This window comes from Microbacterium sp. S308A+ (assembly GCF_049800815.1).
In the GTDB taxonomy this organism is placed as follows: Bacteria; Actinomycetota; Actinomycetes; order Actinomycetales; family Microbacteriaceae; genus Microbacterium.
Map to the genome: position 1 here is coordinate 1 of NZ_JBNAFT010000002.1, position 55,111 is coordinate 55,111.

The following is a 55,111-nucleotide window of genomic DNA, read 5'->3' on the forward strand; positions in this document are numbered from 1 at the left end:
GCCCAGCGCCGCGTAGGGCTGCTCCTTCTCCGGAGTCGCGATCGCATTGGCGACCGAGTCGGGAACGTGTTCTGCGGGTGTGCGAGGCGTGGTCACGCATGCTCCTGGAGGCGAGGGGCGACGGGTGAGGTCCAGTCTACCGGGGAATGCCTGATCAGCCGGGATATCGGACCAAGGTGTGATCGTCTCCTACGCCGTTGCCTGTTACGATCCCTAGCGGAGTCGTGGGTGTCTGTGCGGGATGATCCCGGCGTTGGAGACGATCACTCCTTCGACGTGTTCCCCGCGTTCGCGGGGATCGGTTCTGTTCCTCTTCTGCTCCCGTCCTCGACGCCCGCGACCCCTCCACTCGGCATCGGAGTCTCCTCCCCGGGGTGGGTGGGCTTATCCCCGCGTTGGCGGGGAGTTTCTGTACGCCCGGAGCTGTCCACGATCGCCTTGAACGGGCCATCCCCGCATACGCAGGGAACATCGCACCGAGGACAGGACCATCACCCCGGACCACGGCTCATCCCCGCGTAGGCGGGGAACACAACTCACCAGACCGCTATGTCCACGGGTGGCAGGGCTCATCCCCAGCGTAGGCGGGGAAACCGATGCGGAGTCAGCGGAGGACGCACGGCACCGGGCTCATCCCCGCGTAGGCGGGGAACACCGCCAGAATCATGCGATCTGGCGGGCTTCGCTGGGCTCATCTCCGCGTAGGCGGGGAACACGGCGAGGGGGCCCGGTAGCGCTCGCTTGACGGGCTCGTCCCCGCGTAGGCGGGGAACACGCAGGCCGGTCCGCGGCGGACGCGGACGCCAACGGCTCATCCCCGCGTAGGCGGGGAACACCGGCGCGAGATCCGTCGTGGCGGTGTCCTGGTCGGCTCATCCCCGCGTAGGCGGGGAACACGGCCCGCTCGTGCTCGGCCCGCTCGTGCTCGGCGGCTCATCCCCGCGTAGGCGGGGAACACCGTGGTCTTGGTGACGGCTCCCCATGCCTGCCAGGCTCATCCCCGCGTAGGCGGGGAACACGGGATGCTTGCCCCTGCCGGGATGAGCCCGCTGGGCTCATCCCCGCGTAGGCGGGGAACACTCGGCAGCGATGGTCCGAGACTCCTGGCGACGCTTCCGGGCTCATCCCCGCGTAGGCGGGGAACACGTTTCGCGCCGGAGGGGACGTGGGGCGTCGACGGGCTCATCCCCGCGTAGGCGGGGAACACCGGACGGCGGTCTTCTTGACCATCTCGTCCTCGGGCTCATCCCCGCGTAGGCGGGGAACACCTCCGGGACTGTGGAGGATGCACGCGCCGCGGGGGCTCATCCCCGCGTAGGCGGGGAACACGTACGGGATGACGACCACCCGCATGTCGGTCTGGGCTCATCCCCGCGTAGGCGGGGAACACCGCGGCGTCCGTCCCGAAGGCGTACTGGGACAGGGCTCATCCCCGCGTAGGCGGGGAACACACCGCGGCGGCGCTCAGGGTCATGGGCGAAGAGGGCTCATCCCCGCGTAGGCGGGGAACACCACCCGCTGCTGTTCTTCCTCCTCGGCGTCGCGGGCTCATCCCCGCGTAGGCGGGGAACACCCAGGCGATCGGAAGCTGCGCGTACGCGGACGGGGCTCATCCCCGCGTAGGCGGGGAACACCGCAGGGTGCGCGCAACGGTGCCGGGGCGGTCCGGCTCATCCCCGCGTAGGCGGGGAACACGTCGACGGGGTCGAGGCGGAGCGGGGCGGGTGCGGCTCATCCCCGCGTAGGCGGGGAACACCGGTCGCGGTGATCGCGAGCATGTCGTCATGGGGGCTCATCCCCGCGTAGGCGGGGAACACGGATTCGTCTACGCGACGAAGAAGACCGCGGGGGGCTCATCCCCGCGTAGGCGGGGAACACTGGATGCCGTCCGGGGAGGCCAGGTAGCGGGAGGGCTCATCCCCGCGTAGGCGGGGAACACACGGCCGATAGTGGCGGGGTCGACCCCGGTCCGGGCTCATCCCCGCGTAGGCGGGGAACACATGGACTCCGGCAACCAGTACACCTCGCCCGCGGGCTCATCCCCGCGTAGGCGGGGAACACGTGGCGTAGGTGGCGAGGGCGTCGGCTCCGGCCGGCTCATCCCCGCGTAGGCGGGGAACACCGTACCGGTCCCGTCTGGGGCGAATCGGAGCGGGCTCATCCCCGCGTAGGCGGGGAACACTGGCTGGAACGGACGGTCGGGCATCTCGATGCGGGCTCATCCCCGCGTAGGCGGGGAACACGCGCTGGACACCCGCGACTACGCCGCGAACTGGGGCTCATCCCCGCGTAGGCGGGGAACACCCCCGCACCATCCGGAAGAACGTCAACGAAGGGGGCTCATCCCCGCGTAGGCGGGGAACACGCTCAGGTACTCAGCCCCATCGTCTCGGGCCTGGGCTCATCCCCGCGTAGGCGGGGAACACCGCTCCGGAGGCGCCATCCCCGCCGACACCCCGGGCTCATCCCCGCGTAGGCGGGGAACACAAGGGACGCCGCGTCGACCAGATGTCCTTCGCGGGCTCATCCCCGCGTAGGCGGGGAACACGGCTCGGGGTCGGGATCCGGGTTCACGGTCTCGGGCTCATCCCCGCGTAGGCGGGGAACACTCCTGCATGGAGATGCCCGCAGCGGAGGCGTTGGGCTCATCCCCGCGTAGGCGGGGAACACAGGGACGGCACCCGGTCGGGGCTGTGGTCGGAGGGCTCATCCCCGCGTAGGCGGGGAACACCTCGATGGTCAGGAGATGTTCAAACGGCTGCGGGGCTCATCCCCGCGTAGGCGGGGAACACGCGACCTATGGCGATGCGGGCGGTGCGTCCCGGGGCTCATCCCCGCGTAGGCGGGGAACACGTCACCCGAGCCCGGGTCGCCGTCAGTTGGAGGCTCATCCCCGCGTAGGCGGGGAACACTCGGCGCGGGTCTCCTATGAGGTCGGGTCGGCGGGCTCATCCCCGCGTAGGCGGGGAACACGGTGACGAGGGTCCGCGCCCACGGGATCGAGAGGGGCTCATCCCCGCGTAGGCGGGGAACACTCCACGCTCGACCTGATCGGGATCGTCGCCCAGGGCTCATCCCCGCGTAGGCGGGGAACACCGTGGACGAGGAGCACGGGGGAGGAGGGGCGGGGGCTCATCCCCGCGTAGGCGGGGAACACGCCGTCGCCCTCGACGGAGCCGGGGGCGAGGCGGGCTCATCCCCGCGTAGGCGGGGAACACTCGGTCCGCCAGACCGAGTCCGACACGGTCGAGGGCTCATCCCCGCGTAGGCGGGGAACACGCGGTCGACTTCGCGACGGCTTCCGGCATGCGGGGCTCATCCCCGCGTAGGCGGGGAACACAAGCACGAACACCGCCAGCACCCTTGTGGGCGGCTCATCCCCGCGTAGGCGGGGAACACACAGGTCGCTTCTTCATGGGCGTGGACTCGCGCGGCTCATCCCCGCGTAGGCGGGGAACACGCACTTGTGGCAGCGGTGGCGGCGCACCTCGGGGGCTCATCCCCGCGTAGGCGGGGAACACGAGGCGATCCGCGCGCTCGTCGAGTGCGGCGCGGGCTCATCCCCGCGTAGGCGGGGAACACGTTACCGGTGCAGGCGAGCGAGACGACAACCTGGGCTCATCCCCGCGTAGGCGGGGAACACCCGACAGGGGTCACCCCGGGAACCCCGGGCTCGGGCTCATCCCCGCGTAGGCGGGGAACACTCCCTAAGGGACCCGGTGGCGGTGCTGACCCCGGGCTCATCCCCGCGTAGGCGGGGAACACGTCCTCCAGCCAGGTGAAGGTCACCGCGGCGCCGGCTCATCCCCGCGTAGGCGGGGAACACACTTCTTGATCAGGAGTTTAGAGGCGGGAGGGATGGGGTCTGTATCAGTTTCATCGGCGCACGCTCTCGGCCGCGCATAGGTATTCTCCACGACCAGGCTGATGTGCCTGGCGTTGTCTGCTGTCTGAGAACCCGTTGCTGGAGGTGCCGGCGGGAACTGCCTCAGGTGTTCTTCCTGCGGCGTGCCGCCTTGCTCCAGCCGGTTGCGCGCGAGGGGGTATCCGGCCCCGGTCGCGCCAATCGGGACTCAGACGGTCGCAGCATCAGCGTTATGCCGTCGATATCCACCGGCTCCCAGTGGTGGCCGTGCACGAGAAATGAAAGACCCTGCTCGTTCCTCGCAGGGAAGACCATGATGGCCCGCCCGGTGCGCACCATCTTCTTTGTCCGTGCCCAGAGGAGCTCACGCACACGTTTGCTGACCTTGCCGACGAAGACGCCTGCGGAGATCTCCAGAAGCCAGCGAGTGAGAAATCCTCGCAGTCCTGGAGGGCAGGCGGTGAGAACTAGGACGACCACTAGAACGGTCCGTCATGGTTCATACCGCCGGCTACGGTTCGTCGCGACCCGTCCCAGAGACGGACGACGTTCTCATCGAGAGCGAGCTCCGACTGACTGTCGGCTTCGTCGGGGAGGAGAAGCCGACGGATGTCGCCAACGCAGCGGTCGAGGAATGCGCCCCCATGAAAGCGGTCTCGAAGTCTTCGGCGGGCTTCGCCGGCGATGTCGAACGGCTGTTCGGCGGCAAGCTCGAACGCCAGCGGAACGGTCAGGTCGACTTTATAGAGATCGGCGATGTCATAGACGAAGGAGCGGGCATGTCCGGTGTGCACGAACCCGAGACCTGGTGAGCATCCGAGAGCGACAATGACTGAGTGCACGACACCGTAGAGGCTCGTGTTCGCCGCGGAGAGCGCTTGGTTGACCGGGTCTCCGTCTTCGAACGCCTCGACGTCATAAGTGCGTCGTGTCCAAGGTACGCCGTGTGCGGTGGAGTGCTCACGGTATGCCTTTCTGACGCGGGCTCCTTCACGCCCACGGAGCTGTTGCATCGTGAGCCCGCTCGTGTCCTCACCCGGGAACCGCATCGCATACATCTCCCGGGCGACGCGCAGCCGAGATGACTGGTTGGTCATGAGAGCTGCCTGTGCTTCGAGAAGGCGCGAGCTATGGGCCAGCGATCGACCGTGGGCGTAGTAGCGGACGCCTTCCTCGCCGACCCACACCACTGTCGACCCGCTCTCCGCCATCAGCACCATCGCCTGTTGGGTGACCGTCGTCCCTGGTCCCAGCAACAGCGCCCCCAGCGTCGCAGCCGGGATGTGGATCGTCCCGCGTTCGTCTGTCGCGGTGATCGCGTTGGCATCTCGGTGGATCGCGCAGCGCTCCAGGTAGATGAACGTCAACCGGTCCTGCGCGCGGACGAGCTCTGGCAACGAGGGCGGCTTTGCTCCTGAGGGCATCGGGTCACCGGAGCGGAGCGAGGGTCATGAGTCCACAGCCGTAGCCTTTCGCGCGGCCGATCCCGAAGCTCAGCGCATGGACGAGCGCCTCCCGGTCCGTGACCTCAAGGACGCCCTCGTATGCTGCGACCCGCAGGGTGACGGTCGTTTCACGTCGGGAGAACGACAGGGTTCGTCTGTCGAGCACGATGAGATCGTCTTCGCCTATGCGGAAGCCGGACCGTCCAGCCCGGTCGCGCAGCCACTTCTCCTGCTGTGCCACGGTCACGTGGCCGTAGGGCCTTCCTCGGCCGCCATCGGTGTTCCGCTCGCTGCGGGTCGGGTTGGCGGTGAGTCGGAACCGATACCGTTGGCCGCTCTCTATCCGGTCCAGTACGTCGCCGTAGGGACGTACTTCCCATGCCTCCTCCAGGCTCGGCCATCCGGCCTGCTCCGCGAGATGGGTGAGGTCGGGACGCTGTGGAGAGACGATGTGCAGCGCCTTCTGTCCGCGCAGGTTGTCCAGGCGCCAGAGGACCCGGCCGGCCTCGGTCGGCGAGGGATCAGGGAACCCGGCGAGGACGGCCGCATGCAGGGCATGGGGGGACTCAAGCAGACGACGCGCATCGCGGCGGACGGGATTGAACCTGAAGCGAGTGAGGTACATCAAAGCTCCTCGTCCGAGAGAAGGGCGAAGGGATCGTGGTCGGTAGGCGATTCCAGACGTTCCTCCCGCACCGGCGAACCGTGGTGCGGTCGCGGGTCGGGATGGTCGAGCGTCACATGTCGGACGGTGATGTCGCGGGCGCTGTACCGGCGTCGGCGAGGGTCGAAGCTTTCCGGTACGTCTTGGCGGGTCTCTCCGGGAGGCTCGCCCTCCGCGCGGTCGAGGACCATCGACACCGTGACCTTCGTCTCGGGGCGCGATCGCCGATGGTGCGGTCGGGCGCGCCAGGGAGCCTCCCGCAGGGCGTCTGCGACGGAGGCGTCGATCAGCTCGGTCGGGAGCGGGCCGCTCGGCGGAAACGCCCGCCGCCCCAGGAAGAGCGGGAAGTACGGATGCGCGAGCGCGTCACGAAACACCACCAGCTCATCGCGCGGCCCCTCGACCCCGGCGAGGAACACCGCATCGGCCAGGTAGTAACGGTGTGATAGCGGGAACGGCTGGGACCCGTCGAAGGAGCGGGTGGTCTGGAAATCCCGCTCCAGAGTCCCCGGCTGGTCGATGCGCACGCCGATCCGAAGGTCGCGGAACCGATCCAACGGCGCCGTGCGTTCCATCCCCAGGGCGGCAGCGAGCATTCCGATGATCCCGCTCCGTGTCGGCGCGAGCTCGGTGGAACGGGTGGCGAATCGGCTGCTCGATCCCCAGGATTGCTGGGGGCCGGCGAGCTCGATGAGGAGGGTCGTCACGGCTGGGCCTGGAGGCGCTCTGCGACGACCTCGCCCAGGCGCGCGACGGCCTCGTCGAGAGAGACGCGCTCCCCGAGTCCGTCGAGAGCGGCCGCGCCTGGTGTGGCACGTACGACCCACGTCTTGACCGGCGCGGTGCCGTACGCCTCGTCCACCTCCGCGGCGTGCTCCGCCAGCCGAGCACTTGCCGTGGCCAGGCGGGGCTCCGCCTTGACCGCTTCCTCGAACGCGCCGACCAGGTTCACCGGCTGAGAGTCGCGGACGCTGATCACGATCGCGTCCGGCAAGGTCCGGTTGGCGAAAGTGTTCTGCTTGCCGCTGGGCAGGCTTCTGCTGAACGACTGCACGAACGCCTCGACGGCACGTCGTGTGGCCCCCGCGTCGCCGAGGTTGTCCTGCAGTCGGTTCGCGTCCACCGTCGCATAGCGATAGAGCGTCGATGAGGTGAACTCGACCGTCCCGATCATGCCGGCCCCGGCGTCCTCCTCCTCGTCGGCGTCCTTGTGGTCGTCGACGGCGGTGAAGTAATCGAACTCGGTCTCGGCCGCGTGCACGCTGATCGCATGGGCGACCTGCGCGGCCGCGTCGACGTTCAGGTCGGAGGCATCGGCGACCATCCGGCCGAACAGAGCGAGGTCGACGGAATGCTCGGTGTCGAGCGACTTCTTCAGCCCTGCCGCTTTCAGCGCCGCGACAGGGTCGTCGCTGGCGTTCGCGGCGAGCGAGGCATCGGCGAGCCGGTCGATCTGGCGAGCGCTGAGGAACAGGAGGTAGCCCGACTCATCAGGCAGCGGATTCTCCTTGGTCGCGCGACGCGGCGCGGAGAGCTTGAAGCCGGCGGAGGTGAAGGCGAGCTTCGCGAGCTCCTCCGCGCGCTCGGCCGAGACCGATTCGTCCTTCGCGGTGATGCGCGCGGCGAGGAGCTCCACGATCCTCTTGGTACGCGTGCCCAGCTCGCTCTTGTCGAGTCGGCTCTCGAAGTCCTTGCGGGTGGCGCGCTTCCACGCCTGGCTGGACACGCGATGCCGGCGAACGCCGCCGTATACGGCCGTCTTCGGGCTCCCGGTGTCGTCTCGGTTGAGGTTCGACGGGGGAACGGTCTGCAGGATGTTGATGTCGATGATGGTGCGGGACACAGGTTTCTCCTTCGAAGGTCAGTCTTCAGTGGTCGGGGCGGAGGCAGCGCCGCCGTCGTGGCTTTCCGGCTTCTCGCCGCCGGCGTCTCCGATACGGAAGTAGTCACGCCCCCACCGTGCGCGGACGCGGTCGGCGCGCGGGCTGTGCAGGTCGAGCAGATCGCGGGCGAAGCCGCCGTAGTCCAGCTGTACCCGATGTTGCCGGAACTGCTGGATCAGGGTGCGGGCGTGATGGACGCTCTCTTCCCACGTGGTCGCGGTCCCGAGCGCGGTGAAGCGGCGTCGCACCGCGTCCGACGCGCCGTTGTGATGGCCCAGCAGGCGAGCGGCCTGGCCGAACGAGTATCCACGCCGATGCATCGACATGTCGCGTCGGGACTGCTGATGCAGGGCGAACAGCGTGATGGCTGCATAGGCGGCCTTCTCTTCCGGGCTGACCTCATCACCGCGGAGCTCAAGCAGATCGTAGAGTGACCCACCGTCGGACGCGCCCGAGCGAAGGGGCTGAAACGCGATGCCGAGCAGCTCGAGGTCCCCGCCCGGCGCGCGCCCGACTCCTTGACGGAGGCGGGCCAACGCCGAGACGGCCGAGGCGACGTTCGCCTGGTACTGCGCCTGCAACGTGCTGACCTGCTGGTCGACGAACTCGGCCATCCGTTCCGCACGCTCTTGATATCCGATCACGCGATGCTCGCTTTCGTCTGCTGAGGCTCATGTTTCTCGTCTCCCGAGGCGTTCGGGATGGCGAAGGTCTTATTCAGCGCAGCGAGGAACATGCCCTCGGCCCTGGGGGTGTTGAGCAGTCGGCCCTGGACCTCCCGTCCGGTCCAGGCGGCGGGGCTCGCGTCGCGAACCAGATCGGCCCCCAGACGGCGCAACAACCGGTGGGCGTCCTCTCGCCAGGTGGCGATGGCCGCCTCCGGGTCGGTGTCGTCGTCGAGGGTCGCCAGCCATTCCCGGTACAGGCCGTCGAGCTGCGCGTACGCCGTCGCGTCGGCGCGATCGCGAGCACCGGCGCCCTCGCCGCCGGCCGCTCGGGCAAGGTTCTCAGCGAGGTTGCGCAGAGCACGTACCCCTAGATCGGCGACGGTCACGGCGCTCTCGGCGATGGAGGCCAGCGCGGGACGGTCTCGGCGAAGGAGCGACAAGGCGACCGTGAGCCGGTCGTCGATGATCTCGTCGACAACCGAGTTGTTGCTGCCGTAGACCACGCCGACCGCCCGTAGCCGGATCCGCCGTTTGGCGCCGATCTCGTCGATCCGGATCATGGCAGAGCCGAGGATCGCGGGCGGGAGGGTGCGTCCGTCCTTCTTCTCGGCGAGGAGATCCCCGATCCCCCGCCAGAAGGCGCGCCCCGGAAGATGCTCGCGCGGCATATACGTCGGGACGCCGGCCTTCTTCGTCTGCGGCTCGCTGTAGCGCCAGCTGCTCATCGGCTCGAAGTTCTGTCGGTTCTGCGGAGTGAGCGCGTCGCCGTTGGCGAGCACGCATCCGACCACCCGGTCGCCTTCTGCGGCGAGGCGGATGCGCCGTGACTGCCAGGTGAACAGGCGCACCGGGCCGGCAGGGGCGAGTGCGTGCCGGACGGCGGCCGTGTCGGGCTCGCTGTCTTCCCAGGGCGGCAGGTCCCGTCGTCCTTGTGCGTCGATTCCCGCGCCTGGACGCACGAAGTTCAGAAGCAGCGTCTCATGCAAGTTCCCACCCTCGGCGAGCACACCGCCGAGGAGTCCGGACCAGGCGAGCCCGATCGGATACCCTCTGCCTCCCTTCACCCGATCGTCGCCGACGGCCCCGGACTTGATGCCGGAGGCGTCGAAGGCCTGCGCGTTGACCAGCCAGCGTGCGGCCTCGGCGAAGGGGAGCCGCATCGACTCCTCGCCGGCTCGAGTGGTGAAGAGGCGATTGTTGCTCGGCAGGTCGAAGATGAGGGGTGCGGTGTCTTTGACGTCCCCCGAGGGCGTGCGCAGATCGGAGACCTGGAAGAACGGACGCTCCGGGTGGAAGAGGTCGAAGCGGTCGGAGAACTCGTCGAGGTAGTCGTCGATGTCGGCGATGGGCAGGCCGTCTCGCCACCATGTCGCCCAGTCATCGTGCCAGACGTCGTTCTCCTCGTCGTACGACGCCCGGTAGAGGATCGCCAGCAGAAGACGAGTCAGGGCGAACGTCTGGGTAGGGAGCTCTCCGTCGATCTCGCGGATCTGCGCCGCGTCGCGGAAAGCGGAGCGGATCGAGACCTCCGTGGCCCGACCGTCGAGGTACCGGACGGGGATCCATGGCTGCTCCAGAAGGTCGAACGAGGTCATAGCGGAAGCTCGCTTTCGGACGGGGAGGATCGAGTGAAGGTCAGGCCGTCTTTCGGGCTGTAATGAAGGTCGAACGGGTCCAGGTGTGCCCGACCGTTCGCGTCCAGGACGAGGATGAGCTCGCCCCGCAGGGCGTGACTGCCGTGCCACGCCGGGGCAGGGTAGCGGTGCTCCAGGGTGCGGATGTGCTGATCGATGTGCGGCCCGCGGCAGAGCGCGAGGGGCAGGCGCAACGAACAGCCGAGGATGACGTCGCTGAGCCACGGTGAGGGGAGGGCCTCGGTGGGCACGGCGATGCCCTTGTTTCTGCTCAGCCATGACGGCGTGCGCAACGTCTTGTCCTCGTCCTCCTGGAGGACGAGGACCTCCAGGGTCTCTTCAGCGTCGCGCACGGCGCCTCGGGCGGCGCTGTTGCGGTCCGGGTCGCCGGCGTCGTATTTGATCCAGTCCAGGAGGGTTGCGTTGGCGGTGATGTCCACTTGGTCGAGGCGATATGTCTGAGCCTTGGACTCGGCGGTTGCTCTGCGCTCCTCGGCACGGAGTCGCGCCTCGTCCTCCGGCAAAGGCCAGCGGAGGGGAGCGGCGGGTTCCTCATAGACCTCCTGCACGAGCACAGGGATGTCGGCGGGCAGGTCAAGCGTCGTGCGTTCATGGAGGACGGCGAGGGTCCGCAGCAGGACGGAACGGTCGTAGACCCTCGTGTTGTCGCGGTACATCTCCGGCGGATCCTCCTGCCAAGCCGCTCCGGTGAGGACCAGCCGCGGCTCCTGGAGCCGTGGGGGACGGTCGGCGCGTCGATGTCGATGCAGTCGTCCTGCGCGTTGCAGCAGAAGATCCACGGGGGCGATGTCGCTGACCATGAGGTCGAAGTCGATGTCCAAGGACTGCTCGACCACCTGCGAGGCGACGACGACGTGCTTCGCCGGCCGCCGGCCGTCTGGGCCGAAGAGGTCGAGCAGGTGGCGGTCGCGTCCGGCGCGGTCGAGCCCGAGGAATCGGGAGTGCGCGACGGTCACCACATCCACGTCTGAGTCCGCTCTGAAGAGTTCTCGGAGGTCGGCGGCGGTCTCTTGCACGCGACGGACGGTGTTCCGGATCACGACGGCGCACCCCCCGTCGGAAAGCGCCTCGGAGAGCAGGGTACGCAGGGAGGAGGGATCGTCGTCGATGTGGTCGAGCCGGATCGTCCGTTCGCGACCGCTCTGGGGCGGGCGGACGATCAGCGGACTCGTGTGGGGACGAGCGACCACGATCGACGGATATCCGATGTCGCCGTCAAGGGCATCGGCCGCAGGCGGAGACGGTTCACCCGACGCTGACGCTGACGCCCGGCGTTCGCTCCGGCTGCGTCGCACGAGCGGGCGGGGACGTCCGCTCTCGTAGGCGCGGACGAAGCTCTTCCGTCGTTCGGCGGGCAGAGTGGCAGAGAGCATGATGACGGGAACGCCATAGGCGCCGAGCCAATGCAGGATGCGCTCCAGGTACTGGTTCATAAAGGCGTCGTAGGCGTGAACCTCGTCGAGGACCACTACCTTTCCTGCGAGCGCCAGATGACGAAGGGCGACGTGCCGGCTCCGCAACGCGCCGAACAGGGCCTGGTCGATCGTGCCGACGACCAGCGAGGAGAGCGGCCCCCGTTTGGCGTCGGCAAGCCAGGCGTGTGCGGTCACGAGATGGTCCTCGGGATCGTCCACGGCGAGGCCACCGAAAGCGATCCGACGCAGAACAGCGTTCTGCTCGTTGAGACGGGCTTTGCCGTGGGCGAGGAAAACCGTGAGCGGTTCTTCCAGTTCCAGCCGCTCAGCCCAGGAAAGAAGGCGAGCGAACATCCCGTCCGCTGTGGCCTGGGTGGGGAGCCCGAAGAAGATCCCCGATCGCCCGAAACGCGCGCAGAGGATCTCCGCCGCCGCGAGCGCGGCCTCGGTCTTGCCGATGCCGGTATCGGCTTCGAGGATCATCAGAGTGGGCGCCTCGACCTCGCGAGCCAAGCGCATCATCTCGCTCTGGACCGGCCGCGGTTCGCCGTCGATGCCGAACCGCGTATGGAAAAGAGCACGGTCGTCGGCCGGGGCGCGGGCACTCCACGGAGCGGGAAGGCCGATTTCGCGCCAGGCACGTTCCGCTCGATCCACCGCGGACTCGGTGGGCTGTGTGCCGGGCGGAACCAGGGGGAAATAGCTGCTGCTCGCGATCCAGTCAGCGACGATGACGAATGCGCTGAGAAGGGCGAGGGCGGGCTGGGTGAGGGTCGCGCCGCGCCATCGAGACGGATCGACCGCGAGCTCCGCCGTCATCGCCTCCAAAAGCTCGAGTCGGGTGCGAGCCCACGGTCCGTCGCCGTGGAGCCGTGGATCCCCTGCTGTCTTGTGCACGGCGACTGGTCCGGGCGGGCGACCGTGATGGGCAGCGAGCACGCTGCCCATCTTCGTCGCGAGAGACTGGTCGTACTCGTACCGCTCCTGGAGCCACGCAGAAACGGTCAGGTGGCTGACGATCTCGTGGCGAGCGATTCGTCGCTCTTCCGTGCCTTCTATGAAAGGTGAGGCGATCAGTCCTTGAGCTTGCATGACGGACGCGAGCACAGGGACCTGCACAGCGAAAGCTGGCGAAACCTTGCCTAGGTCATGCGTGCCGGCGAGCCAGACGGCGAGATCGCGGGCATCGCCCGCAGCGCCCACGCTTTCAGCGATGAGGCTCTTCACAGAAGGTGGAAGCCATCCGTCCCAAAGAAATCCAGCGACGGCCGCCGTGTCAGCGAGGTGCTGATATACAGGCAACCATCCCCGGATCTCCTGCGTGACCGGATCCGGGTCGGATTTTGCCCACGCGACGCGCGCCATCTCGCTTAACCCTTGAAGCGGGGAGCGCGCAGCGGGATCTGTCACTTTCCCCCCGTTGGATAGCGAGGCCACGAACTGTGGTCCTTCAGGACGACCATATCGGGCTCCGGTGACATCGCGTCTTGACCGATGTGCAGAACTATGTGTTCTCCCTTACGCGTGCTCTTGGGTGGGGTTTCGGTGTGATGTTTGAGGAGGTCATCTCGCTCCTTGCATGGACGTCGCCATTCCGGCGTGCGAGAGGCTGCTCACGGCCGACGCGGCGAGTCCGCCGCCGGACGGATCTCTCGAGGGGACGCCGCCTTTGGGATGCCGGTCGTCGTCGCCGCGGCGCCGTTCCACGCGGCGGATCTGCGCTGCTTTCGTGCGCGGGTGTCGATGTCGCCGGCTGCGGGCGAGCTCACCCGCCTCGATCTCAGCGGTTGCCCTGGATGTAGCGGAGCGACCTCAAGCCGGCCGCTTCCCGCGCGGCCACGGTGTGGCCGACGAGTCGGTCCCGGAGGAGTGGGCGAGGCCGTGGTGGGCAAGTGAAACATTACATCTAGAACGGTGATATTCTACATCTGAAATCTAGACCCGAGCTCGATCGGTGTTCTCGAACCTCTCCTCCCTCGTCTGAGCACCTGCTCGACCCGACGTTAGGCATGCAGCAATGAGCGATACCCGTTTGTCCCCGTCCGCCTCAGAGACCCGACAGGGTCAGAGGTCGAAGGGGATCCCTCGGCGGACGATCGTGAAAGGGGCGGCGTGGAGCGCCCCCGTGATCGCCGCCGCCGTGGCCGTCCCCATGGCGACGGCGTCAGGCCCCCTGACCGTCACGCTCAGCAATCTGGACGCCTTCGATCGATCCGCCCTTGCGCAGTCGATCCGCGCTCACGTCTCCGACGCGACGGGGAACGTCGCCACCGCCACCGTCACATACTCGTTCTCCAGCGCAGACGGAGGGACCATCGTCGTCGGAGGCGAGACCCAGCCCGGCGGAGCCACTCCCGTCACCGGATCGACGGACTCGGAGGGGCACCATGACCTGACCGGCATCGGCATGGGGAAAGCCGGATCGGTCACCGTCGTCGCCACGGCGACGACGGTGGACGGCCGTACCGCGACGTCCAACCCGGTCGTTGTCACCATCGATGCGACCGTGGGGACGCTGTACAGCTGGGGCTACAACGCCGAGGGACAGATCGGTGCCGACAAGGTCGGCGGAGTGCAGACGACGCCGATCGCCAGGACAGACGGACGCAAATACGCCGCGGTGGTGGGCTCCTGGTCGGCCCTCGCGGGAATCGCTGCCGACGGGCACATCTATACCGCAGGCAACAACGGCAGCGGCCCGCTTGCCATGGGTTGGTACGGAGGCAAGGCGGGGGTGAACGACGGGAACAGGACGCCACAGGCGGTCGGCCCCGCCGGCACCACGGACGCCACCGGCGTGGGAACGCCCACCGGCGTTCTCGCGAACGTCGTCGCCGCATACACGGGCAAGGGATGCACCCTTGACGAGACCTTCTTCGTCTCGACGGCCGACGGCTCCTTCTGGGGTGCAGGGGAGAACGCTGGCGGCGGCTTCTCCCGTAAGGACGGATCGAGCGGCGGCACCTCCGACCGGACGTTCGGGTACACCGCCTATGCCCCGATCGGCGTGGAGATCCTCGCGAAGAACCCGGGCCGCACGATCAGGCAGCCGGCGATCAGCGGCTGGTTCCGCTCCGCGTACCTGCTCGACGACGGAACGGTCTGGAACGCCGGGCGCAACAACTACTCCGCGTTCGGCACCGGTTCCGCCGTCGCCGACGGCAAGGACACCTACGCAGCCCAGACCGTCCGCGAAGACGGCAGCCCCCTCACGGGGATCCGTCAGATCGCGATCACCCAGCGGACCCAGATGTACTTGGACGCAGAAGGCAAGATCTGGGGCTCTGGCACGAACAGCTGGGGACGCATGCCCGGTTTCGCCCTCGACGCGAAGAAGAACTTCGCTTCGAGGCTGACCCAGCCGGAGGGGAAAGACGTCCGCAATCTCTGGACGAACGGCTCCGACGGCGGCTTCTACGTCGCCGAGACCGTCGACGGCATGCTCTACGCTGCCGGCGCGAACCTCAGCGGCAGCGCCAGCATCGGCACCACCGCCACGAACCGCATGAACGAGTGGATCCCGGTCGTCGGCGTTCCCGCGGGGAAGGCGATCGTCGACATCCAGTTCGGTCACGACGGCGGGCTCTGGCTGTTCGATGACGGGTCGGTGTACTTTTCCGGTCTGAACGACACCGGAGGCCTCGGCAATGGGACGGCGAACGGCACCCGGGTCACGACGATGACGCAGGTCCCGATTCCCGGCGGTAAGAAGGCGATATCCATCGCCGCGACCTTCTGGGATAGCTACGCCGTCGTCACCGCCGACTAGAACCGATCCAAGGTTCGACGAGGGCGGGAGCAGGTGCGACCTGCCCCGCCCTCGTGATCATGTTGAAGTTTTGGGATGGTGTCGCGGAGCGTCGGCGATCCTTCGAGCTCAGGAGCGCGTACCCGAGAGCTCCGGCCCTACCCGATCTCCTCCGCCGTCGACGGAAGCAGATGCGCTCGTTCCACGGCCAACTCGGCTCCGATCGCGTCGCCCTCGCGGATGCACTCGGCAAGCTCCTCGAAAAGGTCAGCGAAGGCAGCGAAGTCGAACAGTTTGTCGATGGTGGCGAACCGGAGCTTGAAAGCCAAGCCGTCGATGGTCTGCTCGAACAGGGCGACGACCAGCGGATTCCCGCACTCCTTGGCGAGCATGCGCCAGAGCGCGCTCGCCTCAGCGTTGGTGCCAGGGCCGTCATCCGCACGGAGACAGTTCACGACGACCGTGAACTGCTTGAGCACGTCCTTCTTCACGCCGTCAGACAGACGAGGAACAGCGAGTCGCACCACGCCACCGAGGATCACTCCCAGCGTCTGCAGCGCTGCAAGCGCTTCCTCCTCCACCGGGAGCGTGACCCGGGTGTAGCGGTTCGGAGCCATCTCGACGAGACCCATTCGGCTCAGCTCATTGAGGGCGTCACGGATCGGAGTGCGAGAGACCCCGAGCCAGGCGGCGATCTGATCATCGTGGAGACGCTCGCCCGGCTGCAGGGTTCCGTCCATGATCGCCTCGCGGATCCGCTGGAGGACCGTGTCTCTCAGGAGCGTCCGCTTGGCCGGCTCTCGATCAACATCCTTCGGCACAGGCATCCGACGGTCCTTTCAACGGCATCTCGGTCGATTGACCGTACTGGTCGAGACATCGAGGCGCACGGCATGTCCGCTCTGGGATACGGACGCGATGAGCCTCATGATTGTATCCCACGTCGCTACGCGAATAGCCTCTGCCGATCGGCCGGGACGCGCAAACACGGGACTGTGGAGGGCCCTCGCCGCCGGTCCCCCTCCACCGCTTCCCCCGCCATCGGCCAGGCCGCCGGCGGCGCTCCGGCGTGGCGCTTCACAGAGGGCCCCGTGTATGCGATTGTTCGGGTACTCGCATCCGCGAGCAGGTTCTTTCTTCGGTCTCGAGGAGACATCATGCCCACTCCCACCACCGTCAAGATCTCCTTCTGGATCTTCCTGATCGGTCTCGTCCTGGACGTCGTCGCTGGCATCATCATGGTCATCAGCGGAGCCGCTCTCGCCGCTAGCGGTTCGTCCGCGACTGTCGAGGGCACGACGGCCGGCGGAGCCGTTTTCATCGCCACCGGCATCATCGCCCTGGTGTTCGCCGCGATCCAGCTGCTTATCCTGTGGAAGATGAAGGCCGGTCGGAACTGGGCGCGCATCGTGCTGACGATCCTCGAGATCCTCTCGCTCGGCTCCCTGTTCACCGGTACCAGCGGCATCGGTATCACTGCGGTGGTGTTCGGTGTCGTCGCTGTCGTGTTGATGTGGGTTCCTGTGTCGAATGCCTATTTCCGTAGGGCCTGATAGGACTATATGCACCCGGTCATGAGGTAACGCCCGTCTCACCGTGCACGGCACGTTACTCACCGTCCATCGCGCTCGTGCCGGGTGGGAAACAAGCGCTTATCTCCGCCGCGATGAGAGGCCCAGGCGCTGTGAAGCGGTGGCTGGACCGCTATCGTGCCAGGTCTCCACGATCGCGCTCCTCGCGCCTGAACCACGTCGCTAACCGCACTTCTGATGCCAGGGCGGATGTCGTTGTCGCATCACGGAGGAACGACTCGGGGCGACGAGCTGGCCGCACGCCCCTCGGTTGGCGAGGCCGAGGCCTGCGGCTCCTCAGGACGACCTTAGTGAGTGCCGATGGCATCGCGCGTCGTCCCGAGCGCAGCACTATGTGTTCACCCTTATCTGTGTCCTTGGCGGGAACGTCGGCGCGGCGTTGAAGAAGTCGTCTCGCTCGTGCGTGGATCTGTGTTCTTGCCGCCTAACGTGTCACGCCTGCTCCGGAGGCGAGGGGCGACGGATGGGGGGTCTGCCCGGGTGGTGTGAGGCTGGAATGAGGGAGGGTGGGATGCTGTCTCCGCGAGCCCGTGAGTTGGGGCGTGACCCATACGACGGTTCGAGCCTGTGGCCGTGACGTTTCCGATACGCTCTGGGCAGTTCATGATGGTCAGTGTCGATCCGAGAGGTCAGTGATGGAGTTTGCAGAGCGCCTTGAGTCCCTCGCCACCAAGGTGAAAAATCAAGTCGCAGCGATCGGAACCGAGGAGGCAACGAAGAACGCCTTCGTCATGCCCTTCATCTCGACGATCCTGGGCTACGACGTCTTCGACCCTCTGGAGGTTGTTCCCGAGTTCACCGCCGATGTCGGAACCAAACGGGGAGAGAAGATCGACTACGCGATCATGCGAGACGGGGAGGTGCAGATCCTCATCGAGTGCAAACCCTCGATGGGCTCGCTCAAGATCGAGCATGCCTCCCAGCTGTTCCGGTACTTCGCGGTCACGAACGCCCGTATCGCCGTGCTGACGAACGGCGCGGTCTGGCACTTCTACACCGACCTGGACGCACCTAATCGGATGGATGGGAAACCCTTCCTCGTGCTTGACCTTCTGGACATTGATGAGACGCTCATCCCGGAGATCCAGAAGCTCAGCAAGGGAAGTTTTGACCTCGAGTCGATCATCAACGCTGCCGAGGAGCTGAAGTACATCGGCGCGCTCAAGCGGGAGATCGCTGCACAGTTCCGGGAGCCGACGGACGAGTGGATCAAGTTCTTCACCTCGCGGGTCTATGACGGCGCCTTCACGCAAAAGGTCCGTCAGCAGTTCACCGTGCTCGTTGGCAAGGCGGCGCAGCAGTTCCTCACCGAACGGGTCAATGATCGACTCAAGACCGCTCTCGGTGCGAGCGGCATGAGCGTAACGAATGCCCCGCCGGCGTCGAGTGCGGAGGTGGCCGCCGAGGATCTCGACCGAGACACCGAGATCGTCACGACGTTGGAAGAGCTTGAGGGCTATCAGATCATCAAAGCGATCGCGTGTGGCGTCGTCAAGCCTTATCGTGTAACGCACAGGGACGCGAAGAGCTACTTCGCGGTACTGCTCGACGACAATAATCGTAAGCCGGTCGCGCGCCTGCATTTCAACGGTCGGCAGAAGTACCTGGGAATCCTCGACGAAAACAAGGTGGAGACCCGGCATGCAATCGAGGATCTGGATGAGATCTACGGCCATGTCGAAGCCATTCGTGAAGCGGTGCAGCGCTATCAGTAGGGGAACCGATCTTGCGGAGTGCCATGCTTGGATGGTGTGGGTGAATGGAAGAAGCCCGCACGGCATGGGGGAGCCGTGCGGGCGGTTTGTTCTTCCGAACGTTCCTGCACAAGGGTAGCTTTGTGGTGAGGGCCTCCTTGTGAGGGGTTTCTTCTGTTAGAAGAGGCTCTTGGAGAAGAAGCCGTTGTCGTTCTGGAAGAAGTTGTTCCAGCTGTCGTTCATGCTGTTTTTCTCAGGAGTGGTGGTGGCGGGTGCCTGGGGGGCATCCTGGATCATCGGCTGCATCGGCTGCATCGGCTGCATCGGCTGCATCGGCTGCATCGGCTGCATCGGCTGCATCGGCTGCATCGGCTGCATCGGCTGCATCGGCTGCATCGGCGCGTTGAGGGTGAGCTCAACGATGGTGGTGTCCGCGGTGCCGCGGGTGCTGGTGCTGATGCTGTTCGAGCCGGTGCTGGAGGAGGAGGATGAGGACGGGGAGACCACGATCTTGATGGTCTTGTCGTCCGAGGTGAAGGTCAGCTCACGGTCCTTGCGGACGACGTCGAAGCCGATCTCGCCGATCTTGGTGTGCTGGGTCTCGGCCTTCAGGGCCTGGTCGCCCAGGATGACGTCCGATGCGGTGAAGGTGACGGCAAGGGTGCCGCCCGTGGGAGCCTCTGCCTGAGCGGCGGCGGCGGTGGTGAGTGCGACGGTGGCTGCGAGAGCGGCGACCGTTGCTTTCTTGATGATCGACATGAATACTCCTCAATATATTTACGCATCTTGTGAATGCGAGATAGACACTAGCAAACGGATTAGTGTCTCGTGTCTGGTGTTCCCGGTTTTCTTTCAGGAAAACTCGCGTAATGCGTGCGGCCTTTCGGAGGGGTCGATGAATCGCGTGATACAACCGGTCTCATAGCATCACGCGAATAGAACCTAACCACCCATCCGAAAACGCGCGTCCCCGATCTGTGTGCTCTCTTTCGCTTGGCGAAAGCACCGCCACCGATATCGTCGGTCGAGGAGAAAAGAGCGTATGCGCGGCCGTGAGCTCCGGAGCGGCGTCGCCGTCACATGACGCCGCTCCCGCTCAACGGTCCAGCGGGGACCGTTGAGCGGGAGCGGATCGTCATGCGTCCCGCCTAGAGCCCGCGAGGCTCACGGGCAGGCAGGCGTCACGACGTAGTTGACCCAGTAGTCGTGGTCTCCGGCGTATCCCCCGGCGCTGGTGATCGAGCTGGCCAAAACCTTCCCGTCCTTCCCGGTGAGGAGGCGCTTGTCTCCCGTGAGGAAGAAGCCTCCTCCGATCGCCTCGATGTCCGTCGGGAGCAGGGGCGAGTACGGCGTGACCCCTTGGCTGCTGCGATAGTAGAACGCCGAGCCGTTCGAGACGAAGTCGACGAGGTAGCCATGGTCGTAGGCGCTCTCGAACGAGGAGGCACTGGTGACGTTCGTCGCGATCAGCGTGCCGCCGCCCTCCCACGAGTACAGCGTGCCGTCCGGAGTCAGGTAGAAGCCGTTGCCGAGCGCCTTGACGTTCTGCGGGATTCCCGGGTAGAAGTCGGTCACCGCGTCGCTGTGCCGGTACATCTTGGCGCCTTGCGCGTCGACGTAGTCGACATAATAGGTCCCCGACTGCGCATAGCCGTGAGCAGTCTTGACGCCCGTCGCGATGGGGGTCGCGATGTCCCAGGCGTACAGGTTGCCCGTGGACTCCTGAAGGAAGTAGCCGCAGCTGACCGGCTTCGCGTCGCTGGGGACCGAGGGGAACGACGTCGGGGTCCCTCCCCCTGAACGGACCTCATAAGCGACTCCGCCCTTGAAATACTCGACCCAGTAATGGAAACCTGTTCCGACGAAGCCGACCGCGCCCTGGTCGGCTTCGGCCACGATCATCGCCCCGTCCATAATCCCCGAGTAGATGTTCCCGGCGGTGTCCTGATAGAAGCCGCCCCCCAGGGCCTTCGACCCGGCAGGGACCGGGCCGTAGATCGCAGATCGATCGTTGTGGAAGCTGTACTCGCCCGCAACGGGGGTCGACGGTGCGCTGGCGAGTACAGACGCGTCGGGGGCGCCGGCCGATCGCCCGACGAGCGTCAGGCTCTCTCCTCGCGTCGTGTTGATCTTGATGGCAGGCACGACGACGTTTCCGTCCGCGTCGGTGACTCCGCTGTATGAGCCGCTGCCGTTGACCGTCCAATCGCCCGGGAGGGTCAACGTGACGGGTTGCCCTGCAAGAGGCGCTCCGTCCTGCGTGAGGCGCAGGGTGACACCCGTGATCTCACAGTCGGAGTTCGGGGTGTACATGGAAGACGTGAACGTCAGGATCCGGTTGGCGACCGGGCTTGCGGAAGCGAGGGGGACAGCCGATACCGTGGCGATGACGGGAATGCTCCACGCCACGCCCTTCACGAGGGTCCGGCGAGGGATTCCGTTGGGTGTATCCATGCTCTCGGGCATTATCTATCTCTTTCAAAAATCACGCCCTCGGAAAGGGCATTAAATGGTTTTCTTGATTCGTTCACGAAAGACTGAACGTCTTGCGTCCTCGGCAGGCAATCTGCTTCGGCCAGAGGATCAGATGTCAATCGAGATCGTCAGGGTGCTCTCTCGCCCCTCCCCCTCGGGCAGGACGTCTCCCTCGTCATGGTCGAATATCGGAATATCCCACCCGGGGCACTGGGACACAACGACGTACAGTTCGGAGTCCAAGGTTGACCCCTGTGCATCCGGCTGATCGAAGCCTTCCTCGATGAGCGTCATGGAGCCCCTAGGCAAGGCTCGTCGCCTGGCTTCGCGTCCTGAGTGCCCGGCGTGCATTCGAAGCATCACCGGACGCATAGGATGCATCCATTTCTTCTCTCCCCTCACTAATGCAGCGACTCGACGGTTTCGCGACGTGATAACCCTGCGAGATCCCCATCCCGACCCGTTCCGTACGCGAGCTCTGCCTGTCGACTGCATGCCCCTCGAAGCGCCCGGCGTCTGTGGCTGCATGCCCGCCGGGTGCTTTATCAGTGTGCGTCACCTCACCGTCGTCGCCCGTCAGCAGATGACGAATGCGATGATTTATGGTCGGGAGACGATCATTTTTTGCGAACGCGTTAACCAGAATGTGACTGTGTGCGAAGCTAAAACATTCCGAGGCAGGGGGAGGCGTAGGGCGGAAAGTTGACCGGTCGGGTTCTCGGAGGCTTCGGCGGGGTAAGTCCTCTCTGAGCGCGTTGGCTTCTGCTCAGACCAGGGCCCTGCGAGGATCCTTGGGAGGAGAGGCCCGTGGTTCAATCGTCCGCCGAAAAAGACGTCCACCTCATTGACGACTACGCCAAAGCTTGGCTGACTCAGCGTGGCTATAGAGTGCGTTCGCATTTGCGTCCTCTGCACCTTTTCGCCAACGAGGTCTCCTGTGGGACCTTTGTGTTGCGACGGATGTGGTCTTCCGGATTCACCGCCGACTGGCGCCTCGCCGACGGCGAGGAAGTCGTGTCGTTGACACTCCTTCTGGACGGCGACCTCAGCGCGGAGACGGAGGACGGTATCGTTCCCTTGCAAGTGGGGGCGGCGTGGGTGTGGACGGGAAGCCGTGACATCGTGTGGTCGGGTCGATCGGCCGCCGTCATCCAGATCGAGGTCGATGGGGCGCGTCTGTCCGGGTTCCTCGACATCGCCCGGATCGAAGGAAAGCCCTTCGTGGCCAGCCGAAGCCTGCGTGATCCTTTCGTCGCCCTCGTGATGTCTGTGCTGGACTCGGAGATATCCCCTTCGCGTTCGAGCTTCATGCAGATCCAACGAGCGCTGGAGGCGATGACCACGGCGATTCTCGTCGAGGAGGCCGGCCTGCCTACTTACCATGGCCGTTCCGTCGCGGGGCGAGCGCTCTTCCAACGCGCGACGGCCTTCATCGCTTCGAACGCAGGCGATCCGACGCTCACACTCGACTCCATCGCCGAAGCCCTCAACGTCTCGACCCCGCACCTGATACGCGTCTTCCAGAGTTCTGAGACGACCCCCATCCGTTATCTGCGGAACATTCGGGCGATGAACGCGATATCCATGCTCGAGTCGAGCACGCAGGTCGACGACATCGAGGCGATAGCTCGCCTGACAGGCTTCTCCAGCGCCCGGAACATGCGCCGCGCCATCAACGAGTTCTCCCCACGTCATGTGCCCACCCATGACGCCATCGAGTCGTTGGGCATGCGGCAGCCGAGATCACCGCGGCCGCACGGCGGCCTTCCCTCGAAGAAGGCGTCAAGCAACAGCTGGTCGCCTGGAGTCCCGGAGACGGCGGCGTAACCGAAGAGGGCGGCGACGTCTTCACGCCGGAGGACGGCGTCGGCGGTTCGGATGTTCGTCGAAGCTGGCCCGGTCTAGGTCGCGCCTGCCTGCCCCGCTCGGCTCTCCTGTGGGGAGGCGACAAGCCGGGCGGAGGGCTGGGCCCCGCCGATTTGGGTGAAGTCCACAGTCGTCTTCATTCGGTGTTGTGGCAGACCTACGATGATGACGAACTCCATCCCCGTTCGAGAGGTTGCTCATGGTTGACGCCGCTGTCCGTGTGAACGCGTCCGCTTCCGCCGCGGAGGACTCCGCCGCTCCTCGGGTCGACGTGCCCCTGGTCGGCGACCTGCTGATGGGCACCTGGGCCGAGACCCGGCGCCAGGCCCGCGAGATGATCAAGGATCCCGCCTTCTGGCGCGACGACTCGCTGGGCAAGGACGAGCACCGGGAGCGGGTCCTCAGCCAGATGCACCTTCTGGTCGAGAACCGCGCGGTGCACCGCGCCTTCCCGAAGCGTCTGGGCGGCGAGGAGAACAACGGCGCCAACATCGCCGGCTTCGAGGAGCTTGTCGCCGCCGACCCGAGCCTCCAGATCAAGTCCGGCGTGCAGTGGGGGCTCTTCGGCTCGGCGGTGCTGCAGCTCGGCACGGTCGAGCACCACGACCGCTGGCTCCCCGGGATCATGGACCTCTCGGTCCCCGGCGCCTTCGCGATGACCGAGATCGGCCATGGCTCTGACGTCGCGGCGATCGGCACCACCGCGACCTATGACCCCGAGACCGAGGAGTTCGTGATCAACACGCCGTTCCGCGCGGCGACGAAGGAGTACCTGGGCAACGCGGCGCTGCACGCCTCCGCCGCCACCGTCTTCGCGCAGCTCATCACCCAGGGCGTGAACCACGGCGTGCACTGCTTCTACGTCCCGCTCCGCGGCGAGGACGGTCAGGACCTTCCCGGGATCGGCCGCGAGGACGACGGCCTCAAGGGCGGCCTCAACGGCATCGACAACGGACGGCTGAGCTTCGACCACATCCGTGTCCCTCGCACCAATCTGCTCAACCGCTACGGTGACGTGGCCGCGGACGGCACATACTCGAGCGCGATCGACAGCCCTGGCCGCCGGTTCTTCACGATGCTGGGAACGCTCGTCCAGGGCAGGGTGTCGCTGGACGGGGCGTCGTCCTGGGCGTCCGCGCTCGGCCTCTACATCGCCACGACCTACGCGACCCAGCGCCGTCAGTTCGACGGCGCCGACGGCCAGGAGACGGTTCTCCTGGACTACGGGAAGCACCAGCGGCGCCTGCTGCCACGGCTGGCGACCACCTACGCGCAGCTCTTCGCGCACGACGAGTTCCTGCAGAAGTTCGACGGGGTCTTCTCCGGTCGCACCGATACCGCAGAGGACCGCGAGGATCTGGAGACGCTTGCGGCCGCGCTGAAGCCCCTGTCGACCTGGCATGCTCTCGACACCCTCCAGGAGTGCCGCGAGGCGTGCGGCGGCGCCGGCTTCATGTTCGAGAACCGGTTCGTGGGCCTGCGCGCCGACCTCGACATCTACGTCACCTTCGAGGGCGACAACAACATCCTGCTCCAGCTCGTGGGCAAGCGCCTGCTCACCGACTACGCCACGCAGTTCAAGGGCAAGGACGCGCGCGCCCTCGCGGCCTATGCGGTCGGACAGACCGCGGGCAAGGTGTTCCACGGCGCGGGGCTGCGGGCCTTCGGCCAGGCGGTCGCCGATCTCGGCTCCACCGCACGGTCCGTCGAGAACGGCCTGCGTGCGGACCAGCAGCACGAGCTCCTCGCCGACCGGGTGCAGCAGATGGTGGCGGATATCGCCGGCCGCCTCCGGGCGGGCGGGAAGGACAAGGCGCTCGGCGAGCGTCTCTTCAACGAGAACCAGGCCGAGCTCATCGAGGCGGCGCGCGCACACGGCGAGCTGCTGCAGTGGGAGGCGTTCACCGATGCGGTGAACCGCGTCGAGGACTCCGGCACCAAGCAGGTGCTCACCTGGCTCCGTGATCTCTTCGGTCTGCAGCTCATCGAGAAGCACCTGGCCTGGCATCTCATCAACGGCCGGCTCTCCACGCAGCGTGCGGCCGCGGTGTCGAGCTACATCGACCGGCTCTGCCGGAGACTGCGTCCCCATGCGCTCGATCTGGTGAACGCGTTCGGCTACGAGCCCGAGCACGTCCGTGCGCCGATCGCCTCCGGTGCCGAGCAGCAGCGGCAGGACGAGGCGCGCGCCTACTATGCCGCGCAGGCGGCCTCGGGCGATGCCCCCGTCCTCGAGAAGACGCTCAAGAAGAAGTCCGGCAAGCGCGGACCTCGGCCGTGAGGTCGTCCGCCCGGTGGGTCGGCCTGTCACCGGGCCCGGTTTCCGCGCGACCGGCGAGGGTGAGGAGGCCCTGGGTGTTGCGTGCGGCCGTCGAGGCGTCGGTGTTGCCGCTGACCGTTCCTACGCCGAGCAACGCGATCTGGGGCGAGGCGAGCAGGTACGCCAGAGCGAGCGCGTCGTCGATCCCCGTGTCGCAGTCGAGGTACATCGGTCGGCAGGGGACGTCGGTCATAGAGGTGCTCCTGGTCCGGGCGGTCGGATGCCCCGTTCGATGATGCCGGATTCGCCGCCCCCTCGCGGACGGGCGGGGCGGCGCTCGTGCTTGAATGAGGCGTGGGGGAGCACCGCCGGCCCGGGCCGCGGCTCATCCCGCCCCGATCCGCCGGGGCGCTCGTACGTCCCGACTCGAACAGGAGCACCATGGTCGCGCCCCTCTCCCTCGCCGTCGTCGGCAGCATCAACGTTGACCTCACGGCGCGCACCGAACGCCTGCCCGAGCCGGGCGAGACCATCGGCGGCGGACGCCTCGTGCGCGAGGCCGGGGGCAAAGGTGCGAACCAGGCGGCCGCAGCCGCCCGGCTCGGCGCGGACGTACGGATGATCGGCGCGGTCGGCTCCGACTCCGACGGCGCATGGATGCGCGAGGAGCTCGGGGCGGCAGGGGTGGACACGTCCGCGGTACGCACGAGCGAGGAGGCCACCGGGGTGGCCCTCATCGTGGTCGACGCCGCGGGCGAGAACCAGATCGCCGTCTGCGAGGGCGCGAACGGCGACGTGAGTCTGGCCGGCGTCGAGTTCGGCGCGGAGGAGGCGGTGCTCGCGCAGCTGGAGATCTCGATGGACGTCGTGACGGAGCTGGCGGAGAAGGCCCGCGGGTATTTCGCCCTCAACGCCGCGCCGGCACTGCCCCTCCCGGAGGCGGTGCTCGACCGTGCGGACCTCGTGATCGTCAACGAGACGGAGTACGCGCTCATCCCGGCGCTGCGGACGGCGCGGCGGGTCGCTGTGACCTACGGTGCCGACGGCGCCAAGCTCTTCGAGAACGGCGCCGAGGTCGCCTCGGCGCCGGCGGTCAAGACGGTCGTGGCGAACACCGTGGGTGCAGGGGACGCCTTCTGTGCGGCGCTCACCTACGCCCTGGCCTCCGGGGTCGTGCCGGAGCGGGCGCTCGCCGCGGCGTGCGCGGTCGGCGCCGCCGCCGTGGCTGACCCTCGTTCGCAGCCTCGTCTCGCCGCGCTCGACGAGTATCTTTCCTGACGCGCCGGTCCGCCGTTCCGCGAGTCGAGCCGGAGGGGGAACCTCTCGCCAGGACACGGAGCGGCCGCCGTGTCCGCGGCGCGACATAGGGTGAGACGCATGACGATCGCCGATCTCGACGACCGCCCCCGCTGCGCGTGGGCGGGCTCCGACCCCGAGTACCGCCGCTACCATGACGAGGAGTGGGGGCAGCCGCTGCACGGCGACCGGGCGCTGTTCGAGAAGATGGCGCTCGAAGGCTTCCAGGCGGGGCTCTCCTGGATCACGATCCTGCGCAAGCGTCCGCGCTTCCGCGAGGTGTTCGCCGGCTTCGACCCGGCTGCTGTCGCCGCGTTCGGCGAGGACGATGTGGAGCGGCTTCTCACCGACACCGGAATCGTGCGCAATCGGTCGAAGATCGAGGCGACGATCTCGAACGCGACCATCGTGCAGGACATGGCCGAGGGCGAGCTGGACGGCCTGATGTGGTCGTACGCTCCCGATCCGGCCCGCCACGTCCGTCCTCGGACGATGACCGACGTGGCGGCGGTGACGGCGGAGTCCGAGGCGCTCAGCAAGGCCCTCCGCAAGCGCGGCTTCCGCTTCGTGGGGCCCACGACGATGTACGCGCTGATGCAGTCGGCGGGGATGGTGGACGATCACCTCGAGGGCTGCTGGCGCGCCTGACCTCGGCATCGCGACCGCGGTCAGCGGCCGGCGTCGGCGAGATGACGTGCGTCGTGGCCGAGCACCTTGACCATGACGCCGTGTCGGCGGAGAGCGGCGACCGTGCGCGCCTCCTCGTCGAGGTCGCGGCCGAGCGCGTGGACGTTGGCGACGACGAGAACGTCCCCGGGGTTGAGCGTGTCGATCAGGCGGGAGATCCGGTCGCCCCAGCTCTCCAGGATCTCGGGTGCCGGATGGCGGAAGCCCTCGATCGGGACGCCGAACCGTGTGAGGTCGTCGCGCTGCTGCACGACCGATGGCATCCCTTCACGAGCGACGACCAGGCCGACCAGACGCGAGCCCTCGGGCTTCGCGGACCACCAGTCGCGGTTCTGCTGGAGCTCGGTGAAGCACTTAGGGCATTCGGCAGCCGGGTGCGGGAGGTTCAGCGGGCTCGTCAGAGCGTCGTCGATGGGGCTGTTCTCGCTCATCGCGCTCCTCCTGCTCATGTCATCTCCATTCTGCCCTGACCCGCCGACTTCCGGGGACGGGAGGGGAGAACGAGACGGAAAGCGGGTCAGAGCAGGCCGAGAGCGCGGACGGCGTCGCGCTCCTCGCCGAGCTCGGCGACGGACCGGTCGACTCGCTCTCGCGCCCAGGCGTCGAGCTCGATCCCCTCGACGATCCGCCACTCGCCGTCGACCGCGCGGACCGGGAAGGAGCTGATCAGTCCTTCCGGCACGCCGTATTCCCCGTGCGACACCACGGCCGCGCTCGTCCAGTCCTCGACCCCGCCGTGGACCCCGGTGCCCAGCGTCCAGTCGCGCACGTGGTCGATCGTGGCGCCGGCCGCGGAGGCGACGGAGGACGAGCCGCGCACCCGGATGATCTCCGCACCGCGCTGGGCGACCCGGGGGATGAAGGTCTCGTCCAACCAGGCATGGACGTCTCCCACCCGCTCGGCGAGGGCCTCGGTCGCGGAGCGTCCGGCGACCGTCGCGTGTGAGACGTCGGGGAACTGCGTGGCCGAGTGGTTGCCCCAGATGGGGAGCCGGCGCACGTCAGCGACCGGCACGTCGAGAGCCGCGGCGAGCTGGCCGCGGGCGCGGTTCTCGTCCAGACGGGTGAGGGCGCTGAAGCGCTCGGCGGGCACGCCGTCGGCGGCCGCGGCCGCGATCAGGGCGTTGGTGTTGGCGGGATTGCCGACGACCGTGACTCGCACGCCGGCAGCCGCGTGCGCCGCGATCGCGGCGCCCTGAGGGCCGAAGATCCCCCCGTTGGCCGCGAGGAGGTCGCCGCGCTCCATCCCCGGGCCTCGCGGACGCGCGCCGACCAGCAGGGCGTGGTCGGTCCCGTCGAAGCCGACGGCGGGATCGTCCGTCACCTCGACGTCCTCGAGGAGGGGGAACGCGCCGTCCTGCAGCTCCAGCGCGGCGCCCTCGGCCGCGCCGAGCCCCGCCGGGATCTCCAGCAGCCGGAGGCGGACACTCTCCTCGGTGCCGAGCATGTCGCCCGCCGCGATCCGGAACAGCAGCGCGTACCCGATCTGTCCGCCGGCGCCGGTGATGGTGATCGTCGTGGTCATGTCTCGAGCCTACGACCGTGGGTCCCGTGACGGCACCGCGGCGGAGGCACGAGGGAGCGGTACCCTCATCCCATGACGTTCAACCCCGATGCCGACATCAGCGGCAACACCACGCGACGGCGCGGCGGACGCACGGCGGCGATCGCCGGCGGCGGCGTGGGGCTCGGAGCGATCGCCGTGGTTCTCATCGGCATGTTCACGGGCGTGGATCTCTCCGGCTTCCTCGGCGGCGGTCAGGACGGCGGCGGGGGTGCCGCGCCGTCCTCGCAGGGGGCGCTCCTGGACGAGTGCAAGAGCGGCAAGGACGCCAACGCGAACGACGACTGCCGGATGGCCGGCGCGCAGGTCGCTCTCGACGCCTACTGGACGCAGCAGGTCAAGGGGTACCAGCCGCCGCAGATGACGGTCGTGCAGGGATCGACGCCCACCACGTGCGGGACGGCCTCGAACGCCGTCGGACCGTTCTACTGCCCGCCCGAGCAGGGCGTGTACCTCGACCCCACCTTCTTCCAGCTCATGCGGCAGCAGTTCGGGGCGTCGGCGGGGAACCTCGCGCAGCTGTACATCGTGGGGCATGAATGGGGTCACCACATCCAGAACATCACCGGGACCATGGCGAAGTTCCCCGACAACGGGACGGGCCCCGGCAGCAACGGCGTGCGCACCGAGCTGCAGGCCGACTGCTACGCGGGGGCCTGGATCGGCGACATGACCGAGCAGAAGGACGCCAAGGGCGTCGCCTATCTCCAGGCGCCCACCGAGGCCGAGCTGCGCGACGCCGTGAACGCGGCGAAGACCGTCGGCGACGACAACATCCAGCAGCAGTCCGGGTTCGTGAACCCGGAGAGCTGGACCCACGGATCGAGCAGCGCGCGGCAGTACTGGTTCGCCAACGGCTACCAGAACGGCCTCGGCGTGTGCGACACCTTCTCGGTGTCGGTCGAGGAGCTCGGCCGCTGACCCAGCCCGGTCGTTGGGCCCGGTCGCGGCTGGCACGCCGGCTGCGGCGCCAAGATTGGCCTTGCGTGGCTGTGCGCGCCGCACGACTGTCGGATGAAGTGAAGTCTGTCGGCCTATGGTGAGGCTGTGGTCCGGCAGAGTTGCGCGGGGCCGACAGAGTTGGTCGCGACCGGCAGGGTGGGTCGGGCGGTTCCCGTCCGCGTGAGCGGCTCCTACGCGCGCAGGGCCTGGACCAGGGTGCGCAGGAGCGAGAGCACGCCGCCGCGGGCCCGGAACCGGGTCAGCCCCTCGCTCACCGTCGCCGCCGTGCGGGACGTCACGAACCACGGCGGCTTCGGCAGGATCGTGAACCGGCCGGATCCGCCGAGCGCGCGGAGCGAACGAGGGAAGGGGCGGAACGGTCCCCGTACGACAGAACGCTCCACGTCGGCGAGCAGCAGCGCGTTGTGCACGACGCCGATCCCGCTTCCGACGTCCTCGATCGTGCCGCCGGGATAGGCCCCCCAGGACAGGGTCGGCGTGATGAAGGCGAAGCCGGTCCAGGCGTTGATCGCGATGTCGCCGTAGCGGAGGTCGGCGATCGCCCGCTCCAGGCCCTCGCCGAGCGACTGCTCCGTCGCCGGGTCGACGAGGACGTTGGCGCCGAGCGTCCCCTGAAGGCGGTCGTTGGCGTGCGCCACGGCGGCGTTCAGGAACCTCTGTCCGGTGCCGGGGAGCGACACCACGCCCAGCACGGGCGCGAAGTACTCCGTCTGCTCCATCGCGCTCGGATCGTCGTCGGGGCCGAGCTCGACGAGCAGACGGTCGGCCAGCACGAGCGCGTCGGGGTAGGACTGCGCGGCCTCGCGCATCCGCTCGTCCGAGCGCGGATACCAGGTCGGGCGCTCCGGGGCGGCCGCGTAGGCGCGGCGCAGCTCCGCGCGGAAACGCTCGGCCTGGGGCCAGTCCGAGGAGAGGAGCACGACCTGCCCCGCGATGCAGTTGTGCCCGCTGTTCTGCAGGCGCATGGTCGCGATGTGCTCGGCGTGGAAGCGCAGATCCTCCTCGGTCCACTCGCCGGGCACGACGATGATCGGCGACACGCCGCCGAGCTCCGCGGTGATGGGCGTCTTCAGCCGTGGCCGGCCTTCCCGTCGCCGCCGTGTCGCCGCGGCTCCCGTGCCCCAGACGATCGCGTCGAAGGTCGGCGCGGAACCGGTGATGTGCACGTGGGCGAAGGCCTTGTGCTCGGTGAGATGAGCCCCGACGTCGGGGCCGCCGCGCACGATCCGCAGGAGTCCCAGGGCGATGAGCGGCGCGAGCGCGCGCTCGTAGACGGGCACCAGGGAGTCCTGCGTCGGGTTCACCTTCAGCAGCACGACCCGGTTGTGCGCGAGCAGCTCGTAGAGGACGTCGAGCACAGGGATCGAGGTGATGTTGCCGGCGCCGAGCACGAGGCCGATCCCGCCGTCCCCGTCCCGCGGCGCACGCTGGGCGAGACCGGCCCGGGCCCTCGCCTCTCCGGGCGTCGTCCCCGGGCGCAGCCACACCTCTCCTGTGAAGCCGGACAGCAGCACGCGGTCGATGCCGGTGAGCGGGAAGGCGTGCACACGGGTGCGGGCGCCGGGGGCCCTGTCGATGCGCACGCCGTCGAGAGGGTTGCGACCGGTCGCGATGCGTTCGAGCGTCTCGATGTATGCGTCCAACGCCCCGAGCACGCCGTATGGCCCGCTCAGCCATTCCTCGCCCCGCAGGGGATGCGTGGGTGAGAGCTGCTTGGACGACGCGGCCGTGCGGGCCCAGGCGCGTGCCGTGTCGGCCACGGAGCGGCGCACCCCACGCAGGAGCGTGGCGCGTTGATCGGCGGCGAGGCCCGCCCAGGTGCGTTCTCCGTCACGGAGATCCGCGATCGCGGCGTCGATGGGAGCGCGGACGTCGTCGGCGAGGGTGGTGGGCATCGGGCCTCCTTCGGCGCGGATCGGGTCCAGCCTACGGGCGGTGCCTCGGCGACGCCTGGATCAGATGAGGGAGAGCTCGCGGAGCTTGGCCTCGACGTCGGCGTTCGAGGGCTCGACGTGGTGGGAGGCATCGGGGTAGACCACCACCGGGATGTTCATGCGACCCGAGATCTCCTTCGCCACGTCGGCGGCCGCGGGGTCCGCGACGAGATCGACGTAGGTGTATGCGACACCGAGCTCGTCGAGCTGCTTCTTGGTGCGAATGCAGTCACGGCACCAGTCGGCGCCGAACATCGTGACCGTGTCGGAGGCGGGGGCAGTCATGTCTCCAGGGTACGGCCCCAGAGGCTGGGTGGCGCCGGTCTCGTTTCTGGGAGCCCGGGGAGAATCGGATAACGGAAAGGGAAACACGCAGGTTGGGCATGGCCGGACATGGCACGATGAGAGGCGCATTGTCTTGAGGAGGGGTATGGACGGCCGGATGGCGCCCGCGGGTGTGACGATCATCGTCCCGACCTTCAATGAACGCGACAACGTCCAAGAGCTCGTGCGTCGCGTCTCCGGCGCTCTGGAGGGGCAGGACGGAGAGATCCTCTTCGTCGACGACAGCAGCGACGACACCCCGGAGGTGATCCGCCAGGTCTCTCTGACATCGCCTGTGCCGGTTCGCCTCCTGCACCGGGACGACCCGGTCGGAGGCCTCGGCGGCGCCGTGGTCGAGGGGCTTCGCGCGGCCGAGTACGACGTCTGCATCGTGATGGACGGCGACCTGCAGCACCCGCCGGAGCTGATCCCCGACCTCGTCGGCCGGCACGCCGAGGGTGACGCCGACGTGGTCGTGGCGTCGCGCTACATCGGTGGCGGCGACAGCGGAGGCCTCGGCACCGCCGTGCGCTTCGGCGTCTCCCGCGGGGCGACGCTGCTGACGAAGGCGATGTTCCCGATCCGTCTCTCCCGTGCGTCCGACCCGATGACCGGGTACTTCCTCGTCGACCGCCGCCGCGTCGACCCGGCGGCACTCCGGCCGAACGGCTTCAAGATCCTGCTGGAGATCCTCGTCCGCTCCGATGTACGCATCGCCGAGGTGCCGATGGAGTTCGGCGAGCGGCTGCACGGCACATCCAAGGCGTCCTTCGCTCAAGGCATGGCCTTCCTCCGGCACCTGACGATGCTGCGCTTCGGCAAGATGTCTCTCTTCGCGATCATCGGTGGCATCGGGGCCCTCGCCAACCTCGGCATCATGTGGGCGCTCACGCACATGGGCGTGGAATACGTGTGGGCGGCGGTCATCGCCGCCGAGCTGACGATCGTCGGCAATTTCATCCTGCAGGAGCGTTACGTCTTCAATGACATGACCGGCGACGCCTCGCGGTTGTCGGTGCGCTTCGCGCAGTCCTTCGCGTTCAACAACATCGAGGCGGCGTTGCGCATCCCCGTGCTCGCCTTCATGGTCGAGACGTGGCACATCTCCAGCATCCTCGCCGCCGCGATATCGCTTGTCGCCGCCTTCTTCGTGCGCTTCATGTTCCACTCGCTCGTGGTGTACGCCCCGCGCCGTGCGGTGCGCAAGGCGTCCAAGCAGGCGGCGGCGGTCGAGCGGGAACGCGAGCGGGTGCACGCGCCGGCGCCCGACCTCGGCGCCCGTAGCGAGCTCGGCTCCGAGGCCTGAGCCACCGTCGTTCCTCGCGTCTGAGGCCTCAGCATCCGTGGGCGGCGGAGTCCGGGCGTCGCGCCGGCTGTCCTCCTCCGACGGCCGGAGCCAGGGCGACGCCCGCGACGGCTAAGGGATCACCCGTAGCCGTCGCGGGGTCGGCGCAAGACCGAGAGCCGGCTCAGCCGATGTTCGAGATCAGGTCGTCGAGGGTGTCGCCGTAGTTGATCCGGATCACCGGCAGCGCGAGCTTGTCCGTCCCCGGCGTCACGTAGCCCCAGTCGATCGTACGCCCCAGCAGGAAACCGGCCTTCGTGACGCCCTCCTTGGTGGTGGCGTTGTAATGGCCGTAGGGGTAGGCGACGACCTCTTTGGCGCCGAGGATCGACGCGGACTTCTCCAGGTCGGCCGCGATCTGGTCGGCCGGCCAGTTGACCATCCGTCCCTTGCCGTTCTCGCCTGCCTCGTGCATCGAGTCGGTGTGCGAGCGCTGGATCACGTACGGGGACGGTGACGGCGCCTGACGGACGTTGGTGATCACGAAGGACGTCGTGAGCAACTGGTTCTTGGTGACCACGGGGACGGCGAGGTCGAGCCAGGTCTGGTCGGCGTCGTCGTCGGTGATGATCACCGACTTCGGCGGGATGTACAGGGCGCCGTCGATGAAGGCGTTGAGCTCGTCCCAGGTCGGCAGGTAGAACTGACCGTCGGCGATGTGCTTCATGTGCGCCTCGAAGTCGCCGATGTAGGCGTAGTTGCCACGGAGCCAGTTGTCCTCGCCCTCGGGCTTGGTCGTGAACTGGTGGTACATGAGGATCGGCACCTTGGTGCCCGCGGCCGCGCTCTGCTCCGGCGTCATCCACGAACCGTGGAGGGTGACCTGACGATCCGTGCAGGTGGCGAGCTTGGAGCCGTTGATCCGGGCGGTCGGGGTGAACGCGGCGGCGTCCGCGGCGGTGGCGTACCATCCGGCGAAGACCGCGCCGGGGCGGGTGGGGATCGGGAGGCCCGCGTAGAGCGCGCCCTGGGTCTGGAGCATGGGGTCGAGGGCGATCCCCTCGCCGGCGAACGAGACCGCGCAGGCGTTCGGATCCTTCGCGTCGGCGAGCAGCGCCTCTGCCGGCGAGAGGGGCGTCGGCGTGGGGCTCGGTGACGTCGGAGCGGTCCGGTCCTGGTCGGCCTTCGTCTCCGGCCCTCCGGTGAGCGCGCGCACGCCGATCACCGTCAGGGTCGCGATGAGGGCGAGCGCGAGGATCGCGACGACCGCGACCAGGAGGCGACGACGGCGGAGGACGGTGCGCGAGGGTCGGGGGCGACCGGGGGGTGTCGACGGGGGCGTGGCCATGAGCCAGATTCTAGAAGGCCAAGATCAGTGCGCTTGTCAGCCCTGAGCGCGGTGGAGGGCCTGGAAGGTCTCCAGGATGAGCTCCACGCTGATGTTCTGCGGGATCCGCGGATCGCCGGCCTCGAACTCGGCGAGCTCGACCCCGCGGACGCTTCCTGAAGGGAACGCGGCGAGGATGTCCGCGATCTGGTGGGGGAGCAGCCCCTCGTCGACGCGGTAGGCGGCCGGAATGTATCCCGGCTCGAGAACGTCCCAGTCGATGTGGATCCACACCGGGCGGCCGGCGACGAGCTCGGCGATGCGCTCCGGTGTGCTCTCCTGTGGAGGGAGGACCCGGACGCTGGCGTCGGCGAGAAGCTCGGCCTCGGCCGGATCGATGTCGCGGCCCCCGACCACGATCGCCTGAGCAGGTTCGAGTCCCGCGCCGTGGCCGCTGTCCCAGAGCCCGCAGGCGGCAGCGAGGACCATTCCGCCGAGGTAGCCGGAGCCGGTGGTGGCCGGAGTGTTGAAATCGCCGTGCGCGTCGATCCAGAGCACCACGGCGTCCGGGTGACGCTCGGCGACCGTGGGGAGCGTGCCCAGGCTCGCGCCGCAGGTGTTGGTCACGAGCAGAGGGACGCGTTCCGCGTCGAGCGCGTCCCGTACCGCGTCCCGCAGGCCTTCTAGGGTCTCGCGCGCCTGCGGGAGGGCGACCGACCAGTCATCCGTCGCGGCGGGCGCGGGCGTGCCGACGACGACGGGCTCCACGCCCAGGTAGGCGCCCAGCGCTGTGGCGGCGGCGCGAGCGCCGGGAAGAGCCCCGTCCGTACGGTCTCCGACCCGGCCCTGGCAGAGGATGAGCGCGTAGTCCTTGGGCATCCGTAGCCTCCTGTGCTCGTCGTGCCCGGGGTGTTCCGAGGGCATCTGCTAGAGTAAGGGCTTCCGCGTGTTCCCCGTGCCGCTTCTCACCGGCACCGCGCGATGCCCGCCGGGGCACCTGTCTCGGATGATCCGCACCGATGCGTGTTCGTCCGCTCCGGCGAAAGAAAGCACTCGGCGGCCCCGATGCCGCCCACAGGAACGTAGCACCATCATGAACACCACCGACATCTCGGCGCGCTCCGACGCGCCCCTGACCTGGAAGCAGGCGGCCGACGACGTCTTCGTCGCGACCCGCGAGGGCGAGTTCGCGGGGTTCGTCACGATCGACCCGCATGCACACGTCCTCCACGATCGCCACAGCCGTCGCATCGGCTCCTACCCCACGCTCGCGGCCGCACGGGCTGCGCTCTCCGGAGGCTCGCACCCGAAGGGGCGGCGACGTCCGTCCCGCAGTCGTCGCCGACGCTGGATCAACGCCTGACGGTCACGCAGAGGAACCGCCAGGCACGCGGCCGTCCTCCGCGTGATCGCGCCCTCAGGCGGGCGGGATGGCCGCGACCGCGCTCACCTCGATGAGCGCTCCCGGCACGCCGAGGCCGGCGACCCGAGCGGCGGTGACCAGCGGGGGCGCGCCCTCTCTGGCGAGCTTCGGCCCCACGGCGCCGTAGGCCGCCCGGAGATCCGCGTCGGCGTGGACGAGAACCGTCCAGCTGACGACGTCGGCGAGGGTCGCTCCCGCGGTGTGAAGCGCGGCCTCGGCGTTGTCGAGGGCACGTGCGGCCTGCGCGGCGATGTCGCTCGAGACGACCGCGCCGCTGGCGTCGACACCGTTCTGACCTCCCACGTGGATCGTGGTCGAGCCGGGCGGGATGACGGCGACGTGGCTGAACGCAGGGCTGACGACGAGGCCTTCGGGCCGCGGATAGGTGATGTCCATGGAGGCATTCTGCGTGAGGCGACCGACATCGGGCGCCGCGTGCGATTCTGCCGTGATCACACGCGGCGGGTGTCGCGGCGGAACATCAGCACCGCGAAGCCGGTGAACAGGATGAACCAGACCAGGAGGTTCGGCACGGCCCAGACGTCGGGTGCCGCGCCGACGACCGCCGACTGGGAGAGGTTCGCGATCCCCCACACAGGGGTGAGCTTCGCGGCGATCTGCACGCCCTCCGGCATCGAGTACAGCGGGAAGAACAGGCCGCCCATGAAGCTGAGGACCGGAAGGATCGGCCCGAGATATCGCATCGCGTTCTGCGCCGGGAACGCGTAGCCGACGGCGAGGCCCAGGCTCGTCATCATGAGCGAGCTCAGCCAGGCGAGGACGCCGGCCCCGACGAGATTGCCGAGGGGAGCGGTGATCCCCATCGCCGCGCCGACGGCGATCGTCACGATCACCGCCAGGCCGCCGAGCACGAGACCGCAGAGGATCTTGACGAGGATGTACACCACGGGGTTCAGCGGGGTGAGGCGCAGCTGCCTGCTCCAGCCCTGCGCGCGTTCCGAGGCCACCGATACGCCGGTCATGGTGCTCGCGACCAACGCGCCGTAGACGGCCATCGAGATCATGATCGGCACGGCGGCGGAGATCCCGCCCGCGCTGACCGGGATCTCGTCGATCGAGGCGTCGCGGTTGGGCATCGCGACGAGGAAGAGCATCGCGATCGGGAAGATCAGGGTGAAGACCACCACGCTGGAGTTGCGGAACAGTCGCTTGAGCTCGACGGAGAGGAAGGTCCCGCTGAAGCCGCCCAGGACGGGGGCGCGCCGAGCAGACGGGTCGATGGCGTCGAGGCGTTCGAGGGGCGGGGTGCTCATGCGCGTCCTCCCTCGGCGTCGTCGCCGGTGAGGCGCAGGAACGCCTGCTCCAGGTTCTGGCTCGTGATCGTCACGTCGTGCGCCGGAGTCTGCGTGAGGAGGTGCCGGGCCACCGCGTCGGAATCGCTGGCGCGCACGACGACGCGGGTGCCCCGGACCTCGACCGTCTCGACCCCGGGGAGGGCGGCGAGAGCGTTCCGGTCCGCCCCCGGCCACTCGGCCTCGACCGTGCGGCCGGCGGCCATGGCCTTGATCTCCGCGGTCGTGCCGTCCGCGACGATCCGTCCCTTGCGGATGAGGATGATCCGATCCGCGTACTGATCGGCCTCCTCCAGGTAATGCGTCGCGAAGAGCACCGTGCGCCCGCGGCGCGCGTCCGCGTGGATCGCCTGCCAGAACGAGTGGCGGCCCTCGACGTCCATGCCCGTGGTCGGCTCGTCCAGCACGATCAGGCCAGGGTCCGAGACGAGGGCCATCGCGAACCGCAGTCGCTGCTGCTGTCCGCCCGAGCATCGGGACACCCTGCGGTCGGCGATGTCGGCGATCCCCGCCCGTTCGAGTGCCGCATCGATGCTCGTCGTCTGCGCGAAGAGCGAGGCGGTGAGCTTCATCGTGTCGCGCACGGTGACGTCGCCCAGGAGACCGCCGGTCTGCATGACGGCGGAGACGAGCCCGCGGCCGATGGCCTGCCGAGGCGTGAGCCCGAACAGCCGCACCTCGCCGCGGTCGGGCTGCGAGAGGCCGAGGAGCATGTCGATGGTGCTGGTCTTCCCCGCGCCGTTCGGGCCGAGGAAGGCGACGACCTCGCCCTGGCGGACGGTTATCCCCACTCCGGCGACGGCGGTGAAGCCGCGGAACGCCTTGGTCAGGCCCGTGGCCTCGACCGCCGGACGAACGGGTGCGCGCTCGTCGCTCCCGGCGCCTGCGGCGGTCCGCGCCGCGGACGTTGCTGTCTCGTTCATGGCTCCAGTCTGCCGTGGAAGTCGCCGCGAACGTTCGCCGGCCTTGTCGTCCGCTCGCGATGACGCCCGGCAGGGAGCGAGGGGGTGCGGGAACGAGCGCGGTGCGAAAACGGTAGGATCGTGGGGACAACAGGAGGTGTCCGGTGATCATCAGATTCATCGTCTTCGGAGTGCTGTTCCTCGGTGGAATGGTGCTGATGGGCATCGCCCCCGGGCTTCCGGCGATGCAGGGCGTGGTCTTTACCGGCGGCATCCTCAGCTTCAGCCTCGCGCTCGCCGTCATGATGACCGAGGCGGGCGGCGCGACCAAGCGCACCCGGTCCTGGGAGCAGTGACCCCTCTCGCCTGACCTGCGCGGCCCGGCCTGCGCGGCCTGACCTTCGCGTCATGGCCTGCGTGGCGGGCGCGTGATCTGCCCTTCCTCAGCGTCGGCTCCGGCGCGCGTGAGGGCGCGAACGGCGCGGCTCAGGCGACCGGTGCGGGCTCCGCGGCGACGGCCGGCTGCGCGACGGGGCGGTCGAGAAGCGCGATGTCGCGGACGGCTCCGCGATCGGCCGACGTGACCATCGCGGCGTAGGCGCGGAGCGCAGCCGACACCGGACGCTCGCGATCGACGGGACGGTGCCCGGTCGTCGCCTCGAGGCGCGCGCGGCGTTCGTCGAGCACGTCGGGCGCCACCAGGAGCTCCATCTGGCGCGCCGGGATGTCGATCCGGATCCGATCGCCGTCCTCGATCAGCGCGATCGCGCCGCCCGCGGCGGCCTCGGGCGAGATGTGCCCGATCGACAGCCCGCTCGTGCCCCCCGAGAAGCGTCCGTCGGTGATGAGCGCGCAGCTCTTGCCGAGGCCCCGCCCCTTGAGGAACGAGGTCGGGTGGAGCATCTCCTGCATCCCTGGGCCGCCGCGGGGGCCCTCGTAGCGGATGACGACCACATCGCCCTCGGTGACGGTCTTGTCGAGGATCTTCTGCACCGCCTCCTCCTGCGACTCGCAGACGACGGCCGGGCCCTCGAAGGTCCAGATGGACGGATCGACCCCCGCGGTCTTCACGACGGCGCCGTCGACGGCGATGTTCCCGCGCAGCACGGCGAGACCGCCGTCGGCGGAGTAGGCGTTCGCGACGGAGCGGATGCAGCCGCCTTCTGCGTCGAGGTCGAGGCTCGTCCACTCGTTGGACTGCGAGAAGGCGGTCGACGAGCGTCCGCCTCCGGGAGCGGCGTGCCAGAGCGCGCGGGCCTCGTCCGATGCGCGTCCTCCCCGCACGTCCCACTCGTCCAGCCAGGTCGCGAGATCGGGGGAGTGGACCGCGTGCACGTCCTCATGGAGGAGCCCGCCGCGCCGCAGCTCGCCCAGGATCGCCGGGATGCCGCCGGCGCGGTGGACGTCCTCCATGTAATAGGTCTTGCCGTTCGCGACGTTGGGCGCGACCTTCGCCAGGCACGGCACCTGCCTCGACTTCGCGTCGATCTCCGCGAGCCCGTAGTCCACGCCCGCCTCCTCGGCCGCGGCGAGCAGGTGCAGGATCGTGTTGGTGGAGCCGCCCATCGCGATGTCCAAGGCCATCGCGTTGTCGAACGCCGTCGCGGTCGCGATCGCACGGGGGAGGACCGAGGCGTCGTCCTGCTCGTAGTAGCGCTTGGTGATCTCGACGATCGTCGCCCCAGCCCGCTCGTAGAGCGCGCGGCGTGCGGTGTGCGTCGCGAGCACGGAGCCGTTGCCGGGGAGGGAGAGCCCGATCGCCTCGGTGAGGCAGTTCATCGAGTTCGCGGTGAACATCCCCGAGCACGATCCGCAGGTGGGACAGGCGTTCTCCTCGATGAGGCGCATGTCGGCGTCGGAGATCGACTCGTCCACCGCGTCCGCGATCGCGTTGACGAGGTCGAGGGAGCGGACCGAGCCGTCGGAGAGCGTGACCCGGCCGGCCTCCATCGGACCGCCGGAGACGAAGATCGTCGGGATGTCGAGGCGGAGCGCGGCCATGAGCATCCCCGGCGTGATCTTGTCGCAGTTGGAGATGCAGATGAGGGCGTCGGCGCAGTGGGCGTTCACCATGTACTCGACCGAGTCGGCGATGAGGTCGCGCGAGGGAAGGGAGTACAGCATGCCGCCGTGGCCCATGGCGATGCCGTCGTCGACGGCGATCGTGTTGAACTCGCGCGGCACCGCGCCCGCGGCGTGGATCGCCTCGGAGACGATCCGGCCGACCGGCTGCAGATGCGTGTGGCCGGGGACGAACTCGGTGAAGGAGTTCGCGACCGCGACGATCGGCTTGCCGATGTCGGAGTCAGCCACGCCCGAGGCGCGCATGAGAGCGCGGGCTCCGGCCATGTTCCTGCCATGGGTCACGGTGCGAGAGCGAAGGATCGGCATGAGACCATGCTTCCGTCCCGGCCGCGCCCGGCGAAGACGGCGGTGATGCTAGTAGTGGCACTGATAGTTTTCAGGGGTGGAAAAGGACGACGGACGGCGCCGCGAGCTCGGCGCGTTCCTCCGCCGGAAGCGCACGGCCGCCGATCGCGCCGAGTACGGCCTGCCCCCGGCCGGGCGTGCCCGCACGACGGGCCTCCGGCGGGAGGAGGTCGCGGTGCTCTCCGGCGTCTCGGTCACCTGGTACACGTGGCTGGAGCAGGGACGAGACATCCGGCCCTCGCGGCAGGTGCTCGACGCCGTCGCCGTCGGCCTGCGGCTCACCCGCGCGGAGCACGACTACGTCCTGGGCATCGCGGGCTTCGCGCCGTCGGCCGCGCCGGTCCCGGTCGCCCCGGCGGCGGTCCCCGCCCACGTGCAGCACCTCCTCGACGCGCTCGAGCCCGCACCGGCCTTCGCGCTCAACGGGCACTGGGACATCTGCGCCTGGAACTCGTCCTATCGCCGCCTGTTCCCCGGCGTGGCGCTCGCCGCGGCCGAGGAGCGCAACCTGCTCGCGTTCGTGTTCACCGACCCGTCGGTGCGCGCGATGCTCCCGGACTGGGAGACGACGAGCCGCCGGTTCCTCGCCGAGTACCGCGCCGAGACCGGTGCGCGAGCGGGAGCGTCGGAGCACGTCCGCCTGGTGTCGCATCTCCGGCATGCGAGCGAGGACTTCGCCCTGGCCTGGGAGGAACACGAGGTCGAGCGCTTCTCCTCGCGCCACCGGGCGTTCCTGCATCCCGAGGGCGGCGCCGTGGAGTACGAGCAGGTCGTCCTCGCGCCGCAGGACGCGCCGGAGCTCCGTGTGGTCGCGTATCTGCCGATCCCGGGTTGACCGCGGCCGAGACGGCTCTCGCCGCTCTGCTCCCGAGAGAGGCCGTCGGGCCTTCTCACTTCTACCGGCCCGATTCATCTGTCAGGACCGACAGAAGTACTTCGATCCGACGAGGCGGCCCGGCAAGGCAGACCAGCAGGGGCTGCTGAGCGCGCAGGCTAGGGGAGGATGACGAGCTTGCCGCGGGTGTGCCCGCTCTGGCTCTCGCGGAAGGCCTCGGCGACCGCATCGAGCGGGAAGGTCTTCGCCACCTCGACGCGCAGGCGACCCTCTTCGGCCAGCGCCGCCAGGCGCGCGGTCTCGGCGCCGTCGGGGCGGACCCAGATGATCCGTCCGCCGTGCTCGCCCACAGTGCCGTCGGCGACCGACGCGTGCGGGCCGCCCTCGCGCAGGACGGCGAGGGTGGTCTCCAGCTGTCCGCCCACGAAGTCGGCGACCGCGTTGACCCGTCCGCCGGCCAGGGCGAGGACGCGGTCGGCCAGGCCGTCGCCGTAGGTCACGGGCTCGGCGCCGAGGCCGCGCAGGTAGTCGTGGTTGCGCTCGGAGGCGGTGCCGATCACGCGGGCGCCGCGGGCGACGGCGATCTGCACCGCGAAGCTCCCCACGCCTCCGGCCGCTCCGTGGATGAGGAGGGTGCGTCCGTCGAGGTCGCCGAGGGCGTCGAGCGTGCGGAGCGCGGTGCCACCCGCGAGCGGGAGCCCCGCGGCCTCCTCCCAGGGGAGCGAGGCGGGCTTGCGGGCCACGGCCGCGGCGGGGACGGCGACGCGCTCGGCGAAGGTCCCGTCGGCCAGGACGTCCTTGCGGGCATAGGCCATCACTTCGTCACCGATCGCGAACTCGGGGGTGTCCGGTCCGAGCGCGACCACGACGCCCGCGACGTCCCAGCCGGGGATGACGGGGAAGACCGGCGAGATGAGAGCGTCGAGGTAGCCGGCCATCGCCTTCCAGTCGACCGGGTTCACGCCCGCGGCGCGCACCTCGATGAGCACCGACCCGGGGAAGAGCTTGGGCTCGGCGACCTCGCGGACGGTGACGTCCCCGGGGTCCTGGGTGTAGTGGTCGTAGACGGCGGCGCGCATGGTTTCTCCTCTCGACGCGTCAGACGGTGGCGGGCGCGCCCTGGAGGGCATGCACGACGGGGGCGAGCTCGGGCTGGTCGGCGGCCTCGGCGAGGACGCGCTCCAGGGTCTCGTCGTGGATCGGGTGGGCCTGGTCGTAGAGCGCCCGGCCTGCCGGCGTGAGCTCGGTGTAGATCCCGCGGCGGTCGTCCGCGCAGAGGATCCGGGTGAGCAGCTGCCGGTCCTCGAGGCGGGTGACCAGGCGGGTCGTGGCGCTCGGGCTGAGCGCGGTCGCCCGCGCGAGCTGCTGCATGCGCATGTGCCAGCCGTCCTGGCGGCTCAGGGCGTCGAGCACCGTGTACTCCACGACGGAGAGACTGACCGAGGCGGCGAGGGCGCGCTCCAGCTCGGTCTCGATGAGGGTGTGGAGCGCGGCGAGCGTGCGCCAGCCGCGCGCACGGATCTCGACGGCGTCGTCGGCGATGCCCATGCGTCCTCCCGGATGTCGGCGTGCGGATGCCGCACGATGGTTGCTTGCGCGGGATAATTGCGTGTGCAATGATTGTGTTCATTGACGCAATATCCCGCGTCTGCAACTACCTTATCAGAGGAGTCCCGATCCGGACCTCATCGCCTCCGGCTCTCGTCTCCCGATCCACCCTCATCGGAGGAAACCTTCATGCCCCTCGGACTCGTCGCGCTCGCCATCGGAGCGTTCGGCATCGGACTCACAGAGTTCGTCATCATGGGCCTGCTGCCCGAGGTGGCGGCCGACTTCGCCGTCACCGAGGCGACCGCCGGATGGCTCATCTCCGGTTACGCGCTGAGCGTCGTCGTCGGCGCGCTCGGGATCACCGCCGCGACCATCCGGCTCCCGCGCAAGCCCGTCCTGCTCGCGCTCGTCGTGCTCTTCATCCTCGGCAACGCGCTCACCGCGCTGGCGCCGGACTACGGCGTCGCCCTGCTCGGGCGGGTGATCGCGGCGCTCTGCCACGGTGCCTTCTTCGGGATCGGGGCCGTCGTCGCCGCCGGCCTCGTGGCGCCGGAGAAGAAGGGCAGGGCGATCGCGATCATGTTCACGGGCCTCACGGCGGCGAACGTGCTCGGCGTGCCGTTCGGCACCTTCCTCGGCCAGCAGCTGGGCTGGCGCTCGACCTTCTGGGTCATCGCGGGGATCGGGGTGCTGGCGTTCATCGGCATCGCGGCGCTCGTGCCGGCCACGCGCGGCGAGGCCGAGCAGGTGAGCCTGCGTCGTGAGCTCGGCGCGTTCCGCTCCGGGCAGGTGTGGCTGTCGCTGTCGCTGACGGTGCTCGCCTTCGGCGGGATGTTCGGCGCCTTCACCTACATCGCCTACACGCTGACGGAGGTCGCCGGGTTCGCGAGCGGGGCCGTGCCCTGGCTGCTCGTGCTGTTCGGCGCGGGGCTCGTCGTCGGCAACGCGGTGGGCGGACGCCTGGCCGACCGGTCGATCGACGGCACGCTCCTCGTCTTCATCGCCCTTCTCGCGGCGGTCCTCCTCGCCTTCGGACTGCTCGCCTGGTCTCAGCCGGCCACCATCGTGCTCCTCGTGCTCATGGGCGGCTTCGGGTTCGGCACCGTCCCCGGCCTCCAGAGCCGCATCATGCGCTATGCCGGGGGCGCGCCGACGCTCGCCTCGGGAGCGAACATCGGCGCGTTCAACGTCGGCAACGCCCTGGGGGCATGGGCCGGCGGCGTCGGCATCGCCGCGGGCCTCGGCTACACCGCGCCGATCTGGATCGGAGCCGCCGTCACGGGCGCGGCGCTCGTCGTGATGGTCGTCGCCGCGGTGACCGCCCGCCGTTCCGCCTCCCGGGCGTCGTCCCCGTCCGTTCCGGAGTCCTCCTCCCTCCCGGCCGCCGTCTGACGTCCGCCGGACCCGCCCCTGTGGACTGTTCCGGTCGCGAGATCTGTCGCTCCCGGCTCGGGATAGCGACAGAGATCGCGACCGGAGCGAGGCAGAACCGGCGGAAAACGCGAGGGGAGCGGAGCGGGCTCGGCAGAATGAAGGGAGGGCCGGCCGCCGACCGCGCCGTGCACCGACGAGAGGGGGTGTCCGCATGACCGCCCAGCACATCGGCATCGTATGGAACCCGGCGAAGACGAGCCTCGACGAGCTCGAGTCCGCGCTGACCGCCGCCGCATCCTGGTCGCCGGAGACCACAGTCTCGTGGCACGAGACCAGCGAGGACGACCCGGGCCGGGCCGCGGCACAGGCGGCTCTCGGCGCCGGAGCGACCGTGATCGCGGCCGCGGGAGGCGACGGGACCGTGCGCGCGGTCGCCGAGCACCTGGCCGAGGCGGGATCGGAGGGGGACACGGCCGATCTGGCGATCGTCCCGCTCGGCACCGGGAACCTGCTCGCGCGCAATGTCGACGTCTCGCTGAACGACCTGCCCGCCGCGTTCGAGCGCGCCCTGTCGGGTGAGACCAAGGCGATCGACGTCGGCTGGGCACAGGCGACCCTCGCGGCCGGCGGCACCGAGCGCAAGGCCTTCGTGGTCATGGCCGGGTTCGGGATCGACGCGCACATGATCACCGAGACGGACGAGGGGCTCAAGGACAAGGCCGGCTGGCTGGCGTACGTCGAGTCGCTCGGCCGGGCGGTGGCGGCGAGCGAGGTGATCGACCTCCGCGTCGCCTTCGACGGCGGCGAGCCCGTGGCCGAGAAGGCCCACACCTTCATCGTCGGCAACTGCGGGACGCTGCAGGGCGGGATCACGCTCCTGCCCGACGCCGACTCGGGCGACGGCGCGCTCGACCTCCTCGCCCTGAACGCCGACGGCATCGCGGGATGGATGGACATCCTGCGGACGATGGCGTGGGACAACGGTCTCAAGCGCCTCTTGACAGGGAGCGACCGGGCGGCGAGCAGCGACAGCACCACGCATCGCCGCCTGACCTCGGTGACCGTCGAGCTCGACGAGCCGCGGGCCTTCGAGCTCGACGGCGACGAGATCGGAGAGGCCACCCGGATCGAGATCACCGTGCAGCCCGGAGCCGTGCGGATCCGGTAGGACTGCTGGTGCTCCCAGGCGCGGCATCGGCACGGGCGTTAGCGTGTTCCGCATGACGGCGCGGGGCAGGAGACGAGGACGACGCGTCGCCGTGGTCCTCGGATCGGTCGCTCTCGTGGCCGCTGCCGTGGTCGTCGTCGTGGCCCTGCTCTCGACTCCGCGCGTGGAACCCCGTGGTGAGCCGGTCACGCGGGCGGGAAGCCCGGTGCCGGTGTCCGGCGTCCCGATCGAGGCGCCGCCGCACGGAGACGTCGGCGAGCCGGGGTCGATCGTCGACGCGGCACCGGGCCCCGCCCCGACCGCGCGTCTCGACGCGGACTGGCTGGCGCGCACCGCACGTGCGACGGAGATCCCGCCCCGTGCGCTCATCGCGTACGCATGGGCCGACCTGGTCGTCTCTCGCGAGACGCCGTCCTGCGGGGTCGGCTGGAACACCCTCGCCGGGATCGGGGCGATCGAGTCCGACCACGGTCGGCACGACGGGACGGGGCTGGATGAGAACGGCTATCCGAGCGCGCCCATCCGCGGCCGTGCGCTCGACGGCGACGGGGTGATGGCCATCGCCGACACCGACGGCGGAGCCTGGGACGGCGACACGGTGTGGGATCGTGCGGTCGGCCCCATGCAGTTCATCCCCGAGACGTGGCGTCGCTGGGGAGCGGACGCGAGCGGCGACGGCGTCGCGGACCCGAACCAGATCGACGACGCGGCGCTCGCCGCCGCGCGCTACCTGTGCGCCTCCGGCTCGATGCAGGATCCGGCGGGCTGGCGGCAGGCGATCCTCCGTTACAACGACCTCGACCAGTACGTGGCGGACGTGGCCAGAACGGCGAACCGGTACGCCGACCAGACCCGCTGAACGCCTGCTCCGCGGGGACGACGGGACCGGTGAGGAACGCGGGCGAAAGCGGAGAGGGGAAGGGTTCTCCGGAGACCGCGCCGGGGTAGCGTGAGCGGGGTGAGGACAACGCTGAAGGTCATCGCCCGTGTCGTCAGCGCGGTCGGCATGTTCGCCGTCGCCGCCCTGCACGCCGTCTGGGCGTCGGGGTCGTCGTGGCCCGCGAAGAATCACAGGAAGCTGGGCGAGGCCGTGGTCGGCCAGAGCAAGGTGCAGCCCGATCCGGCCGCGACCGCGGTCATCGCCGCGGGGGCCGCCGGCGCCGGTCTGCTCGCCACCGGCGCGCTGGGGCGTGGGCGTCTGGCCCGGCTGGGGCTGCGCCTGGTGGGCATGGTGATGCTCCTGCGTGCCGTGCTCGGCGGCGACACCGCGCTCACGGTCCTCGGGCTCCCGCCGGCGGGGAAGACCTTCCAGCGCCTGGACCAGAGCTACTACCGTCCCTTCGCGGCGGTCATGGGCGTCGCGCTCTGGATCGCCAGCTTCTGGGGCCGTCGGAAGCGGCCCGCCGACTGAGCCCGAACCCGTCACCTGAGCCCGTCGCCTGGGCCGGGCCCGTCGCGTCCGTCACCTGAGCTGCACCCCTCGCATACCCCGGCCCGTCGCACGCCCGCGCCGGTGACCTGGGTCGAGCCGTCCGCGCGTTCACGCCCGCTTCCTCCGTTCCCGTCCCGTTTTCTGTCGTCACGGAGCGATCTGAGCGACAGAAAACGAGACGGGAGCGGCGAGCCCGAGCATCGAGTCCGAGTGGCGAGGCCGAGCCGAGGGATCGAACCGTGACGTCGAACCGTGACGCCGAACCGTGACGCCGGCAGGCGTCAGGCCTCGCTGGAGACCTCGGCGAGCACCTCCGGCCAGCGTCGGTCGAGCGTGCGTCCGCCCAGCGTCACCCCGCCCCAGATCGCGAGGCCGCCCAGCACGACGCCGCACATCAGGCTGATCCAGCCGAGCGCCGGGTTCCAGAGCGCCGCGACGGCGAAGCCGAGCGCGGGGCCGCCGAGCACCAGGGTGATCGGCGCCATGACGAGGAGCGCGAGGAGCGACTGCACGCCGCCCGAGGAGCCGCGACCGAACGGGTTCGCCTCCGGAGCCGGTGCGCGGCCGGGCAGGAAGCTGCCCGCCCAGGCGCCGGCGCCGATCGCCACGGCCAGCAGCCCGATCGCGGACCCGAGGCTGGCCGGGAGCAGGTCGAGCCGGCCGGCGATCGCGCACGTCGCGCTGCACAGGACGATGGTGAGCGGGAAGGCGATCACGGCGAGGCCGAGCAGGCGTCCTGCCCGGTCGGTGGCGCCGCGCACACCGGTGAGGATGTGCAGCGCGACGGCGTCGTTGTCGTAGGCGATCGCCATCTGCATGATGGTCGCGACCATCAGCGCATTGATCGACGGAATGAGGACGATCGCCGGGTGGAAGCCGATGGCGCCCCCGCTGCGGAGGCCGTTCATGAGCGACAGGCCCACGAAGATCGCCGGCAGGAGCAGCATCATCACGGCGTTGATCACCTGACGCGGGTCGCGACGGTAGTAGCGCAGCGTGCGTGCGGCGATCGCGCCGGCCGCGGTCGCCGGCAGCATCCGGTCGACGAAACCGCCCGAGCGCACTCGTCCGCCGCCGCTGCTCTGGATCGGAGCGACGAGACGCGCGGCGAGCAGCGCGCGGGAGATGAACCAGAACGTCGCCACGGTCGCGAGCGCGATCAGCAGCCGGAGCGCTGCCGCGACGACGTCGCCCTGGACGAGGGCGGCGGGCACGCCGAAAGCCGCAGCCGGGGGCGTCCACGCCACGACCTCGGCGATGCCGGCGAAGGCGGCTCCGACGTCCTTCACCTGCGAGACCGCGCCGATCGCGAGATTGAGGAGGATCCCTGACGAGGCGATCAGGATGACGCCGATCGTCACGACCAGGTCGCGAGTGCGGCGGCGCGCCAGCCATCCGGCGAGCAGTCCGCTGACGACGCGGGCGCCCAGCACGCAGGTCGCGAGGGCCAGGGGAGCGATGAGCAGACCGGCGATCAGCGCCGGCACGCTCACCGACCAGCCCATGAGCATCAGCAGGAGCGCGAGCGCCGTGCCGATGCCGCCGACGGTCGTCGCGCCGGCGATGACCAGGCCAGGAAGGAGCGTCCGCGCGTTCACCGGTAGCAGGGCGAAGCGCTCGGGGGCGAGGGAGTCATCCGTGCTGACCAGGATCGAGCCGATCCACCAGCCGAGGACGATGGCGGCCCCGGCGAGCACCATGACGGTGACGGCCGTCTCCGGAGCGGCGACGCGGAGCGTGAAGAGGCCGACGGTCAGCACGCCGAGGAGACTCAGCGCCATCATGCCCGTGATGATGAGCGTGACGATCATCCACGGGTTCCGGCCGAGCTGGTGGCCGAGCTGCCGCCAGCGCAGCCCTACGAGGAGCGCAACCATGCCAGCGTCTCCGATCCGAGGTCGTGTGCGCCCACGAGGGTGAGGAATCGCTGCTGCAGGGTCATTCCCGCACGGACCTCCTCGAGCGTGCCGTTCGCGAGGAGGCGCCCCTCGGCGACGATCGCGACCCGGTCGCACATCGACTCGACGAGCTCCATCACATGGCTGGAGAGCACCACCGTGCCGCCGCCGGCGACGAAGGCACGGAGGATCTGACGGATCGTCTCGCCCGAGACCGGGTCCACGGCCTCGAGCGGCTCGTCGAGGATCAGCAGGCGAGGGGCGTGGATGAGCGCGCAGGCGAGCCCGATCTTCTTTCGCATGCCCGCGGAGTAGTCCACGACGAGCGTGTCGCCCGCGTCGGCCAGTCCGAGCGCGTCGAGGAGCTCGGCCGCACGCGACATGACCTCGGCCTCGGGCATGCCGCGCAGGAGACCGCTGTAGCGCAGCAGCTCGGATCCGGTGAGCCGGTCGAGCATGCGGATGCCGTCGGGGAGCACGCCCATCCGTCCCTTTGCTGCGGCCGGATCCTGCCAGACGTCGGCGCCGAGCACCCATGCGGTGCCGGCGTCGGGCCGGAGGATCCCTGTCGTCATGGCGAGGGTCGTGGTCTTTCCTGCGCCGTTGGGCCCGAGGAGGCCCAGCATGGAGCCGGCCGGCACGTCGAGCGTCAGATCATCGACGGCGACCTTCTGTCCGAACTGCTTGCGGAGGCCTCGCAGGGCAAGGACGGGTGGGGGTGTGGCCTGATCGGTCATAGGAACTATGAGACCATGCGGGGCGGACGTGCCGCCTCCCCCGCCGGGCGGATCTTCCCACGGCATCGCTGCGGTCGCGGATCGTGTCGCGCAGACGTGCGGACGCGCACGGGCGGTCTCCTCCGCCGCCCGACGGACCTGCGACGGGTCACTCCGGGTTCTGCGTCTCGGACGGGCGAGGCCTCAGGAGCGGGACCGACACCGCCGTGAGCGCGAGGAGCGCGAACCCGGCGACGGTCAGCAGCGGCTCGGCCGGGCCGAGGAACCCCGCCTTGCCCTCGGTGGTGACGATGGCATGGATGCGGCTGGTCGCGACCAGGAGCAGCAGGAGCCCGGCGAGGGTCGCGACAGCGGAGAGGGCGATCATCCGCCCCTTGCGCGTGCGGTCGTCGGTCATCGGGACGCTCCGCGCGCCGCCCGGGAGGCGGCACCGGCAGCGAGGCCGGCGGCGACGAGGCGGGCGATCGCCCAGACGGTCAGTCCGAGTCCGGGCAGTCCGACCAGCACGACGAGCCAGACGCCCTTCACCGCGGGCGACATGTCCTTCGCCCGGATCGTGGCGACGATCGCGGCGATCACCAGGGCAGCGAGGATGACGCTCGCGACGAGCACCCAGAGGTGCGTCTGATTGGTGGTGTGGAGAACGGTCATCCGCGTCATTGCCAGATGCTGCCGGTCGCGTTGACGTGAAGCTCGTGGGTCTCGTCCCAATTCACGAGTCCGCCCGAGGGGATCACGGAGAAATGCCAGACGCCTTGGACGGTCCGTTCGTCGGGGCTGCCGTAGTCGACGCATTTCTTCAGCTCGACCACGTAGCCCACCGCCCACTGGGTCTGACAGGTGTGCGACCCCTGGTACCCGCGATACGACTCGGCGACCCACGCCCTTCCACCGTCGTAGTAGAAGGTGCCGTACTGGGTGACCCCGTTCACGACGTTGTTCACCGACTGGGCGTAGTCCTTGCTGCGCACCTCGCCGGACTCCGCCGCGCGCATCAGAGACCGGTACTCCTGCGTGCTCAACGAGTCCTTGGCTCCGGCGACATCGCCGACCGTGACCGTCCTCTCCTCCGAGACCGTGAGGGTGGAGGTGGTCGAGCACAGGTCAGACGAGACGCCGGTCCTCCCCGCGGCGATCGCCCGGTTCACCGTGTCGAGGCAGTCTTGGCTCGTCGTCGTCTTGCTCCCCGCCGTCGAGGCGTCTGCGGACGATGCCGGTGCCGCGAGGAGGACCGCGCCGAGCGTGAGCGCCGAGACGGCGAGCAGCGAGCCGGTCCGTCTCGACCGGACGAAAGCACGCATCGGAAGCCCCCATCGTCACGTATCTGCGTCGACCGCCTCGTGCGGCAGCCGACCGTGCCCCTGAAACTCTCCTCCTCCGCCGGGCGGTTGTCTGTAGGGCTTTTGGGGGACTCGCCGGCGCACCGGCCCTGTCGTATTGGCCTAGGTTTCTGTCGTTTCTGCGGATGACGTCTCCTTTGTCCCCCGAAGAGGGGACGCGCACGAAGGTCTTACCTCGTATTTTTCTGTATGCCGTCTAAAAAATGTGACGAGCAGATGGAAAGGACGACATGAGCTTCGAGGTAAAGAGATTTCGTGCGCTGGCAGCAGCGACCGTGAGCGTGCTCGCGCTCAGCGTGGTCTCCGCGACGCCGGCGATGGCGGCGGAACTGACGAGCGCGGAAGCGGTCGATGTCGGCATCGGCGCGGAACAGAGTGCGGTCCGGGGGCTCATTGCGAAGGCCGATCCCTTCGTCTCCGCCGCACAGGGACGTTTCGTCCTCGACATGCCCGTAGCCGCTGGCACCCTCACCTCGGCGGAGATCGCACAGGTGGAGGAGATGATTGCAGCGACGAACGAGATCCTTGCCTCCGTCGAAGCCGACGCAGCGTTGACGATCGCTCCGCTGGGTGCCAAAGCGTTCGTCGCAGCCGAGGACATCTCGGCCCCACGGCAGGCGCGCATGGCTTTCCGCGAAGGTGTGACCAAGATCGAAGCCCAGTGGTTCGGATTCCGCGTCTGGCTGTCTAAAGAGACCGTTCGCGCGATCGGCGGTGGCGTGGGAATCGGCTCGCTGTGGATCCCCGAGCCTCTCGTCACGAAGATCCTAGGTTCCCTCGGGGGAGCGATCGCCGCGTTCACGCCGGGAGAAGTCGTGTTCAACTGGTCCCCGGTGTTCACGCCGATGGCGCCCTTTGGGACGTTCTGGGGTCAGGAATGGCAGTAAGGAGGTCAACCATGGGTCTTGCACGCAAAATCGCGCTGTCGATCCTGCTGGTCGTGATCGTGGTGTCGGGGATCTTCCTCCGGGATGCCTGGACCTGGGTCACCGTCGGACTCGCCGTCGTCTTCTTCGTCGGACTGTTCTGGCCGTCTCGCCGGAAGGCCGTTCCCTCTCGATCCCGGTGAAGCTATGAGTCGGCCCGCCATCGGACGAGGAGGTGGCGGGCCCGGTGCCCGAAAAGAGGGAGCAGACCGGCTCTCCGCTACAGACGATGACCATCCGATACGACCCTGAGGCCGACGCGGCCTACGTCCCGGTAGGCCCGGAACCGGCCGCCGGTGAGTCCGCCGACCAGGTCGTCGGACTCGCGAACCCGCAGGGCAGGGGAGAGATCATCCTCGATTTCGACAAGGACGGGGCATCTGATCGGCGTCGAAGTCCTGGGCGCGTCGGTCCTTCTCGCCCGCAGGCGCTGAGCGAGGCGGTTGCAGAGGACGGGGGCGGGGGCTTCGGCCTGAGGCGCTTTGAGCCGTGTCTGGGCGGGCAAAGGTGCCCTCTCCCCTCACGCCTGGCCGCCTCACGCCTGGCCGCAGGGGAGGGAGAGGACGCGCCCGGTATGCGGGTCATTTGTTCGCGGCAAGGCCGTGGCAGTGCGTGAGTAGCAGAGGCTGCCGGCGGTCAAAGACGAAACCCCCGCGATGTAGAAGCTACGCGAGGGTTCCTGTGGCTCCGACCGGCATCGATCCGGTGACCTTTCGATTTTCAGTCGAACGCTCTACCAACTGAGCTACAGAGCCGCACAGAGCGGAAGGTGGAAGCTTCTGACCTGTGTCCTAGACGAAAGGCCCTCTCCGGAGAAAGGGCCCGTCGCTCGGAGCGACCCTGACGGGACTTGAACCCGCGACCTCCGCCGTGACAGGGCGGCACGCTAACCAACTGCGCTACAGGGCCAGAACTGTGAAATTGTATCGGATCAGTGACCCCAACGGGATTCGAACCCGTGCTACCGCCGTGAAAGGGCGGCGTCCTAGGCCGCTAAACGATGGGGCCGAGAGGAACCGGGGTCCCCCTGCCGACGCTCAAGCATATGCGACGGCGGGGGCAAAACGCCAATCGAGGGCGCGTCGGTTCTGATCCCGGGCGTGTCCGGGGGGAGGATGGCGGGACGGATAAGCCTCGTGCGAGCGCCCCAGCGGACGGCGAGGACGGTGAACGGTACAGGAACTCTGGCCCGACGGAGCGGTCGGACCCTGGTGTTTCTGTGACTGATGTTGTTACTGTGATCTCTGTGAATCCCCGAAAGGAAGCCTTGTGACGGAGCCGACTTCCGGCGATCCGAACTGCGGGTGCACCCCCACGCCCGCGGAGTCAACATCGTTCGGCCCCTCGCCGGCGCGCATGTCTCGGCGCGCGGCGATCGGGCTCGGCGTGTTCGGATTGGCCGCAGCGGGCGCGATCGGCGCCGGGGGGCTTGGTCTCAGCAGTGCTCATGCTGACGACTACCCGTCGTGGGAAGACGTGCAGAACGCGATGAACAACGAGTCCGCCAAGGCGGGCGAGATTCAGCGCATCCAATCGCTCATCGACGGTCTCACGCAGCGCGTCTCCGAGACGCAGGCCGCCGCCGAGACCGCGGGCAAGGAGTTCTACACCGCGCAGCAGGCGCTCTTCGACGCCGCGCGTCGGGCGACGGATCTCCAGGCCCAGGCCGACGAGCAGGAGAAGATCGCGACCGACGCCGCCCGAGAGGCCGGGCAGGTCGCTGCGCAGCTGTACCGCAACGGTGGCGACAACACCACGATGGAGCTGTTCTTCTCCGGCTCCGCGGCCACGGCCGACGAGCTTCTGCAGAAGCTCGGCCAGATGGACCGGCGTCTGACCCGCAACCAGGCGGTCTACGACAAGGCCGTCGCGGCGAGGAACTCGGCGCAGAGCCTGAGCGACCAGGCCAAGACCGCACGCGACGAGCGCGAGCGCCTTCGTCAGGTCGCCGAGGACAAGATGCGCCGGGCGCAGGAGGCCGCTCAGGCCGCCGAGGCCGCGCTCAAAGAGCAGCAGACGCACATCGTCGAGCTCCAGGCTCAGCTCGCCGCCCTCCAGGACACGACCGCCAAGACGACCGCCGGCTACCAGGCGGGTGTCGCGGAGCGTCAGCGGCAGGAAGAGGAGCGCCGCCGCAAGGAAGAAGAGGATCGTCGCAACGCCGCGAACAACAGCGGTGGAGGAGGCGGCGGTGGCGGCGGAGGCGGGAACTCCGGCGGCGGAGGAGGGGGCGGTGGTGTCGGCCCCGGCAACGGCTGGGTGCGCCCGCACGGCGGGTTCCAGTCCTCCGGCTACGGCCCCCGCATCCCCGACTGCGACTCGTGGGGATGCTCCTCGAGCTTCCACTACGGCGTCGATCTCGCCAACGGCTGCGGTGCCCCGATCTATGCGGCGGCGTCCGGGACCGTCGACGCGGCCTTCTACAACGGCGGCTACGGCAACTACATCCGGATCCAGCACGGCGGCGGGGTCGCCACCGGCTACGCCCACATCCTCAACGGCGGGTACGCGGTCAGCTACGGAGACTACGTCCAGGCCGGCCAGGTCATCGCGTATGCGGGCAACACTGGCGGATCGTTCGGGTGCCACCTCCACTTCGAGGTGTACATCGATGGCGACTACACGAACCCGATCTGGTTCATGGAGAACCGCGGCATCGACATGTCGTGATCGCGGCGGAACGGTCGCCGCAGACCTGAGAGGACCCCCGGCCCGCTGTGCGGAACCGGGGGTCCTCTCGTCGGTGCGGCTCAGGCCGTGCGCTCAGTGGCCTTCCGCGCCGAAGCGCGCGATGGCCTCGTCGAGGATCCGCTGCGCCTCTGCGGCGTCGCCCCATTCGTCGACCTTGACCCACTTGTTGGGCTCGAGGTCCTTGTAGTGCTCGAAGAAGTGCGCGATCTCCTTCTTCGTGTACTCCGGGATGTCGTCGATGTCCTGGATGTGCGACCAGCGCGGGTCCTTGGACAGCACGGCCACGAGCTTGTCGTCGCCGCCGGCCTCGTCGCTCATCTTGAGCACGGCCACGGGGCGGACGTTCACGACCACGCCGGGGTAGATCGCGTGGTCGAGCAGCACCAGCACGTCCAGCGGGTCGCCGTCCTCGCCCAGGGTGTTGTCGAAGTAGCCGTAGTCGGCGGGATAGCCGAAGGTCGTGTACAGCACGCGGTCGAGG

Annotated in this window: 51 protein-coding genes, 3 tRNA genes and 1 CRISPR repeat array (1 of these 55 cut by a window edge); of the genes, 20 read left to right on the top strand and 34 right to left on the bottom strand. The window is 68.8% G+C overall.

Translation table 11 applies throughout. The features are described 5' to 3' along the window. Positions 1-626: 626 nt before the first annotated feature. A CRISPR array of direct repeats spans positions 627-3,826; the repeat unit is 29 nt; unit sequence GGGCTCATCCCCGCGTAGGCGGGGAACAC. A gap of 162 nt (positions 3,827-3,988) precedes the next feature. From cas2e to cas3, 8 genes are read right to left on the bottom strand one after another with little or no spacing between them, the layout of a single operon-like run. Beyond that, entirely contained in the window at positions 3,989-4,345 is a 357-nt protein-coding gene (gene cas2e / locus ACP15J_RS05780; protein ID WP_424936069.1) for a type I-E CRISPR-associated endoribonuclease Cas2e, read from the bottom strand. After that, positions 4,345-5,289: a type I-E CRISPR-associated endonuclease Cas1e gene (gene cas1e / locus ACP15J_RS05785; protein WP_424936070.1), complete on the bottom strand. Its 945-nt coding sequence runs from the start codon at positions 5,287-5,289 to the stop codon at positions 4,345-4,347. Before cas1e ends, cas2e begins: the two co-directional genes overlap by 1 nt. Before the next feature lie 4 nt (positions 5,290-5,293). Then, entirely contained in the window at positions 5,294-5,935 is a 642-nt protein-coding gene (gene cas6e, locus ACP15J_RS05790; protein WP_424936071.1) for a type I-E CRISPR-associated protein Cas6/Cse3/CasE, read from the bottom strand. Continuing rightward, entirely contained in the window at positions 5,935-6,681 is a 747-nt protein-coding gene (gene cas5e / locus ACP15J_RS05795) for a type I-E CRISPR-associated protein Cas5/CasD (RefSeq protein WP_424936072.1), read from the bottom strand. The genes cas6e and cas5e overlap by 1 nt, the downstream gene beginning before the upstream one ends. After that, entirely contained in the window at positions 6,678-7,817 is a 1,140-nt protein-coding gene (gene cas7e, locus ACP15J_RS05800; RefSeq protein WP_424936073.1) for a type I-E CRISPR-associated protein Cas7/Cse4/CasC, read from the bottom strand. Before cas7e ends, cas5e begins: the two co-directional genes overlap by 4 nt. A gap of 18 nt (positions 7,818-7,835) precedes the next feature. Then, the gene (casB, locus tag ACP15J_RS05805) at positions 7,836-8,471 is read right to left on the bottom strand and encodes a type I-E CRISPR-associated protein Cse2/CasB (protein WP_424936074.1); all 636 of its coding nucleotides are present in this window, start codon (positions 8,469-8,471) and stop codon (positions 7,836-7,838) included. 26 nt (positions 8,472-8,497) lie between these two features. Next, entirely contained in the window at positions 8,498-10,120 is a 1,623-nt protein-coding gene (casA, locus tag ACP15J_RS05810) for a type I-E CRISPR-associated protein Cse1/CasA (RefSeq protein ID WP_424936075.1), read from the bottom strand. Further along, positions 10,117-12,960 carry a CRISPR-associated helicase Cas3' gene (gene cas3, locus ACP15J_RS05815; protein ID WP_424936076.1) on the bottom strand — a complete coding sequence of 948 codons (2,844 nt, stop codon included), beginning with the start codon at positions 12,958-12,960 and terminating at the stop codon, positions 10,117-10,119. The genes casA and cas3 overlap by 4 nt, the downstream gene beginning before the upstream one ends. A gap of 760 nt (positions 12,961-13,720) precedes the next feature. On the opposite strand from cas3, the gene ACP15J_RS05820 reads away from it, so the two are divergent. After that, positions 13,721-15,364, top strand: a complete 1,644-nt coding sequence (locus tag ACP15J_RS05820) for a hypothetical protein (RefSeq protein WP_424936077.1) — start codon at positions 13,721-13,723, stop codon at positions 15,362-15,364. 137 nt (positions 15,365-15,501) lie between these two features. On the opposite strand, the gene ACP15J_RS05825 is transcribed toward ACP15J_RS05820, so the two are convergent. Then, positions 15,502-16,170, bottom strand: coding sequence for a GntR family transcriptional regulator (locus ACP15J_RS05825; RefSeq protein ID WP_197220384.1), 669 nt, complete (start codon positions 16,168-16,170; stop codon positions 15,502-15,504). 330 nt (positions 16,171-16,500) lie between these two features. On the opposite strand from ACP15J_RS05825, the gene ACP15J_RS05830 reads away from it, so the two are divergent. Next, complete coding sequence (locus ACP15J_RS05830; RefSeq protein WP_197220608.1) at positions 16,501-16,896, top strand: hypothetical protein; 396 nt, start codon at positions 16,501-16,503, stop codon at positions 16,894-16,896. A gap of 674 nt (positions 16,897-17,570) precedes the next feature. Next, positions 17,571-18,650 carry a type I restriction endonuclease gene (locus ACP15J_RS05835; protein WP_424936078.1) on the top strand — a complete coding sequence of 360 codons (1,080 nt, stop codon included), beginning with the start codon at positions 17,571-17,573 and terminating at the stop codon, positions 18,648-18,650. Between the two features lie 156 nt (positions 18,651-18,806). Here the strand turns inward: ACP15J_RS05835 and ACP15J_RS05840 are convergent, their stop codons facing one another. The 3 genes from ACP15J_RS05840 to ACP15J_RS05850 all read right to left on the bottom strand — a co-directional run bounded on the left by ACP15J_RS05840 (position 18,807) and on the right by ACP15J_RS05850 (position 21,398). Beyond that, a complete protein-coding gene (locus ACP15J_RS05840) occupies positions 18,807-19,388 on the bottom strand; it encodes a hypothetical protein (RefSeq protein WP_424980894.1) in 582 nt (193 codons plus the stop codon). A 405-nt stretch (positions 19,389-19,793) separates the two neighbouring features. Further along, complete coding sequence (locus ACP15J_RS05845) at positions 19,794-21,083, bottom strand: hypothetical protein (RefSeq protein ID WP_424936080.1); 1,290 nt, start codon at positions 21,081-21,083, stop codon at positions 19,794-19,796. 129 nt (positions 21,084-21,212) lie between these two features. Next, positions 21,213-21,398 (bottom strand): hypothetical protein, encoded by a 186-nt coding sequence (locus tag ACP15J_RS05850; protein WP_197220612.1) that lies wholly within the window; start codon positions 21,396-21,398, stop codon positions 21,213-21,215. A 666-nt stretch (positions 21,399-22,064) separates the two neighbouring features. Between ACP15J_RS05850 and ACP15J_RS05855 the strand changes: the two genes are divergently transcribed. After that, positions 22,065-22,931 (top strand): helix-turn-helix domain-containing protein, encoded by an 867-nt coding sequence (locus ACP15J_RS05855; protein WP_424936081.1) that lies wholly within the window; start codon positions 22,065-22,067, stop codon positions 22,929-22,931. A 238-nt stretch (positions 22,932-23,169) separates the two neighbouring features. Beyond that, the gene (locus ACP15J_RS05860; protein WP_424936082.1) at positions 23,170-25,251 is read left to right on the top strand and encodes an acyl-CoA dehydrogenase; all 2,082 of its coding nucleotides are present in this window, start codon (positions 23,170-23,172) and stop codon (positions 25,249-25,251) included. Here the strand turns inward: ACP15J_RS05860 and ACP15J_RS05865 are convergent. Beyond that, positions 25,214-25,483: a nucleoside hydrolase gene (locus ACP15J_RS05865; protein ID WP_424936083.1), complete on the bottom strand. Its 270-nt coding sequence runs from the start codon at positions 25,481-25,483 to the stop codon at positions 25,214-25,216. The genes ACP15J_RS05860 and ACP15J_RS05865 overlap by 38 nt on opposite strands. 188 nt (positions 25,484-25,671) lie before the next feature. On the opposite strand from ACP15J_RS05865, the gene ACP15J_RS05870 reads away from it, so the two are divergent. Next, positions 25,672-26,508 carry a PfkB family carbohydrate kinase gene (locus ACP15J_RS05870; RefSeq protein WP_424936084.1) on the top strand — a complete coding sequence of 279 codons (837 nt, stop codon included), beginning with the start codon at positions 25,672-25,674 and terminating at the stop codon, positions 26,506-26,508. 99 nt (positions 26,509-26,607) lie between these two features. Continuing rightward, the gene (locus ACP15J_RS05875) at positions 26,608-27,174 is read left to right on the top strand and encodes a DNA-3-methyladenine glycosylase I (RefSeq protein WP_424936085.1); all 567 of its coding nucleotides are present in this window, start codon (positions 26,608-26,610) and stop codon (positions 27,172-27,174) included. Between the two features lie 20 nt (positions 27,175-27,194). On the opposite strand, the gene ACP15J_RS05880 is transcribed toward ACP15J_RS05875, so the two are convergent. Further along, on the bottom strand, positions 27,195-27,644 hold the full coding sequence (locus tag ACP15J_RS05880; protein ID WP_424936086.1) for a recombinase family protein: 450 nt from the start codon (positions 27,642-27,644) through the stop codon (positions 27,195-27,197). 86 nt (positions 27,645-27,730) lie between these two features. Then, positions 27,731-28,738, bottom strand: a complete 1,008-nt coding sequence (locus tag ACP15J_RS05885) for a malate dehydrogenase (RefSeq protein WP_424936087.1) — start codon at positions 28,736-28,738, stop codon at positions 27,731-27,733. A gap of 72 nt (positions 28,739-28,810) precedes the next feature. Here ACP15J_RS05885 and ypfJ point away from each other — a divergent pair, with 72 nt between their 5' ends. Continuing rightward, positions 28,811-29,698 carry a KPN_02809 family neutral zinc metallopeptidase gene (gene ypfJ / locus ACP15J_RS05890; protein WP_424936088.1) on the top strand — a complete coding sequence of 296 codons (888 nt, stop codon included), beginning with the start codon at positions 28,811-28,813 and terminating at the stop codon, positions 29,696-29,698. A 212-nt stretch (positions 29,699-29,910) separates the two neighbouring features. Here the strand turns inward: ypfJ and ACP15J_RS05895 are convergent, their stop codons facing one another. Both ACP15J_RS05895 and ACP15J_RS05900 read right to left on the bottom strand, forming a co-directional pair. Continuing rightward, positions 29,911-31,635: an aldehyde dehydrogenase family protein gene (locus tag ACP15J_RS05895; protein ID WP_424936089.1), complete on the bottom strand. Its 1,725-nt coding sequence runs from the start codon at positions 31,633-31,635 to the stop codon at positions 29,911-29,913. Positions 31,636-31,695: 60 nt separating this feature from the next. Beyond that, the gene (locus tag ACP15J_RS05900; protein WP_424936090.1) at positions 31,696-31,959 is read right to left on the bottom strand and encodes a glutaredoxin family protein; all 264 of its coding nucleotides are present in this window, start codon (positions 31,957-31,959) and stop codon (positions 31,696-31,698) included. Positions 31,960-32,116: 157 nt separating this feature from the next. Here ACP15J_RS05900 and ACP15J_RS05905 point away from each other — a divergent pair, with 157 nt between their 5' ends. Then, the gene (locus ACP15J_RS05905) at positions 32,117-33,304 is read left to right on the top strand and encodes a glycosyltransferase (RefSeq protein WP_424980895.1); all 1,188 of its coding nucleotides are present in this window, start codon (positions 32,117-32,119) and stop codon (positions 33,302-33,304) included. 163 nt (positions 33,305-33,467) lie between these two features. Here the strand turns inward: ACP15J_RS05905 and ACP15J_RS05910 are convergent, their stop codons facing one another. Both ACP15J_RS05910 and ACP15J_RS05915 read right to left on the bottom strand, forming a co-directional pair. Next, a complete protein-coding gene (locus ACP15J_RS05910; protein ID WP_424936092.1) occupies positions 33,468-34,631 on the bottom strand; it encodes a polysaccharide deacetylase family protein in 1,164 nt (387 codons plus the stop codon). 36 nt (positions 34,632-34,667) lie between these two features. Beyond that, on the bottom strand, positions 34,668-35,489 hold the full coding sequence (locus ACP15J_RS05915; RefSeq protein ID WP_424936093.1) for an arginase family protein: 822 nt from the start codon (positions 35,487-35,489) through the stop codon (positions 34,668-34,670). 214 nt (positions 35,490-35,703) lie between these two features. Between ACP15J_RS05915 and ACP15J_RS05920 the strand changes: the two genes are divergently transcribed. Continuing rightward, the gene (locus ACP15J_RS05920; RefSeq protein WP_424936094.1) at positions 35,704-35,973 is read left to right on the top strand and encodes a hypothetical protein; all 270 of its coding nucleotides are present in this window, start codon (positions 35,704-35,706) and stop codon (positions 35,971-35,973) included. Between the two features lie 54 nt (positions 35,974-36,027). On the opposite strand, the gene ACP15J_RS05925 is transcribed toward ACP15J_RS05920, so the two are convergent. The 3 genes from ACP15J_RS05925 to ACP15J_RS05935 are packed head-to-tail and all read right to left on the bottom strand — an operon-like array spanning position 36,028 to position 38,269. Then, complete coding sequence (locus tag ACP15J_RS05925) at positions 36,028-36,429, bottom strand: RidA family protein (RefSeq protein ID WP_424936095.1); 402 nt, start codon at positions 36,427-36,429, stop codon at positions 36,028-36,030. 56 nt (positions 36,430-36,485) lie between these two features. After that, the gene (locus tag ACP15J_RS05930; RefSeq protein WP_424936096.1) at positions 36,486-37,307 is read right to left on the bottom strand and encodes an ABC transporter permease; all 822 of its coding nucleotides are present in this window, start codon (positions 37,305-37,307) and stop codon (positions 36,486-36,488) included. After that, positions 37,304-38,269, bottom strand: coding sequence for an ABC transporter ATP-binding protein (locus tag ACP15J_RS05935; protein WP_424936097.1), 966 nt, complete (start codon positions 38,267-38,269; stop codon positions 37,304-37,306). The genes ACP15J_RS05930 and ACP15J_RS05935 overlap by 4 nt, the downstream gene beginning before the upstream one ends. 143 nt (positions 38,270-38,412) lie before the next feature. Here ACP15J_RS05935 and ACP15J_RS05940 point away from each other — a divergent pair, with 143 nt between their 5' ends. After that, complete coding sequence (locus ACP15J_RS05940) at positions 38,413-38,604, top strand: hypothetical protein (protein WP_424936098.1); 192 nt, start codon at positions 38,413-38,415, stop codon at positions 38,602-38,604. Positions 38,605-38,734: 130 nt separating this feature from the next. Here the strand turns inward: ACP15J_RS05940 and ilvD are convergent, their stop codons facing one another. After that, the gene (gene ilvD / locus ACP15J_RS05945) at positions 38,735-40,639 is read right to left on the bottom strand and encodes a dihydroxy-acid dehydratase (protein ID WP_424936099.1); all 1,905 of its coding nucleotides are present in this window, start codon (positions 40,637-40,639) and stop codon (positions 38,735-38,737) included. Positions 40,640-40,715: 76 nt separating this feature from the next. On the opposite strand from ilvD, the gene ACP15J_RS05950 reads away from it, so the two are divergent. Continuing rightward, entirely contained in the window at positions 40,716-41,513 is a 798-nt protein-coding gene (locus tag ACP15J_RS05950; protein ID WP_424936100.1) for a helix-turn-helix transcriptional regulator, read from the top strand. 158 nt (positions 41,514-41,671) lie between these two features. Here ACP15J_RS05950 and ACP15J_RS05955 read toward each other — a convergent pair whose 3' ends face one another. After that, on the bottom strand, positions 41,672-42,592 hold the full coding sequence (locus ACP15J_RS05955) for an NADP-dependent oxidoreductase (RefSeq protein ID WP_424936101.1): 921 nt from the start codon (positions 42,590-42,592) through the stop codon (positions 41,672-41,674). 19 nt (positions 42,593-42,611) lie between these two features. Beyond that, positions 42,612-43,061, bottom strand: coding sequence for a MarR family winged helix-turn-helix transcriptional regulator (locus ACP15J_RS05960; RefSeq protein ID WP_424936102.1), 450 nt, complete (start codon positions 43,059-43,061; stop codon positions 42,612-42,614). Positions 43,062-43,250: 189 nt separating this feature from the next. Here ACP15J_RS05960 and ACP15J_RS05965 point away from each other — a divergent pair, with 189 nt between their 5' ends. The 4 genes from ACP15J_RS05965 to ACP15J_RS05980 all read left to right on the top strand — a co-directional run bounded on the left by ACP15J_RS05965 (position 43,251) and on the right by ACP15J_RS05980 (position 47,017). Then, positions 43,251-44,456 (top strand): MFS transporter, encoded by a 1,206-nt coding sequence (locus ACP15J_RS05965; RefSeq protein ID WP_424936103.1) that lies wholly within the window; start codon positions 43,251-43,253, stop codon positions 44,454-44,456. 193 nt (positions 44,457-44,649) lie between these two features. Then, entirely contained in the window at positions 44,650-45,606 is a 957-nt protein-coding gene (locus tag ACP15J_RS05970; protein WP_424936104.1) for a diacylglycerol/lipid kinase family protein, read from the top strand. A gap of 52 nt (positions 45,607-45,658) precedes the next feature. Then, positions 45,659-46,465 (top strand): lytic transglycosylase domain-containing protein, encoded by an 807-nt coding sequence (locus ACP15J_RS05975; RefSeq protein WP_424936105.1) that lies wholly within the window; start codon positions 45,659-45,661, stop codon positions 46,463-46,465. Positions 46,466-46,564: 99 nt separating this feature from the next. Continuing rightward, positions 46,565-47,017, top strand: a complete 453-nt coding sequence (locus tag ACP15J_RS05980; RefSeq protein ID WP_424936106.1) for a DUF3995 domain-containing protein — start codon at positions 46,565-46,567, stop codon at positions 47,015-47,017. 302 nt (positions 47,018-47,319) lie between these two features. Here ACP15J_RS05980 and ACP15J_RS05985 read toward each other — a convergent pair whose 3' ends face one another. From ACP15J_RS05985 to ACP15J_RS06005, 5 genes are all read right to left on the bottom strand, one after another. Beyond that, positions 47,320-48,915 carry a hypothetical protein gene (locus ACP15J_RS05985; RefSeq protein WP_424936107.1) on the bottom strand — a complete coding sequence of 532 codons (1,596 nt, stop codon included), beginning with the start codon at positions 48,913-48,915 and terminating at the stop codon, positions 47,320-47,322. Beyond that, complete coding sequence (locus ACP15J_RS05990; RefSeq protein ID WP_424936108.1) at positions 48,897-49,673, bottom strand: ABC transporter ATP-binding protein; 777 nt, start codon at positions 49,671-49,673, stop codon at positions 48,897-48,899. Before ACP15J_RS05990 ends, ACP15J_RS05985 begins: the two co-directional genes overlap by 19 nt. A gap of 148 nt (positions 49,674-49,821) precedes the next feature. Beyond that, on the bottom strand, positions 49,822-50,070 hold the full coding sequence (locus ACP15J_RS05995; RefSeq protein ID WP_424936109.1) for a hypothetical protein: 249 nt from the start codon (positions 50,068-50,070) through the stop codon (positions 49,822-49,824). Further along, a complete protein-coding gene (locus ACP15J_RS06000) occupies positions 50,067-50,333 on the bottom strand; it encodes a PLDc N-terminal domain-containing protein (protein ID WP_424936110.1) in 267 nt (88 codons plus the stop codon). Before ACP15J_RS06000 ends, ACP15J_RS05995 begins: the two co-directional genes overlap by 4 nt. Continuing rightward, positions 50,330-50,974 carry a hypothetical protein gene (locus tag ACP15J_RS06005; protein ID WP_424936111.1) on the bottom strand — a complete coding sequence of 215 codons (645 nt, stop codon included), beginning with the start codon at positions 50,972-50,974 and terminating at the stop codon, positions 50,330-50,332. Before ACP15J_RS06005 ends, ACP15J_RS06000 begins: the two co-directional genes overlap by 4 nt. A gap of 356 nt (positions 50,975-51,330) precedes the next feature. On the opposite strand from ACP15J_RS06005, the gene ACP15J_RS06010 reads away from it, so the two are divergent. The 3 genes from ACP15J_RS06010 (at position 51,331) to ACP15J_RS06020 (ending at position 52,555) form a co-directional block, all read left to right on the top strand. Beyond that, entirely contained in the window at positions 51,331-51,900 is a 570-nt protein-coding gene (locus tag ACP15J_RS06010) for a hypothetical protein (RefSeq protein WP_424980896.1), read from the top strand. A gap of 11 nt (positions 51,901-51,911) precedes the next feature. Continuing rightward, positions 51,912-52,082, top strand: coding sequence for a hypothetical protein (locus ACP15J_RS06015; protein WP_424936113.1), 171 nt, complete (start codon positions 51,912-51,914; stop codon positions 52,080-52,082). Positions 52,083-52,168: 86 nt separating this feature from the next. Beyond that, a complete protein-coding gene (locus ACP15J_RS06020) occupies positions 52,169-52,555 on the top strand; it encodes a DUF2283 domain-containing protein (RefSeq protein WP_424936114.1) in 387 nt (128 codons plus the stop codon). Between the two features lie 66 nt (positions 52,556-52,621). Here the strand turns inward: ACP15J_RS06020 and ACP15J_RS06025 are convergent. The 3 genes from ACP15J_RS06025 to ACP15J_RS06035 all read right to left on the bottom strand — a co-directional run bounded on the left by ACP15J_RS06025 (position 52,622) and on the right by ACP15J_RS06035 (position 52,947). Further along, a tRNA-Phe gene (locus ACP15J_RS06025) sits at positions 52,622-52,694 on the bottom strand. Positions 52,695-52,774: 80 nt separating this feature from the next. After that, positions 52,775-52,848 (bottom strand) — tRNA-Asp (locus ACP15J_RS06030). Positions 52,849-52,874: 26 nt separating this feature from the next. Next, a tRNA-Glu gene (locus ACP15J_RS06035) sits at positions 52,875-52,947 on the bottom strand. A gap of 348 nt (positions 52,948-53,295) precedes the next feature. Between ACP15J_RS06035 and ACP15J_RS06040 the strand changes: the two genes are divergently transcribed. After that, the gene (locus ACP15J_RS06040; protein ID WP_424936115.1) at positions 53,296-54,609 is read left to right on the top strand and encodes a peptidoglycan DD-metalloendopeptidase family protein; all 1,314 of its coding nucleotides are present in this window, start codon (positions 53,296-53,298) and stop codon (positions 54,607-54,609) included. 93 nt (positions 54,610-54,702) lie between these two features. Here ACP15J_RS06040 and ppa read toward each other — a convergent pair whose 3' ends face one another. After that, positions 54,703-55,111, bottom strand: partial view of an inorganic diphosphatase gene (gene ppa, locus ACP15J_RS06045; protein ID WP_424936116.1) — the 3' portion only. 83 nt of this gene lie beyond the right edge of the window; 409 of the gene's 492 nt are visible here — the last part of the coding sequence; its start codon lies off the right edge, out of view; it ends in the stop codon at positions 54,703-54,705.

Excerpts from the sequence above, each read along its gene's own strand:
- cas1e (WP_424936070.1), bottom strand. The coding sequence starts at position 5,289 with ATGCCCTCAGGAGCAAAGCCGCCCTCGTTGCCAGAGCTCGTCCGCGCG.
- cas6e (WP_424936071.1), bottom strand. The coding sequence starts at position 5,935 with ATGTACCTCACTCGCTTCAGGTTCAATCCCGTCCGCCGCGATGCGCGT.
- casB (WP_424936074.1), bottom strand. The coding sequence starts at position 8,471 with ATGGCCGAGTTCGTCGACCAGCAGGTCAGCACGTTGCAGGCGCAGTAC.
- casA (WP_424936075.1), bottom strand. The coding sequence starts at position 10,120 with ATGACCTCGTTCGACCTTCTGGAGCAGCCATGGATCCCCGTCCGGTAC.
- cas3 (WP_424936076.1), bottom strand. The coding sequence starts at position 12,960 with ATGGCGCGCGTCGCGTGGGCAAAATCCGACCCGGATCCGGTCACGCAG.
- ACP15J_RS05825 (WP_197220384.1), bottom strand. The coding sequence starts at position 16,170 with ATGCCTGTGCCGAAGGATGTTGATCGAGAGCCGGCCAAGCGGACGCTC.
- ACP15J_RS05830 (WP_197220608.1), top strand. The coding sequence starts at position 16,501 with ATGCCCACTCCCACCACCGTCAAGATCTCCTTCTGGATCTTCCTGATC.
- ACP15J_RS05835 (WP_424936078.1), top strand. The coding sequence starts at position 17,571 with ATGGAGTTTGCAGAGCGCCTTGAGTCCCTCGCCACCAAGGTGAAAAAT.
- ACP15J_RS05840 (WP_424980894.1), bottom strand. The coding sequence starts at position 19,388 with ATGTCGATCATCAAGAAAGCAACGGTCGCCGCTCTCGCAGCCACCGTC.
- ACP15J_RS05845 (WP_424936080.1), bottom strand. The coding sequence starts at position 21,083 with ATGGATACACCCAACGGAATCCCTCGCCGGACCCTCGTGAAGGGCGTG.
- ACP15J_RS05850 (WP_197220612.1), bottom strand. The coding sequence starts at position 21,398 with ATGACGCTCATCGAGGAAGGCTTCGATCAGCCGGATGCACAGGGGTCA.
- ACP15J_RS05855 (WP_424936081.1), top strand. The coding sequence starts at position 22,065 with ATGTGGTCTTCCGGATTCACCGCCGACTGGCGCCTCGCCGACGGCGAG.
- ACP15J_RS05860 (WP_424936082.1), top strand. The coding sequence starts at position 23,170 with ATGGTTGACGCCGCTGTCCGTGTGAACGCGTCCGCTTCCGCCGCGGAG.
- ACP15J_RS05865 (WP_424936083.1), bottom strand. The coding sequence starts at position 25,483 with ATGACCGACGTCCCCTGCCGACCGATGTACCTCGACTGCGACACGGGG.
- ACP15J_RS05870 (WP_424936084.1), top strand. The coding sequence starts at position 25,672 with ATGGTCGCGCCCCTCTCCCTCGCCGTCGTCGGCAGCATCAACGTTGAC.
- ACP15J_RS05875 (WP_424936085.1), top strand. The coding sequence starts at position 26,608 with ATGACGATCGCCGATCTCGACGACCGCCCCCGCTGCGCGTGGGCGGGC.
- ACP15J_RS05880 (WP_424936086.1), bottom strand. The coding sequence starts at position 27,644 with ATGAGCGAGAACAGCCCCATCGACGACGCTCTGACGAGCCCGCTGAAC.
- ACP15J_RS05885 (WP_424936087.1), bottom strand. The coding sequence starts at position 28,738 with ATGACCACGACGATCACCATCACCGGCGCCGGCGGACAGATCGGGTAC.
- ypfJ (WP_424936088.1), top strand. The coding sequence starts at position 28,811 with ATGACGTTCAACCCCGATGCCGACATCAGCGGCAACACCACGCGACGG.
- ACP15J_RS05895 (WP_424936089.1), bottom strand. The coding sequence starts at position 31,635 with ATGCCCACCACCCTCGCCGACGACGTCCGCGCTCCCATCGACGCCGCG.
- ACP15J_RS05900 (WP_424936090.1), bottom strand. The coding sequence starts at position 31,959 with ATGACTGCCCCCGCCTCCGACACGGTCACGATGTTCGGCGCCGACTGG.
- ACP15J_RS05905 (WP_424980895.1), top strand. The coding sequence starts at position 32,117 with ATGGCGCCCGCGGGTGTGACGATCATCGTCCCGACCTTCAATGAACGC.
- ACP15J_RS05910 (WP_424936092.1), bottom strand. The coding sequence starts at position 34,631 with ATGGCCACGCCCCCGTCGACACCCCCCGGTCGCCCCCGACCCTCGCGC.
- ACP15J_RS05915 (WP_424936093.1), bottom strand. The coding sequence starts at position 35,489 with ATGCCCAAGGACTACGCGCTCATCCTCTGCCAGGGCCGGGTCGGAGAC.
- ACP15J_RS05920 (WP_424936094.1), top strand. The coding sequence starts at position 35,704 with ATGAACACCACCGACATCTCGGCGCGCTCCGACGCGCCCCTGACCTGG.
- ACP15J_RS05925 (WP_424936095.1), bottom strand. The coding sequence starts at position 36,429 with ATGGACATCACCTATCCGCGGCCCGAAGGCCTCGTCGTCAGCCCTGCG.
- ACP15J_RS05930 (WP_424936096.1), bottom strand. The coding sequence starts at position 37,307 with ATGAGCACCCCGCCCCTCGAACGCCTCGACGCCATCGACCCGTCTGCT.
- ACP15J_RS05935 (WP_424936097.1), bottom strand. The coding sequence starts at position 38,269 with ATGAACGAGACAGCAACGTCCGCGGCGCGGACCGCCGCAGGCGCCGGG.
- ilvD (WP_424936099.1), bottom strand. The coding sequence starts at position 40,639 with ATGCCGATCCTTCGCTCTCGCACCGTGACCCATGGCAGGAACATGGCC.
- ACP15J_RS05955 (WP_424936101.1), bottom strand. The coding sequence starts at position 42,592 with ATGCGCGCCGCCGTCTACGACCACTACACCCAGGACCCCGGGGACGTC.
- ACP15J_RS05960 (WP_424936102.1), bottom strand. The coding sequence starts at position 43,061 with ATGGGCATCGCCGACGACGCCGTCGAGATCCGTGCGCGCGGCTGGCGC.
- ACP15J_RS05965 (WP_424936103.1), top strand. The coding sequence starts at position 43,251 with ATGCCCCTCGGACTCGTCGCGCTCGCCATCGGAGCGTTCGGCATCGGA.
- ACP15J_RS05970 (WP_424936104.1), top strand. The coding sequence starts at position 44,650 with ATGACCGCCCAGCACATCGGCATCGTATGGAACCCGGCGAAGACGAGC.
- ACP15J_RS05975 (WP_424936105.1), top strand. The coding sequence starts at position 45,659 with ATGACGGCGCGGGGCAGGAGACGAGGACGACGCGTCGCCGTGGTCCTC.
- ACP15J_RS05985 (WP_424936107.1), bottom strand. The coding sequence starts at position 48,915 with ATGGTTGCGCTCCTCGTAGGGCTGCGCTGGCGGCAGCTCGGCCACCAG.
- ACP15J_RS05990 (WP_424936108.1), bottom strand. The coding sequence starts at position 49,673 with ATGACCGATCAGGCCACACCCCCACCCGTCCTTGCCCTGCGAGGCCTC.
- ACP15J_RS05995 (WP_424936109.1), bottom strand. The coding sequence starts at position 50,070 with ATGACCGACGACCGCACGCGCAAGGGGCGGATGATCGCCCTCTCCGCT.
- ACP15J_RS06000 (WP_424936110.1), bottom strand. The coding sequence starts at position 50,333 with ATGACGCGGATGACCGTTCTCCACACCACCAATCAGACGCACCTCTGG.
- ACP15J_RS06005 (WP_424936111.1), bottom strand. The coding sequence starts at position 50,974 with ATGCGTGCTTTCGTCCGGTCGAGACGGACCGGCTCGCTGCTCGCCGTC.
- ACP15J_RS06010 (WP_424980896.1), top strand. The coding sequence starts at position 51,331 with ATGGCGGCGGAACTGACGAGCGCGGAAGCGGTCGATGTCGGCATCGGC.
- ACP15J_RS06015 (WP_424936113.1), top strand. The coding sequence starts at position 51,912 with ATGGGTCTTGCACGCAAAATCGCGCTGTCGATCCTGCTGGTCGTGATC.
- ACP15J_RS06020 (WP_424936114.1), top strand. The coding sequence starts at position 52,169 with ATGACCATCCGATACGACCCTGAGGCCGACGCGGCCTACGTCCCGGTA.
- ACP15J_RS06040 (WP_424936115.1), top strand. The coding sequence starts at position 53,296 with ATGTCTCGGCGCGCGGCGATCGGGCTCGGCGTGTTCGGATTGGCCGCA.